The organism is Streptomyces sp. 12E, assembly GCF_055633275.1.
Genome location: NZ_JBVNCJ010000001.1, coordinates 6,062,014 through 6,115,681, shown reverse-complemented (window position 1 = coordinate 6,115,681; position 53,668 = coordinate 6,062,014). Strand labels below are relative to the sequence as shown.

54 protein-coding genes and 5 pseudogenes (2 of these 59 running past the window's edge) are annotated in these 53,668 nt (G+C 74.6%); 33 read left to right on the top strand and 26 right to left on the bottom strand.

All coding sequences use genetic code 11. The features are described 5' to 3' along the window. Positions 1-332, bottom strand: the 5' end (the start) of a protein-coding gene (locus tag ACZ8ZB_RS28075; RefSeq protein WP_470741599.1) for a GntR family transcriptional regulator. The gene continues 418 nt to the left of window position 1, outside the view; 332 of the gene's 750 nt are visible here — the first part of the coding sequence; it begins with the start codon at positions 330-332; its stop codon lies off the left edge, out of view. 116 nt (positions 333-448) lie between these two features. On the opposite strand from ACZ8ZB_RS28075, the gene ACZ8ZB_RS28070 reads away from it, so the two are divergent. After that, complete coding sequence (locus ACZ8ZB_RS28070) at positions 449-1,471, top strand: Gfo/Idh/MocA family protein (RefSeq protein ID WP_470740406.1); 1,023 nt, start codon at positions 449-451, stop codon at positions 1,469-1,471. A gap of 2 nt (positions 1,472-1,473) precedes the next feature. Here the strand turns inward: ACZ8ZB_RS28070 and ACZ8ZB_RS28065 are convergent, their stop codons facing one another. After that, positions 1,474-2,148, bottom strand: a complete 675-nt coding sequence (locus ACZ8ZB_RS28065; protein ID WP_470740405.1) for a response regulator transcription factor — start codon at positions 2,146-2,148, stop codon at positions 1,474-1,476. Positions 2,149-2,206: 58 nt separating this feature from the next. Then, on the bottom strand, positions 2,207-3,454 hold the full coding sequence (locus tag ACZ8ZB_RS28060; protein WP_470740404.1) for a sensor histidine kinase: 1,248 nt from the start codon (positions 3,452-3,454) through the stop codon (positions 2,207-2,209). Between the two features lie 177 nt (positions 3,455-3,631). On the opposite strand from ACZ8ZB_RS28060, the gene ACZ8ZB_RS28055 reads away from it, so the two are divergent. Continuing rightward, positions 3,632-3,832, top strand: coding sequence for a hypothetical protein (locus ACZ8ZB_RS28055; protein WP_470740403.1), 201 nt, complete (start codon positions 3,632-3,634; stop codon positions 3,830-3,832). A 41-nt stretch (positions 3,833-3,873) separates the two neighbouring features. On the opposite strand, the gene ACZ8ZB_RS28050 is transcribed toward ACZ8ZB_RS28055, so the two are convergent. Continuing rightward, entirely contained in the window at positions 3,874-4,500 is a 627-nt protein-coding gene (locus ACZ8ZB_RS28050) for a dihydrofolate reductase family protein (protein ID WP_470740402.1), read from the bottom strand. Positions 4,501-4,639: 139 nt separating this feature from the next. Here ACZ8ZB_RS28050 and ACZ8ZB_RS28045 point away from each other — a divergent pair, with 139 nt between their 5' ends. Further along, positions 4,640-5,404 (top strand): SDR family oxidoreductase, encoded by a 765-nt coding sequence (locus ACZ8ZB_RS28045; protein ID WP_470740401.1) that lies wholly within the window; start codon positions 4,640-4,642, stop codon positions 5,402-5,404. Between the two features lie 230 nt (positions 5,405-5,634). On the opposite strand, the pseudogene ACZ8ZB_RS28040 reads toward ACZ8ZB_RS28045, so the two are convergent. Next, a pseudogene (locus ACZ8ZB_RS28040) lies at positions 5,635-5,795 on the bottom strand (allantoicase); the annotation flags it as partial. 325 nt (positions 5,796-6,120) lie between these two features. On the opposite strand from ACZ8ZB_RS28040, the gene ACZ8ZB_RS28035 reads away from it, so the two are divergent. Continuing rightward, entirely contained in the window at positions 6,121-6,927 is an 807-nt protein-coding gene (locus tag ACZ8ZB_RS28035) for an IclR family transcriptional regulator (protein WP_470740400.1), read from the top strand. Positions 6,928-6,939: 12 nt separating this feature from the next. On the opposite strand, the gene ACZ8ZB_RS28030 is transcribed toward ACZ8ZB_RS28035, so the two are convergent. Further along, positions 6,940-7,227, bottom strand: coding sequence for a DUF5955 family protein (locus tag ACZ8ZB_RS28030; RefSeq protein WP_470740399.1), 288 nt, complete (start codon positions 7,225-7,227; stop codon positions 6,940-6,942). Positions 7,228-7,455: 228 nt separating this feature from the next. Here ACZ8ZB_RS28030 and ACZ8ZB_RS28025 point away from each other — a divergent pair, with 228 nt between their 5' ends. After that, complete coding sequence (locus tag ACZ8ZB_RS28025) at positions 7,456-8,082, top strand: nucleotidyltransferase family protein (RefSeq protein ID WP_470740398.1); 627 nt, start codon at positions 7,456-7,458, stop codon at positions 8,080-8,082. 169 nt (positions 8,083-8,251) lie between these two features. Next, positions 8,252-8,584, top strand: a pseudogene (locus tag ACZ8ZB_RS28020) (malate synthase A); the annotation flags it as partial. 3 nt (positions 8,585-8,587) lie between these two features. Here ACZ8ZB_RS28020 and ACZ8ZB_RS28015 read toward each other — a convergent pair. Both ACZ8ZB_RS28015 and ACZ8ZB_RS28010 read right to left on the bottom strand, forming a co-directional pair. Further along, positions 8,588-9,514: a HipA family kinase gene (locus tag ACZ8ZB_RS28015; protein WP_470740397.1), complete on the bottom strand. Its 927-nt coding sequence runs from the start codon at positions 9,512-9,514 to the stop codon at positions 8,588-8,590. A 27-nt stretch (positions 9,515-9,541) separates the two neighbouring features. Beyond that, positions 9,542-10,051: a MarR family winged helix-turn-helix transcriptional regulator gene (locus ACZ8ZB_RS28010; protein WP_470740396.1), complete on the bottom strand. Its 510-nt coding sequence runs from the start codon at positions 10,049-10,051 to the stop codon at positions 9,542-9,544. Between the two features lie 75 nt (positions 10,052-10,126). On the opposite strand from ACZ8ZB_RS28010, the gene ACZ8ZB_RS28005 reads away from it, so the two are divergent. After that, positions 10,127-12,235: an MMPL family transporter gene (locus ACZ8ZB_RS28005; RefSeq protein WP_470740395.1), complete on the top strand. Its 2,109-nt coding sequence runs from the start codon at positions 10,127-10,129 to the stop codon at positions 12,233-12,235. Position 12,236: 1 nt separating this feature from the next. Here ACZ8ZB_RS28005 and ACZ8ZB_RS28000 read toward each other — a convergent pair whose 3' ends face one another. Then, on the bottom strand, positions 12,237-13,730 hold the full coding sequence (locus ACZ8ZB_RS28000) for an IucA/IucC family protein (RefSeq protein WP_470740394.1): 1,494 nt from the start codon (positions 13,728-13,730) through the stop codon (positions 12,237-12,239). Positions 13,731-13,833: 103 nt separating this feature from the next. On the opposite strand from ACZ8ZB_RS28000, the gene ACZ8ZB_RS27995 reads away from it, so the two are divergent. Genes ACZ8ZB_RS27995 through ACZ8ZB_RS27985 form a run of 3 tightly spaced genes read left to right on the top strand, consistent with a single transcriptional unit; the run spans position 13,834 to position 17,471 of the window. Then, the gene (locus ACZ8ZB_RS27995) at positions 13,834-15,342 is read left to right on the top strand and encodes an IucA/IucC family protein (RefSeq protein ID WP_470740393.1); all 1,509 of its coding nucleotides are present in this window, start codon (positions 13,834-13,836) and stop codon (positions 15,340-15,342) included. A 45-nt stretch (positions 15,343-15,387) separates the two neighbouring features. Further along, complete coding sequence (locus tag ACZ8ZB_RS27990) at positions 15,388-16,662, top strand: VWA domain-containing protein (RefSeq protein ID WP_470740392.1); 1,275 nt, start codon at positions 15,388-15,390, stop codon at positions 16,660-16,662. Beyond that, positions 16,662-17,471: a hypothetical protein gene (locus ACZ8ZB_RS27985; RefSeq protein ID WP_470740391.1), complete on the top strand. Its 810-nt coding sequence runs from the start codon at positions 16,662-16,664 to the stop codon at positions 17,469-17,471. Before ACZ8ZB_RS27990 ends, ACZ8ZB_RS27985 begins: the two co-directional genes overlap by 1 nt. Positions 17,472-17,517: 46 nt before the next feature. Here ACZ8ZB_RS27985 and ACZ8ZB_RS27980 read toward each other — a convergent pair whose 3' ends face one another. Beyond that, positions 17,518-18,144 (bottom strand): winged helix-turn-helix transcriptional regulator, encoded by a 627-nt coding sequence (locus ACZ8ZB_RS27980; RefSeq protein WP_470740390.1) that lies wholly within the window; start codon positions 18,142-18,144, stop codon positions 17,518-17,520. Between the two features lie 83 nt (positions 18,145-18,227). Here ACZ8ZB_RS27980 and ACZ8ZB_RS27975 point away from each other — a divergent pair, with 83 nt between their 5' ends. Together ACZ8ZB_RS27975 and ACZ8ZB_RS27970 are read left to right on the top strand one after the other, a co-directional pair. Beyond that, positions 18,228-19,436: a pyridoxal phosphate-dependent aminotransferase gene (locus ACZ8ZB_RS27975; RefSeq protein ID WP_470740389.1), complete on the top strand. Its 1,209-nt coding sequence runs from the start codon at positions 18,228-18,230 to the stop codon at positions 19,434-19,436. A gap of 42 nt (positions 19,437-19,478) precedes the next feature. Next, on the top strand, positions 19,479-19,805 hold the full coding sequence (locus ACZ8ZB_RS27970) for a hypothetical protein (RefSeq protein WP_470740388.1): 327 nt from the start codon (positions 19,479-19,481) through the stop codon (positions 19,803-19,805). Here the strand turns inward: ACZ8ZB_RS27970 and ACZ8ZB_RS27965 are convergent. Further along, positions 19,795-20,670 carry a helix-turn-helix transcriptional regulator gene (locus tag ACZ8ZB_RS27965; RefSeq protein ID WP_470740387.1) on the bottom strand — a complete coding sequence of 292 codons (876 nt, stop codon included), beginning with the start codon at positions 20,668-20,670 and terminating at the stop codon, positions 19,795-19,797. The genes ACZ8ZB_RS27970 and ACZ8ZB_RS27965 overlap by 11 nt on opposite strands. 154 nt (positions 20,671-20,824) lie before the next feature. On the opposite strand from ACZ8ZB_RS27965, the gene ACZ8ZB_RS27960 reads away from it, so the two are divergent. Further along, positions 20,825-21,754 (top strand): MBL fold metallo-hydrolase, encoded by a 930-nt coding sequence (locus ACZ8ZB_RS27960; RefSeq protein ID WP_470740386.1) that lies wholly within the window; start codon positions 20,825-20,827, stop codon positions 21,752-21,754. Between the two features lie 202 nt (positions 21,755-21,956). On the opposite strand, the gene ACZ8ZB_RS27955 is transcribed toward ACZ8ZB_RS27960, so the two are convergent. From ACZ8ZB_RS27955 to ACZ8ZB_RS27945, 3 genes are all read right to left on the bottom strand, one after another. Beyond that, the gene (locus tag ACZ8ZB_RS27955; RefSeq protein ID WP_470740385.1) at positions 21,957-22,418 is read right to left on the bottom strand and encodes a pyridoxamine 5'-phosphate oxidase family protein; all 462 of its coding nucleotides are present in this window, start codon (positions 22,416-22,418) and stop codon (positions 21,957-21,959) included. 347 nt (positions 22,419-22,765) lie between these two features. Next, positions 22,766-23,335: an SMI1/KNR4 family protein gene (locus tag ACZ8ZB_RS27950; RefSeq protein WP_470740384.1), complete on the bottom strand. Its 570-nt coding sequence runs from the start codon at positions 23,333-23,335 to the stop codon at positions 22,766-22,768. A 36-nt stretch (positions 23,336-23,371) separates the two neighbouring features. Then, a complete protein-coding gene (locus tag ACZ8ZB_RS27945; RefSeq protein ID WP_470741598.1) occupies positions 23,372-23,827 on the bottom strand; it encodes an ATP-binding protein in 456 nt (151 codons plus the stop codon). A gap of 148 nt (positions 23,828-23,975) precedes the next feature. Between ACZ8ZB_RS27945 and ACZ8ZB_RS27940 the strand changes: the two genes are divergently transcribed. The 4 genes and pseudogenes from ACZ8ZB_RS27940 to ACZ8ZB_RS27925 all read left to right on the top strand — a co-directional run bounded on the left by ACZ8ZB_RS27940 (position 23,976) and on the right by ACZ8ZB_RS27925 (position 26,136). Continuing rightward, the gene (locus tag ACZ8ZB_RS27940) at positions 23,976-24,803 is read left to right on the top strand and encodes a helix-turn-helix domain-containing protein (RefSeq protein ID WP_470740383.1); all 828 of its coding nucleotides are present in this window, start codon (positions 23,976-23,978) and stop codon (positions 24,801-24,803) included. Beyond that, the gene (locus tag ACZ8ZB_RS27935; protein ID WP_470741597.1) at positions 24,803-25,009 is read left to right on the top strand and encodes a DUF397 domain-containing protein; all 207 of its coding nucleotides are present in this window, start codon (positions 24,803-24,805) and stop codon (positions 25,007-25,009) included. The genes ACZ8ZB_RS27940 and ACZ8ZB_RS27935 overlap by 1 nt, the downstream gene beginning before the upstream one ends. Positions 25,010-25,024: 15 nt before the next feature. Further along, positions 25,025-25,651 (top strand): annotated as a pseudogene (locus tag ACZ8ZB_RS27930) (hypothetical protein); the annotation flags it as partial. Between the two features lie 62 nt (positions 25,652-25,713). Further along, a complete protein-coding gene (locus ACZ8ZB_RS27925) occupies positions 25,714-26,136 on the top strand; it encodes an acyl-CoA thioesterase (RefSeq protein WP_470740382.1) in 423 nt (140 codons plus the stop codon). Positions 26,137-26,139: 3 nt separating this feature from the next. Here ACZ8ZB_RS27925 and ACZ8ZB_RS27920 read toward each other — a convergent pair whose 3' ends face one another. Continuing rightward, a complete protein-coding gene (locus ACZ8ZB_RS27920; RefSeq protein ID WP_470740381.1) occupies positions 26,140-26,541 on the bottom strand; it encodes a winged helix-turn-helix transcriptional regulator in 402 nt (133 codons plus the stop codon). A 196-nt stretch (positions 26,542-26,737) separates the two neighbouring features. On the opposite strand from ACZ8ZB_RS27920, the gene ACZ8ZB_RS27915 reads away from it, so the two are divergent. The 8 genes from ACZ8ZB_RS27915 (at position 26,738) to ACZ8ZB_RS27880 (ending at position 33,295) form a co-directional block, all read left to right on the top strand. Beyond that, complete coding sequence (locus ACZ8ZB_RS27915) at positions 26,738-28,096, top strand: MFS transporter (protein ID WP_470740380.1); 1,359 nt, start codon at positions 26,738-26,740, stop codon at positions 28,094-28,096. 260 nt (positions 28,097-28,356) lie between these two features. Next, positions 28,357-29,238 carry a lysozyme gene (locus tag ACZ8ZB_RS27910; RefSeq protein WP_470740379.1) on the top strand — a complete coding sequence of 294 codons (882 nt, stop codon included), beginning with the start codon at positions 28,357-28,359 and terminating at the stop codon, positions 29,236-29,238. Between the two features lie 91 nt (positions 29,239-29,329). Further along, a complete protein-coding gene (locus ACZ8ZB_RS27905) occupies positions 29,330-29,989 on the top strand; it encodes a peptidoglycan recognition protein family protein (protein WP_470740378.1) in 660 nt (219 codons plus the stop codon). A gap of 55 nt (positions 29,990-30,044) precedes the next feature. Beyond that, positions 30,045-30,644 carry a 3'-5' exonuclease gene (locus ACZ8ZB_RS27900; protein WP_470740377.1) on the top strand — a complete coding sequence of 200 codons (600 nt, stop codon included), beginning with the start codon at positions 30,045-30,047 and terminating at the stop codon, positions 30,642-30,644. A 107-nt stretch (positions 30,645-30,751) separates the two neighbouring features. Then, entirely contained in the window at positions 30,752-30,991 is a 240-nt protein-coding gene (locus ACZ8ZB_RS27895) for a hypothetical protein (protein ID WP_470740376.1), read from the top strand. 162 nt (positions 30,992-31,153) lie between these two features. Continuing rightward, positions 31,154-31,870, top strand: coding sequence for a TIGR04222 domain-containing membrane protein (locus tag ACZ8ZB_RS27890; protein ID WP_470740375.1), 717 nt, complete (start codon positions 31,154-31,156; stop codon positions 31,868-31,870). A gap of 182 nt (positions 31,871-32,052) precedes the next feature. Beyond that, on the top strand, positions 32,053-32,709 hold the full coding sequence (locus ACZ8ZB_RS27885; protein WP_470740374.1) for a hypothetical protein: 657 nt from the start codon (positions 32,053-32,055) through the stop codon (positions 32,707-32,709). 43 nt (positions 32,710-32,752) lie between these two features. Beyond that, positions 32,753-33,295 (top strand): GNAT family N-acetyltransferase, encoded by a 543-nt coding sequence (locus tag ACZ8ZB_RS27880; protein ID WP_470740373.1) that lies wholly within the window; start codon positions 32,753-32,755, stop codon positions 33,293-33,295. 195 nt (positions 33,296-33,490) lie between these two features. Here the strand turns inward: ACZ8ZB_RS27880 and ACZ8ZB_RS27875 are convergent, their stop codons facing one another. Next, a complete protein-coding gene (locus tag ACZ8ZB_RS27875; protein WP_470740372.1) occupies positions 33,491-35,164 on the bottom strand; it encodes an AMP-binding protein in 1,674 nt (557 codons plus the stop codon). A 387-nt stretch (positions 35,165-35,551) separates the two neighbouring features. On the opposite strand from ACZ8ZB_RS27875, the gene ACZ8ZB_RS27870 reads away from it, so the two are divergent. Further along, positions 35,552-38,356: a helix-turn-helix transcriptional regulator gene (locus ACZ8ZB_RS27870; RefSeq protein WP_470740371.1), complete on the top strand. Its 2,805-nt coding sequence runs from the start codon at positions 35,552-35,554 to the stop codon at positions 38,354-38,356. Between the two features lie 196 nt (positions 38,357-38,552). Beyond that, the gene (locus ACZ8ZB_RS27865) at positions 38,553-39,341 is read left to right on the top strand and encodes a S1 family peptidase (protein WP_470740370.1); all 789 of its coding nucleotides are present in this window, start codon (positions 38,553-38,555) and stop codon (positions 39,339-39,341) included. A gap of 101 nt (positions 39,342-39,442) precedes the next feature. Here the strand turns inward: ACZ8ZB_RS27865 and ACZ8ZB_RS27860 are convergent, their stop codons facing one another. Next, the gene (locus ACZ8ZB_RS27860) at positions 39,443-40,537 is read right to left on the bottom strand and encodes a winged helix DNA-binding domain-containing protein (RefSeq protein WP_470740369.1); all 1,095 of its coding nucleotides are present in this window, start codon (positions 40,535-40,537) and stop codon (positions 39,443-39,445) included. A 100-nt stretch (positions 40,538-40,637) separates the two neighbouring features. On the opposite strand from ACZ8ZB_RS27860, the gene ACZ8ZB_RS27855 reads away from it, so the two are divergent. Together ACZ8ZB_RS27855 and ACZ8ZB_RS27850 are read left to right on the top strand one after the other, a co-directional pair. Further along, complete coding sequence (locus ACZ8ZB_RS27855; RefSeq protein ID WP_470741596.1) at positions 40,638-41,567, top strand: polysaccharide pyruvyl transferase family protein; 930 nt, start codon at positions 40,638-40,640, stop codon at positions 41,565-41,567. 59 nt (positions 41,568-41,626) lie between these two features. Continuing rightward, positions 41,627-41,947: a DUF3040 domain-containing protein gene (locus ACZ8ZB_RS27850; protein WP_470740368.1), complete on the top strand. Its 321-nt coding sequence runs from the start codon at positions 41,627-41,629 to the stop codon at positions 41,945-41,947. Positions 41,948-42,193: 246 nt separating this feature from the next. On the opposite strand, the gene ACZ8ZB_RS27845 is transcribed toward ACZ8ZB_RS27850, so the two are convergent. The 7 genes and pseudogenes from ACZ8ZB_RS27845 to ACZ8ZB_RS27815 form a co-directional block, all read right to left on the bottom strand. Continuing rightward, the gene (locus ACZ8ZB_RS27845; RefSeq protein WP_470740367.1) at positions 42,194-43,090 is read right to left on the bottom strand and encodes a glycosyltransferase family 2 protein; all 897 of its coding nucleotides are present in this window, start codon (positions 43,088-43,090) and stop codon (positions 42,194-42,196) included. Further along, complete coding sequence (locus ACZ8ZB_RS27840) at positions 43,087-43,962, bottom strand: glycosyltransferase family 2 protein (protein WP_470740366.1); 876 nt, start codon at positions 43,960-43,962, stop codon at positions 43,087-43,089. The genes ACZ8ZB_RS27845 and ACZ8ZB_RS27840 overlap by 4 nt, the downstream gene beginning before the upstream one ends. A 96-nt stretch (positions 43,963-44,058) precedes the next feature. Further along, positions 44,059-45,069 carry a glycosyltransferase family 9 protein gene (locus ACZ8ZB_RS27835; RefSeq protein WP_470740365.1) on the bottom strand — a complete coding sequence of 337 codons (1,011 nt, stop codon included), beginning with the start codon at positions 45,067-45,069 and terminating at the stop codon, positions 44,059-44,061. Positions 45,070-45,192: 123 nt separating this feature from the next. Continuing rightward, positions 45,193-46,143 carry a glycosyltransferase gene (locus ACZ8ZB_RS27830; RefSeq protein WP_470740364.1) on the bottom strand — a complete coding sequence of 317 codons (951 nt, stop codon included), beginning with the start codon at positions 46,141-46,143 and terminating at the stop codon, positions 45,193-45,195. Next, positions 46,140-47,135 carry a glycosyltransferase family 9 protein gene (locus ACZ8ZB_RS27825; protein WP_470740363.1) on the bottom strand — a complete coding sequence of 332 codons (996 nt, stop codon included), beginning with the start codon at positions 47,133-47,135 and terminating at the stop codon, positions 46,140-46,142. Before ACZ8ZB_RS27825 ends, ACZ8ZB_RS27830 begins: the two co-directional genes overlap by 4 nt. Before the next feature lie 425 nt (positions 47,136-47,560). Further along, a pseudogene (locus tag ACZ8ZB_RS27820) lies at positions 47,561-48,082 on the bottom strand (D-glycero-alpha-D-manno-heptose-1,7-bisphosphate 7-phosphatase); the annotation flags it as partial. After that, positions 48,079-49,083 carry a glycosyltransferase family 2 protein gene (locus ACZ8ZB_RS27815; RefSeq protein WP_470740362.1) on the bottom strand — a complete coding sequence of 335 codons (1,005 nt, stop codon included), beginning with the start codon at positions 49,081-49,083 and terminating at the stop codon, positions 48,079-48,081. The pseudogene ACZ8ZB_RS27820 and the gene ACZ8ZB_RS27815, both read right to left, overlap by 4 nt. A gap of 311 nt (positions 49,084-49,394) precedes the next feature. Between ACZ8ZB_RS27815 and ACZ8ZB_RS27810 the strand changes: the two genes are divergently transcribed. Continuing rightward, positions 49,395-50,150: a polysaccharide deacetylase family protein gene (locus ACZ8ZB_RS27810; protein ID WP_470741595.1), complete on the top strand. Its 756-nt coding sequence runs from the start codon at positions 49,395-49,397 to the stop codon at positions 50,148-50,150. Positions 50,151-50,310: 160 nt separating this feature from the next. Here the strand turns inward: ACZ8ZB_RS27810 and ACZ8ZB_RS27805 are convergent. Further along, positions 50,311-50,508, bottom strand: a pseudogene (locus ACZ8ZB_RS27805) (virginiamycin B lyase family protein); the annotation flags it as partial. Between the two features lie 387 nt (positions 50,509-50,895). On the opposite strand from ACZ8ZB_RS27805, the gene ACZ8ZB_RS27800 reads away from it, so the two are divergent. From ACZ8ZB_RS27800 to ACZ8ZB_RS27790, 3 genes are all read left to right on the top strand, one after another. Next, positions 50,896-52,101, top strand: coding sequence for an NAD(P)/FAD-dependent oxidoreductase (locus ACZ8ZB_RS27800; RefSeq protein WP_470740361.1), 1,206 nt, complete (start codon positions 50,896-50,898; stop codon positions 52,099-52,101). Beyond that, positions 52,098-53,018 (top strand): RNA polymerase sigma-70 factor, encoded by a 921-nt coding sequence (locus ACZ8ZB_RS27795; protein ID WP_470740360.1) that lies wholly within the window; start codon positions 52,098-52,100, stop codon positions 53,016-53,018. The genes ACZ8ZB_RS27800 and ACZ8ZB_RS27795 overlap by 4 nt, the downstream gene beginning before the upstream one ends. 120 nt (positions 53,019-53,138) lie before the next feature. Continuing rightward, complete coding sequence (locus tag ACZ8ZB_RS27790; protein ID WP_470740359.1) at positions 53,139-53,579, top strand: SRPBCC family protein; 441 nt, start codon at positions 53,139-53,141, stop codon at positions 53,577-53,579. Between the two features lie 13 nt (positions 53,580-53,592). Here the strand turns inward: ACZ8ZB_RS27790 and ACZ8ZB_RS27785 are convergent, their stop codons facing one another. Further along, on the bottom strand, positions 53,593-53,668 hold the final stretch of the coding sequence (locus ACZ8ZB_RS27785) for an XdhC family protein (RefSeq protein WP_470740358.1). 1,076 nt of this gene lie beyond the right edge of the window; the window shows 76 of its 1,152 coding nt (coding positions 1,077-1,152); its start codon lies off the right edge, out of view; it ends in the stop codon at positions 53,593-53,595.

Sequence of the window (53,668 nt, the reverse complement as noted above, 5' to 3'; positions counted from 1 at the left end):
ACTTTCGTCCCGGGGCGCTGACCGGCCGCCTCCAGGTCGTCGTAGAGACTGCTGAGTTCCAGCGGGCGCTTGACCCGGCTGTGCACCACCTGGGTGCCGACCCCGCGGCGGCGCACCAGCAGACCCTTGTCGACGAGGGACTGGATGGCCTGGCGGACGGTCGGCCGGGACAGACCGAGCCGCGCGGCGAGCTCGATCTCGTTGCCCAGCAGGGTGCCGGGGGTCAGCACGCCGTGCTCGATGGCGGACTCCAGCTGCTGGGACAGCTGGAAGTACAACGGCACGGGGGAGCCGCGGTCCACGCTCAGCTCCAGCTGTACGGTCGGGTCCACTTCTGGTTTCGGCACGGGCCGAGCGTAGCCCCGTGCGCTGTTGACGGGAAGTCGTGTAGTTCGGTTGTCCGGACATACGCATTGACAGGGAGCGGCGCGGGCCCCACTTTGTTTCCATGCGCATCGGGGTCATCGGTACGGGCCGCATCGGCACCCTTCACGCCCACACACTCAGCAGACACCGCGACGTCGGCTCCCTGATCCTCACGGACGTCGATCCGGCACGGGCCCAGGCCCTCGCCCACCGGCTCGGCGAGACGGCGGCGCCCGGGGTGGACGAGATCTACACCTGGGGAGTGGACGCCGTGGTGATCACGACGGCCACGTCCGCCCACGCCGAGCTGATCGGCCGGGCGGCACGCGCGGGGCTGCCGGTGTTCTGCGAGAAGCCCATCGCCCTGGACCTGACGGGCACGTTACAGGCGATCACGGAGGTCGAGACCGCCGGAACCGTCCTGCAGATGGGGTTCCAGCGCCGTTTCGACACCGGTTACACGGGCGCGCGGGAGGCGGTGCGCTCGGGCAGGCTCGGACGGCTGCACACCGTACGGGCGACGAGCAGCGACGCGGAGCCGCCGCCGGCCGGGTTCCTGGCGCAGTCCGGCGGGCTGTACCGGGACACCCTGATCCACGACTTCGACATCCTGCGCTGGGTGACCGGCCGGGAGGTCACGGAGGTCTACGCGGCCGGGTCCGATGCCGGTCCCGCGATGTTCCGCGAGGCCGGCGACGTCGACACCGGCGCGGCGCTCCTCACCCTCGACGACGGCACGCTCGCCACGGTCACCGCGACCCGGCTGAACGGCGCCGGCTACGACGTGCGCATGGAGCTCGCCGGGGAGCGGGACCAGATCGTCGTCGGCCTGGACGACCGCACGCCGATCGCGTCCACCGAACCGACCGGGCCGCCGGCCGCGGACAAGCCGTGGACCGGGTTCCTGGAGCGGTTCGGACCCGCGTACGAGGCCGAGCTGATCGCGTTCGTCGAGGTGGTGCGGGGCGAGCGGGCCAACCCGTGCGACGGACGGGAGGCCCTCCAGGCGCTGCTGGTCGCGGAGGCGTGCGAGCTGTCCCGGCGGGAGCGCAGACCGGTCCGGCCGACGGAGCTGGTGAGCGGGGCGACCGCGGCGTACACCTGAGGTCAGCGGTCCCCGGTCTCCTCCAGGAGGCCGGCGTCATGGGCGAGCAGGGCGATCTGCACGCGGTTGTTGAGGCCCAGCTTGGCCAGGATGCGGGAGACGTGGGTCTTGACGGTGGCCACGCTCATGTAGAGCTCGGCGGCGATCTCGGCGTTGGCCAGGCCCCGGCCGACCGCGACGGCGACCTCGCGTTCACGGTCGTTGAGGTCCGCCACGCGCTCGCGTGCGCGCGTGCGCCGCGTGTCGGCGGCGGCGCCGGCCGCGTGTGCCATCAACTGCCGGGTGACCGTGGGCGACAGCACGGGATCACCGGCCGCGACCCGGCGCACCGCGTCGACGATCTCGGCGGGCGGGGTGTCCTTGAGGACGAACCCGGCGGCGCCCGCGCGGAGCGCGCGCAGCACCTGCTCGTCGGCGTGGAAGGTGGTGAGCACCACGACCTGCGGGGCGTCCTCGCGCCGGCGCAGCGACTCGGTGGCGGTGAGACCGTCCACCGCCGGCATCCGGATGTCCATGAGCACGACGTCCGGCCGGGTGCGGTCGACGAGCGCCTCGACCTCGCCGCCGTCGGCGGCCTCGCCGACGATCTCGATGTCGTCCGCGCCGCCCATCATGAAGGACAGCCCGGCCCGCACCAGCGGGTCGTCGTCGACGAGGAGCACTCTGATCGCAGTCATGGCGCGTACGTAATCACGGTCCCACGGAGCGGGGAAACACGGACCAGATGATTCCGGTTCACCCCCACGGCAACCGTGCCCGCACCCCGAACCCGCCGTCGGGCGTGGGCCCGTGCTCCAGGGTCCCGCCCGCCAGGGTCGCCCGTTCGGCGAGGCCGATCAGCCCCTGCCCGGCGCCGGGCACGTGCGGCACGTCCCCCTCCGGCGCGGGGTTGCGCACGGTCACGGCGAGGCCCTCCCCCGGGCCGCCGGTGACCGACACGGTGACCTCCGCGCCGGGGGCGTGCTTGCGGGCGTTGGTCAGGCCCTCCTGGGCGATCCGGTAGGCGGTGCGGCCCACGGAGGCGGGGACGGCGGCCGGGTCGGCGACCCGCTGCTCCAGGACGACCTTCATACCGGCCTGCCGGGACTCGGCGACCAGGGTGTCGAGCGCCGCGAGCGTCGGCTGCGGCCGGCCCGCGTCGTCGGCGTCGCCGGTCCGCAGCACGCCGATGATCTCCCGCAGGTCCTGCAACGCCTCGTGCGCGCTCTCCCGGATGACGCCGGCCGCCCGCGCGATGTCCTCGCGCGGGGCGTCGGGCCGGAACTCCAGGGCGCCCGCGTGCACGCTCAGCAGCGTCAGCCGGTGCGCGAGCACGTCGTGCATCTCCCGCGCGATGGCCTCGCGCGCGAGCCGCTGCGCCTGCTCGGCCCGCAGCCGCGCCTCGGTCTCGGCCCGCCGCGCCCGGTCCCGCAGGCTCAGCATGAGCTGCCGCTTGGACCGTACGAACATGCCCCAGCCGACGACCGCGCCCAGCAGCACCGCGAGGAGGACCAGCGAGGCGAGGTACGGCAGGTCGGGATCGGGCCGCCACCAGAAGTACAGCGGGACGGAGACCGCGTGGGCGCCGCCCACCCACGCCACGTACCGGAAGGGGCGGTGCACGGCGAGCGTGAACAGGGCGATGACCGCCACACCGCCGGAGGTCTCCGAGACGAAGCTGACCGGGACCATCGCGGCGGCCAGGGCGAACGGCCACCGCCTGCGCAGCCAGATCACGGCGCAGGACAGCGCGCCGAGCACCTGGTCGGCGGTGACCAGCGCGGGAGGGAGGACGTGGCTGCTCCTGAGCGTCTCGGCGCCCAGCAGGCCCACCAGGACGGCCAGCAGGAAGCAGGCGAAGTCGACGACCCAGTCCCGCGCGGTGCGCCGGGGCCGCCCGGAACGGGCCGTGTCGGGGTCGAGTTCGTGGATGAGGGCGGACGGGAAGAACCATCGGCGCCCCGTGAACACCGGAGCGGTCTGCGCCGCCTTGTCACCAGTCACGGTCGACGAATCTACGCGGGGAGCGCCTCCCGGCACCGCCCGGCGAGCGGATCCCCTACCGAAGTCGCGGCGCCGCAGACTTTCGGCGCCCCGGCCGGCGCGGATCACGGTCTTCCGTCGGAACGGGCTCGCCCCGCGGCCGATGCGGGCGGGGGTCCGCGGGGCGAGGGTCGGGACATGAAGCAATTGCTGGAGTTTCTGGGTTTCCTCGCCCTGGTGCAGGGGGTGGCGGGTCTGGTGACCCGGTTCACCGACTGGAACTGGGGACTGGTGCAGCGGATCGGGTTCCTCGACGGCTACGAGATCTACGCGAGCGTCGCCCTGCTGGTGCTGGGCGGCGCCCTGTTCGCCGCCGCGGAGAGCCGGAAGCCCGGCTGAAGCGCCGGCCGCACCGGCGGCGTCCGCCGGTGCGGCCGAGGTCAGGCGTTCTCCGGGAGCTCGTACGAGCCGTACGCGGGGCGGCCGGAGAAGTCGTAGGTCTGGACGGACACGCCCGCGGCGGTGATCTCTCCGCCGGTGTGCCGGAAGGCGCCCGGCATCGAGCCCTCCGGGAACAGGCGGCGCCCGGCGCCGAGGACGACCGGGAACGTCAGCAGGTGCAGGGTGTCCACGAGGTCGAGCGCGAACAGGGACCGGGCGAGGGCCCCGCTGCCGTGCAGCTGGAGCTCGCCGTCGGTGCGCTCCTTGAGGGCGGTGACCTCCTTGGCGAGGTCGCCGCGGATCACGGTGGTGCCGGCCCACCCGGGGTCGGTGAGGCCGGCGGAGGCGACGTACTTCGGCAGCGCGTTCAGTTTGCCGGCGACCGGGTCGGCGGGGTCGGTCATCTTCGGCCAGTACGAGGCGAAGATGTCGTACGTACGACGGCCGAGGAGGAAGGCGCCCGCACGGGAGAAGACCCCGTTGACGAACCGGCCGAAGTCCTCGTCGCCGTAGGGGACGCTCCAGCCTCCCTGGTCGAAGCCGTCCCTGGTGTCCTCCTGGGGGCCGCCGGGGGCCTGGTAGACGCCGTCGAGGGTGACGAAGGTGGTGACTACGAGCTTGCCCATGACGGGTTCCTGCCTTCCGGTGCGGGGGTCTGTCGTCATCAGCTCAGACTCCGGCGGGAGCCGCGACTCATCGGCGGGGCGGCAGGTCGACGTCCGTTCGCCGCCAGCGCGCCGGGGGCGCGGGCGCTGGGATGGACGCATGACGACGAACACATCGATCAGGACCCACGAGAAGACCCTGCTCGGCAAGGTGGCGCTGGTGACCGGCGGCAGCCGCGGGATCGGCGCGGCGACGGCGCTGCGGCTGGCGCGGGAGGGCGCGGACGTCGCGGTGACGTACGTGAACGGCAAGGAGGCGGCCGAGGGCGTCGTACGGGCCGTGGAGGCGCTGGGGCGCCGCGCGGTGGCCCTGCGCGCGGACGCCGGTGACCCGCGGGAGGCGGCCGGGGCGGTGGACGCCGCCGCGCGGGAGCTGGGCCGGCTCGACGTCCTGGTGAACAACGCGGGGGTCGGTGTGCTCGGGCCGGTGGAGACGCTGTCCCCCGCCGACGTCGACCGGGTGCTCGCGGTGAACGTGCGGGGGGTCTTCCTGGCCTCTCGGGCGGCCGTCGCCCACATGACGGACGGGGGCCGGATCATCACCGTCGGCACCTGCATGACCCAGCGCGTGCCCGGTCCCGGCGGCACGCTCTACGCGATGAGCAAGTCGGCGCTGGTGGGTCTGACCAAGGCCCTGGCACGGGAGCTGGGCGGGCGTGGGATCACGGCGAACATCGTGCACCCGGGCCCGGTCGACACGGAGATGAACCCGGCGGACGGACCCCACGCGCCCGGCCAGGCGGCGATGACCGCGCTGGGGCGCTTCGGCGCGGCGGAGGAGGTGGCGCACACGATCGCCCACCTGGCGGGGGCCGCGTACGTCACCGGCGCGGAGTTCTCGGTGGACGGCGGACACGCGGCGTGACGCCCGCCCGCGGGTCGACCGGTCGGGCCAGTCTGTTCCGTAAAGTTCCCCGCCCCGGCGATCGCGACGGCACGACGCCGGGGGCACGGTGTGACGCAGCGTGAGGCCCGCCCGCGCAACGGCCCGCCGGGCCAGTCTGTTCCGTAAAGTTCCCCGCTTCGATGGTCACTGCGGCGGGGCGTCCGGGACACGACGGCACGCGGTGTGATCCCCCGCGCGTTCCCGGCGGGTCAGCCGCCCGGTTCGCGGTGGCGGGCCGTCAGGGCGGTCGCCCCCGCTCGGCCAGGGAGCCGAACAGGCGCAGCCGGGAGATGCCGCCGTCGGGGAAGACCTCCGCGCGCGCGTGCGTGCCGACCGCCGGTTCCGGGAGGACGAAGCGGATCGTGCCGTCGGCGACCGTGACGGACGCGACGCGCGTTCCCTCGGGAGTGATGACGCGCGTGGAGCGCGGCACCGGCGCGGCGTCGGGCACGCGGATCCTCCCTGGCCTTCCGCCGGGATGGAATTCGACGTTCTGTCGAAGGAGCCTTCCCCCGCGCCTCCGGGCCGTCAAGGGTACGCGCCCCGCACGGCCCGGACCCGCGGGCGCCTCCGGGCGATTCCGCACGACGGAGCAAAGCTTTCGCCCAGCAGAACACCGCCCTGCGCAAGCGGGCGGCCGACCGGCTGCCGGGTAGGCTTCTGCCCTTCCTGCCAGGCCTCGAAAGGAACGCGCCGTGCCGACGTCCAGCGCCAGCACCACCGACTCCGCCCGGTCCGCCGCCAGTGGCGGCGTGCAGTCCCTCGAGCGCGCCTTCGACCTGCTCGAACGGATGGCGGACGCGGGCGGCGTGGTCGGCCTGAGCGAGCTGTCCGCGAGCAGCGGGCTGCCCCTGCCGACCATCCACCGCCTGATGCGCACGCTGGTCTCCTGCGGCTACGTGCGCCAGCAGCCCAACCGTCGCTACGCGCTGGGCCCGCGGCTGATCCGGCTCGGCGAGTCCGCCTCCCGGCTGCTGGGCGCCTGGGCGCGCCCGCATCTGGCCCGCCTGGTGGAGGAGACCGGCGAGACGGCGAACATGGCGCTGCTCGACGGGGACGAGGTCGTGTACGTGGCGCAGGTGCCATCGAAGCACTCGATGCGGATGTTCACCGAGGTCGGACGGCGCGTCCTGCCGCACTCCACCGGCGTGGGCAAGGCCCTGCTGGCCGGTTTCCCGCCGGAGGAGGTGCGGGCCCTGCTCGGCCGTACCGGCATGCCCGCCGCGACGGACAGGACCATCACCACGCCGGACGGCTTCCTCGCGACCCTGGAGGACGTACGGCGCCTCGGCTACGCGATGGACGACAACGAGCAGGAGATCGGCGTCCGTTGCCTCGCCGTGCCGGTGCCGGACTCCCCCACGGCGGCGGCGATCTCCATCTCGGGCCCGGCGGGGCGGGTCACGGAGGCGGCGACGGAGTGGATCGTGCCGGTGCTCCAGCAGGTCGCGGTGGAGCTCTCCGAGGCGCTCACCACGCCGGGCGCCGCCCCCACCGCCTGAGCGGGGCGCGCGTCAGACGCGTGGCGCCGGGCCGAACAGGTCCACCGCCTCGCGCAGTTCGCGCACGCCCTGCCCCAGCGCGCTCACCGAGCCGATCGCGCCCGCGATCAGCAGCAGGGAGCGGCGCAGCCGGGGAACCTCGACGTCGCCGGCGACGGCCATGCCGGCCAGCGCGGCGAGTTCCTCCTCCGCGATGCTCCGGTCCCGGAAGTCCCCGGGATGGGCGGCGAGTTGACGGCGCAGCCGGGACACGGCGGAGCGCAGCCCCGCCACCCGTGGGTCCACCTGACTGCCGGGCACACACCTCTGCTCCACGCTGTGCGACACAGTCCTCCCCCTGGCACGTCGTCGTGCGCCTCCCCGGCCGGCCGCGGCGCCCCGCCGACCGGTCGCGCCAGTAAACGCCACCCCGACCCCCTCGCGCCAGTCCGCTGCGTCATCGAGTTGCTCCACAGCGTGACGATGCGGCCACGGGCGCCCGTCCGGCGCCGTCCCGATACCCCGCGACGGATGCGGTATGCAGGAGGCATGACGGAAAACGGGGACCGGACCGTGGGACTGCTGCTGGCCGCGGGCGGCGGGCGACGGCTCGGCGGGCGGCCCAAGGCGCTGCTCGGGCACCGGGGGCGGCCCCTCGTGGAGCACGCGGCGGGGGTGCTCCGCGCGGGCGGCTGTGCGCGGGTGCACGTGGTGCTCGGCGCGCGGGCGGACGAGGTGCGCGCCCGCGCCCTCCTGCCGGACTGCGTCCTCGTCGACAACCCCGCGTGGGAGCAGGGCATGGGCACCTCCCTGCGGGCCGGTCTCGACTCGCTGGCCGGGACGGGCGCACCGGCCGTGCTGGTCTCGCTGGTCGACCAGCCCGGGATCGGCCCGGAGGCGGTCGCCCGGGTGCTCGGCGCCCTCCGCTCCCCCGAGTCTCTCGCCTCGGCCGCCTACGACGGCGTGCGCGGCCACCCGGTGCTGCTCGGCGCCGCGCACTGGGCCGGGGTCGCCGCGACCGCGACCGGCGACCGGGGGGCGCGCGCCTACCTGAGGGAGCACGCGGAAGGGCTCACACTCGTCGAGTGCGGCGACGTGGCCGAGGCGTACGACATCGACACCGAGGCGGATCTGGCGCACCTTGAACGAGCCGGGACGACGAAGGACGAGCGGTGAGGACGGCGAGCGCCGCCCTCCCCCGACCGGAGGACTCCGGCGCCAACGGAACATCGAGCTTCCGCATGAGGAAATCACCATCCACCGAACGGAAACGCCCGGCTTCCCCGCGGGCGTCCACCGTCATCCCGGGCCGACCGTCGTCGACGCCGAGCCCCTGCCCCGGCAGGGCATCCGGTACATCGAGGCGTGGCTGCGCGGGCTCGGCGCGGTCGCCGTCTTCGACCTGATGGAGGAGGCCGCCACCGCCGAGATCTCCCGCTCCCGGATCCGGCAGCGGATCGACGCGGGCGTCGTCCCCGACAGCGGCCGGCGGGTCGCCGCCGAGCCGGCCCGCGAGGTCGCGGCCGGGGAACCGGCGGCCGTCCGCGCGGGGACCGGCGAGGAGGCGTTCGCGGGCGGCACCTGGCAGCAGGCGCACGACCTGCTGCTGAAGGTCTCCCTCGACGAGGACCACGCCGGCTTCCCCACCCTGCCGGCGCACGAGCGGCTCAAGGGCTGACCCCTACGTGTCCGGGCGGCCCAGGTGCACCGACCAGTCCTGGGCCGCCGCCGGCTTGCCGTGCAGGTCGGGGACCCGCTTCAGCCAGTCGGGCCGCCCCCTCCGCGTCCTGGCCGCCCGCCGGGCGTTCTCCTCGGCGAGCTCGTCCGGGCCGGGGAAGTCGGTGGGCAGCCACGCCCGGGACGTCCGCACGCGCGCGTGCAGGTACGCCACGTACGCCTCGCGGACCTCGTCGGGCGTGGCGAAGCGGGGGTCGCCGGCCAGCCAGTCGTCGGGGACCGCGGCGGTGACGGACCGCAGCAGCTCCTCGGTCACCTTCGGCGCGAGTTCGGCGTCCGCCGCACGGACGTCGGGTCCGTAACGGCCGAGGGCGTGATGACGGAAGTCGTACGCCTTGCCGGGGTCCGAGCCCTCCCAGCGGTGGTGGAAGACGAGCGCGGCCCCGTGGTCGATGAGCCACAGCCGCGGCGGCGCGACGCCCAGCGTCGGCCACACCACCAGGTTGGAACTGTGGACGGTGCGGTCCACGTTCACGGTGAGGGCGTCGAGCCAGACGACCCGGCCGGCCTCCAGCGGATCGACGGGGAAGGCCCGGGCGGTCTCGGGGGTGAAGTCCCGCGCGCCCGGCAGGTAGTCCATGCCGAGATTGACGCCGGCGCTGGCGGCGTGCAGCTCCCGCACCTCCTGGTGCGGCTCGCCGTCCGCCACCGCCGGATCGAAGTGCACCAGCACCAGCTCCGGGAACCGCAGCCCGAGGGCGCGGGCCAGCTCCCCCACGATCACCTCGGCGACCAGCGCCTTGCGCCCCTGGGCGGAGCCGGTGAACTTGACGACGTACGTGCCGAGGTCGTCGGCCTCGAAGACGCCGGGCACGGAGCCGCCCTGCGGCAGCGGCGTGACGTAACGGGTGGCGGTGACCTCGGTCAGCATGTCCCGAACCCTACCCGCGGCCCTGCGTCAGCCCGCGCGCTGCCGCAGGAGGGCGAGTTCACGGTTCATCTCCCTGAGGAACCGCACGATCACCGTCAGCTCCTCGGGGGTGAAACGGCCGCGCGCCGTGTCGGTGCTGTGCGCCAGCGGCCGGAAGTACTCCCTGGCCAGACTCCTGGCCCGCGCCGCGTACTCCAGGTGCACCACACGGCGGTCGCCGGCCGCCCGGACGCGCCGGATGTGGCCCGCCCGCTCCAGGCGGTCCAGGCACGCGGTCACCGCTCCGGACGTGAGGTTGAGCTGTTTGCGCAGGCGGCCGGGTGTCATCGGCTCGTCCGGCGCGTCGGCGTCCGCGCCGGCGTCCAGGATCGCGATCAGGGCCTGCATGTCGGTGGGGTGCAGGCCCTGCGCGTGCGCGAACTCCTGGGCGATCCGGTTGAACTCGCCGTTCATCCGGCGGAGCTGGACGGCGAAGGACTGCAGCCCTGTCGGGTCGTCCGCCTGAGAAGGGGGCGAGGGGGTACCGGAACCGCTCATGTCGGCCAGTATAGAATCACTCAATGATTGAGATACTTAATCATTGACTTACTCCTTCGGCTCCTGGGGATCCACATGAAGAACGCACCGAGCCGGGTCCGGTGGCTCGTCCCGCTCGCCCTGCTGATCGTCTGGCTGGGCGTGGGCGGGACGCTCGGGCCGTACGCGGGCAAGCTGGGCGAGGTGGCCACCAACGACCAGGCCTCCTTCCTCCCGCAGAGCGCCGAGTCCACCCGGGTGCTCGACGCCCAGAAGGCGTTCGACCGGTCCGAGACCATGCCGGCCGTCGTGGTGTGGACGACGGACGGCGGCCGGGTCACCGGGGCCCAGCAGGCCGCCGCCTCGGACGCGGTCGGCGCCCTCGCCGGCGGCGCCGGTGTCGTCGGCCGGCCCTCCCCGGCGCTGGTCTCCGAGGACCGGGAGGCCCTGCAGGCCGTCGTGCAGCTCGAACCCGACCTGGGCGACGAGCTGCCCGAGGTGCTGGACGAGGTGCGCCGGGCGGCGGACGGCGTGTCCGGGACCACGGCGCGGATCGCCGGCCCGGCGGCGAGCCAGGCCGATCTGTCGGACGCGTTCGCGGGCATCGACGGACTGCTGCTGGGCGTGGCGCTCGGCGCCGTCCTGCTGATCCTGCTGCTGGTCTACCGGAGCGTCCTGCTGCCGTTGCTGATCATCCTCGGCTCCGTCTTCGCCCTGGGGCTCGCCTGCGCCGTCGTCTACGCGCTGGCGGACCGGGACGTGGTGCGGGTCGACGGCCAGGTGCAGGGCATCCTCTCGATCCTCGTGATCGGCGCGGCCACCGACTACGCCCTGCTCCTGTCGGCCCGGTTCCGCGAGGAGCTCGCCGGGCACGGCGACCGGTACGCGGCCGCGCTGACGGCCGTGCGCAGGTCCTTCGGCGCCATCACGGCGAGCGCCGCCACCGTGGCGCTCGCGCTGCTGGCCCTGCTCGCCAGCGACCTCACGAACAACCGCGCCCTGGGGCCGGTCGGCGCCATCGGCATCGTGTGCGCGGTGCTCTCCACGCTCACCTTCCTGCCGGCCGTGCTGGCCCTGCTGGGCCGGGCCGCGTACTGGCCCGCCCGGCCGAAGGCGTCGGACGCGTCCGTGGAGGGGCACGGCGTGTGGCGCCGGGTCGCCGCGGCCGTGGACCGCCGGCCGCGCCGGGTGTGGCTGCTGACCGCGCTGGTCCTCGCCGTCTTCGCCGCCTTCGCCCCCTCCCTGTCCGCCAAGGGGGTGCCGCTCGACGAGATCTTCGTGAACGACGCGCCCTCGGTCACCGCCCAGAAGACGCTCGGCGAGCACTTCCCCGGCGGGTCCGGGAACCCGGCCGTCGTCATCGCCGACGCCGACCGCGGCGACGCGGTGACGGAAGCGGCGCAGAGGACGGAGGGCGTGGACTCGGCCGGCGCCGTCTCCGCCTCGGGGCGGCCGGGGGCCGGTGAGCCGCTGGTCGTCGACGGGCGCGTCCGCATCGACGTCACCCTCGAGGACGCGGCGGACAGCGACGCCGCGAAGGAGACCGTCGAGCGGCTGCGCGAGAACGTGCACGCGGTCTCCGGAGCCGACGCGCTGGTCGGCGGCCACACGGCCCAGCAGTACGACACCCAGCAGACCGCCGCCCACGACCGCACCCTGATCGTCCCGGTCGTGCTCGTCATCATCCTGCTGATCCTCGTCCTGCTGCTGCGCTCCCTGCTCGTGCCCGTGCTGCTGGTCGCGACCGTCGCGCTCAACTTCCTGGCGACCCTCGGCGTCTCGACGCTCGTCTTCGAGCACCTGCTCGGCTTCAGCGGCACGGACGCGTCGGTCCCGCTGTACGGGTTCGTGTTCCTGGTGGCCCTCGGCGTCGACTACAACATCTTCCTGATGTCCCGGGTGCGGGAGGAGGCGCTCGCGCACGGCACCCGGCGGGGCGTGCTGCGCGGGCTGACCACGACCGGCGGGGTGATCACCTCGGCCGGTGTGGTGCTCGCCGCGACGTTCGCCGCGCTGATGGTCATCCCCCTGGCCTTCCTGGTGCAGATCGCCTTCATCGTGGCGTTCGGCGTCCTGCTCGACACGCTCGTGGTCCGCTCGCTGCTGGTCCCCGCGCTGGTGATCGACATCGGGCCCCGGGCGTGGTGGCCCGGAGCCCTGGCCCGCGACGGCGCGGGACGCGCGCCGCGGGCGGAGCGGAGCTGAGTCACCCGCCGGCCAGCGGACTGGGCAGCGGACGGTAGCGGGCGTCCGCGCCGTCCGCCGCGGTCCAGCGCAGCAGGAGGTTGGTCTTGGCCGGGAGGGTGGGGGCGGCGAGGAGGGCGGGGATCTCGGGGAGGTCGTGCCGGGCCAGTTCGCGGCGGAGGGCGGGCCAGGGGTCGAGGCCGGGGTGGTGGTCGGCGAGGGCGGCGGCGACCTCCATGAGGTGGTTGACGACCAGGCAGTAGACCAGGCGTTCCCAGCCCGCCTCCCGGGAGACCTCGGACAGGAGCTTCACGCCCTCGGCGTCCCGGTACAGGGCCCGTACCGGCGTGCCGTCGGCGTCCATGGCGACGAGCGTGTTCTGCAGGTGGGCCTCCAGGACGACGCCGTGTCCGCCGAAGGCCGTCAGGGCCGGGGGGACCACCCGCGACAGGTAGGCCTCCCACCAGGCCGCCGGCCGCTCGGCGGCGGCCAGCGGGTTGCCGTCGAAGCCCTCCACCAGGGCGGCGGCCAGGTACGGGGTCGCGCCGGGCGGGAGGTGGCCGCGCAGACCGTCGCGGACGACCACGGCCAGCTGCTCGTGGGCGAAGTCCGCGGTGCGGTGCCCGCGGTCGCTCTGCCAGGCCGCGTCCGACCCGGCGAAGGCGTCGCGTACGGCCGTGTCGGTCGCACGGAGCCTCAGCAGGTCGTGGCGCCACAGCCGGCGGACGTCGTTGGTGATGCGCACGTCCAGGCTGAACTTCAGGAACAGGTCGCGCTCGGGCGCGTACACCGTGCGGACCGCCGCCGTGGGCCACACCGGGAAGGCGGTCGTGCCCAGCCGGACCAGGCGGCCGTCGGCGAAGGCGGGGGCGAGGTCCCGGGCCGCGAGGTCCAGTTGCCAGGGGTGCGCGGGCAGCAGGCGGTAGCCGGGCGGCGCGGCGCCCAGGCCGTCGAGGGCCGCGGTGTCGCCCTCCTCCACCACCGTGTCCTCGCGCAGCCCCAGCAGGGCCAGCGGGAAGCGGGCGTGCGCCTCGGGCGCGTACGGCAGCCAGGCCGCCGCCGGGCCGCCGCCCCGCGCCTTGGGGGCGGGATGGTGGGTGTGGCCGGTGACGAGGGCCTGCTCGGAGCGCAGGTACGGGTCGTCGGGCGGCGTGGCCCGGGCGCGTGCGGCGAGCAGCGCGGCCACCGCCTCCCGGCTGGCGAGCATCTCGGCGGGCAGTTCGCGGTTGGACAGACCGGTGTGCCGGCGCAGTTCCTCGGCGACGAGTTTCACCAGCTCCGTGTGGCCGACGCGGCGCCAGGCGCCCGCGGCGTGGACCTCGGGTGCGCTGGGACGCCGGGTGCCGCGCACCCGCAGCAGGCGGCCCGTGCCGGGCAGCCGGTACGTCGCGTGCGCCCCCGGTCCCGGTACCGGCCGCGCCACTTCGCGCAGCAGGCAGTTCAGCAGCGGCACCGCCGCGTACGCGTCGGCGCGGCGGGCCGCGTCGTCGTCCGAGGGCGGGGTGATGAGGTCCACGCGTTCCTCTGGTTCCTTGCGGTCTGTCCGGACGGAGACGATCAGTATGTCTGTCGTCGTCCACTCCCACGTCCCGTCCCGCGCGTCACCGAGGAGCCCGCCCGTGCACCGTCCCCCCGCCGCCGAGACCGAGGTCGCCGACGAGCTGGCCGTCGTACGGCCCGGTCTCGTGCCCCGGTACGCCGACGAGCTGCCCGGCGCCCGCGCGGCCGTGCTGACCCGGCTGTGGCGCGGTCTCGCGCACGAGCCGCTGCCGTGGATCGTCCGCCGGGAAGCGGGCCGCGAGGGGCTCACCCTGCGGCTGGCGGACGGCCGGCGGCTGCGCGGCCCGCACGCGGATCCGTACGCGACCGGCGCGTACGTCACCGCCGTACGGCTGGACGGGGCGGCGCACGCCGATCCGGCGCGGCTGACGACGGAGCTGGCGGTACCGCACTCGGCGGCGTTCGCCGCCGAACTCGGGCACAGCGCGGCGTCGTTGGCGCTGTCCCGGGCGGCACGGAACGATCACCCGGCACGGTGGCCCACCGAGGGCTGGCAGTGGGAGCAGCGGGTGGTCGACGGGCATCCGTTCCATCCGGGCTGCCGCTCCCGGCCGGGTTTCTCGGTGGCCGAGCAGCTCGCCTACGGGCCCGAGCACGGGCCGGTCGTGGAGCTGGCACTGGTGTCCGTGCCGGAGGCCGGCTGCCTGGTGGCGGGGGTATGGCCCGAGTGGCTGCGGGAGCCGGGGCGGGTGGTGGTGCCGGTGCATCCCTGGCAGGCGGCGCACGTGCTGAGGCGGACGGGCGGGCGGCGCCTCGCGGCGCGTCCGCTGATGGCGCTGCGCACCCTCGCGCTGCCAAAGGGGCCGCACGTCAAGACGGCGCTGAGCGCCCGGCTGACGTCCTCGGTGCGGGACATCTCGCTCGGCTCGGTGGCCGCGTCGGCGGCGCTGTCGGACTTCGGGCAGGCGGTGGCGGCGCGCACGGACGGGCTGCTGCACATCACCCGCACGCTGGGCGCGGTGGCGGCCGGGTCGCCCGATCTGGCGGCGCTGCTGCGCGAGCCGCCGGAGGAGTACGCGGCGGCCGGGGAGCGGGTCGTCCCGGTGGCGGCGCTGGCGACCACCGGACTGCCCCGCTCCCCCGCCTGGGCGGGCCGGTTCGCACGGCTCGCGCTCACGGTCGGACTGCGGCTGCTGGAGCTGGGGGTGGCGCTGGAGGCGCACGGCCAGAACCTGCTGGTGGTGCTGGAACCGGACGGGGACCCGGTGCGGCTGGTCTACCGCGATCTGGCCGATCTGCGGGTCAGCCCCGCCCGCCTCGCCCGGCACGGCGTCCCGCTCCCCGACCGGCTGCCCGCGCGCATGGTCACGGACGACGAACGCACCCTGCGGCGCAAGCTGTTCGGCTCGCTGGTGGCCGGCGCACTGGCGGGCACGACGGGGTCGGGACCGGCGCTGCGGGCGGCCCTGGAGAGCGCCGTACGGGATCTGCCGCGCACCCCGGACCTGACCGCCCTGCTCGACGGGCCGCTGCCGGCGAAGGCGCTGACGCTGATGCGGCTGTCGCCGCGGACGGCGGGGGACCAATGGACGGAACTGCCCAATCCGCTGCGCTGGGGGTCCAGGTGACGGCCCGTTTTGGAGCACAGCGCCCCTGATCAATAGGATCCGCCGATGATCAGAAGAAAACGGCCGGTGGCAGGCGCCTGTGCCCTGCTCGCCGCACTGACGGCCGGGCTCGCCTTCCCGGCCGGGGCGGCCGCCGACGAGCCCACGGGCCAGGACGCGCCGAAGGTGAACCTCCTCCTCGACGTGAGCGGCTCGATGCGGGCCGAGGACATCGACGGGCGGTCCCGGATGGCGGCGGCGAAGCAGGCGTTCAACGAGGTGCTGGACGCGACGCCGGAGGAGGTCGAGCTGGGCATCCGCACGCTGGGCGCGAACTACCCCGGCGACGACCGCGAGGAGGGCTGCAAGGACACCGCGCAGCTCTACCCGGTCGGCCCGCTGGACCGCACCGAGGCCAAGACGGCGGTGGCCACGCTCACCCCGACGGGCTGGACCCCGATCGGCCCCGCCCTGCTGAAGGCGGCCGACGACCTCGAGGGCGGCGACGGCTCCAAGCGGATCGTGCTGATCAGCGACGGCGAGGACACCTGCGCCCCGCTCGACCCGTGCGAGGTGGCCCGGGAGATCGCCGCCAAGGGCATCGGCCTGACCATCGACACCCTGGGCCTGGTGCCGAACGCGAAGCTGAGCCGGCAGCTCAGCTGCATCGCCGAGGCGACCGGCGGGACGTACACCTCGGTCGAGCACCAGGACGAGCTCACCGACCGGGTGAACGAGCTGGTGGACCGCGCGGCCGAGCCCGTGGTGACGCCGGTGGCCGTCCGGGGCGCCGGCTCGTGCGACGAGGCGCCGGTGCTCGAGTCCGGTCTCTATACCGACCGCCAGGAGTTCGGGCAGCAGCGCTGGTACCGCGTGGAACTGTTCTCCGGACAGGAGCTGCGCGCCTCGGTGAGCGTGGCGGCGGACCGCGCCGTGCGCCCGGACCACGGCGTGCTGCTGCGGGCCGTCACCGTGCACGACCGGGAGATCGTGCGCGGCGAGGCGACCGGCACCGGCCGTACGGACGTGCTGTCCACCGGGCTGCGGTACCCCAAGCCCGAGCGGGACGACGACGACAGCGGCAAGCCCGCGGCCGAGACCGTGTGCCTGGCGGTGACCACCTCCTTCTCGGCGGACTCCGGGGTGAAGACCACGCCCGGTCTTCCGCTGGAGCTGACGGTCGACGTCGTGGACGGCCCGGACGGCGCGGACGACGTGGCCTCCTTCGGCCTCGGCCGGGGCTGGTGGCTGCTCGGCGCGCTGGTCCTCACCGGCTTCCTCGCCGGTCTCGTCTGGGGCTGGCTGTCACGCTGGCGGGTCGCCGTCTGGAGGACCAACTGATGCGCTCCCTTCGTGCCCTGAGTGCCGCCCTGCTGACGCTCGGGCTGGCCGCCGCCCCCGCCGCGGCCGACTCCTCCCCCTCCCCCGGCGCATCCGGGGACGACGGGGCGCCCACCCGCGCGGGCACCTCCTTCCGCACGGCGACGGAGGTCGAGCAGGGGCGGACCGCCACCGCGCGCGCCTCCACGGGCGACTACCTGTACTGGTCGTTCCCGGCGGACGCCGGGCAGCGCCCCACCGTCCGCGCGACGGTGAAGCTGCCGGAGAGCCACGCGGCCGAGACCTGGCAGATCGACGTGTACGACGGTCTGCGCCGCCGCCAGGCCTGCCAGTACGGCGCGCAGACCCGCACCGCCGGGGCGGACAGGCCCTCGGTGGAGCTGGAGTGCGTGCTGCGCACGGTCCGCGCCTGGTCGGAGCCGTGGGCGAACGACCCGCTGCCGGGCACGTACTACGTCCGCCTCACGGCTCTGCGGCTGTCCACGGCCGACCTGGGCCAGCCGGTGGAGACCGAACTGCGGGTCGAGTCCAAGGAGATGGGCGGCGCGGCGGCCGTGGACGGCGCGCTGTCCGAACCGCTGGTGCCGGGCATCGCGACGCGCGCCGAGTCGGACGAGGCGGAGGACGACGACTCGCCCACCGCCGTCCTGGCCGGCCTGGAGCCCGAGGACGGCTGGGCCTCCGGCTGGTGGTCCGACCGCTGGGTGTGGACGGCGGCGGGCGGCATCCTGGCCGCCCTCGCGGGCGTCGCCGGCCACCGGCTGACGCGGGGGTCCGGGCGTCCGCCCGGGGTGCCGCCGACCGCGTGACGTCCTCCCGGAAGGCCCGCCCCGTGCGGGCCTTCCGCCTTTCGTGTCACGGCTCCCGCAGCGTCTTGGCGAGGGTGCCGTCGCCGGTCACCCCGACCCGTCCCGCGCGGACCGCGTCGGCCAGGGTCAGTTCGCCGCGGCCGATCGCCGTACAGGTGGCGGTGTCCAGGCGGAGCAGGGCGTCGGGCTGCCCGGGGGCGGGTCCGTCGCCGTACACGGGGCCGTCCTCGGCTCCGACGCGCAGGTGAAACCTGCCCTCGTCCAGGCGGACTTCGACGAGCCCCTCGCCCTCCAGGGCACGCAGCAGGGGCAGCGCGAACCAGTGGGCCCGCACCGCGTCCGTGGGGCGCCGCTCGCCCAGTTCGGCCTCGCCCCAGGCGCCGAGGGACTGGAGCACGGGCAGCAACGCGCTTCCGCGCGCGGTGAGTTCGTACACGTACGCCGCTCCGGGCGGGGGCAGCCTGCGGCGGGTGGCGAGGCCGTCGCGCTCCATGTCCTTGAGCCGGGAGGCCAGTACGTCCGTGCTGACGCCGGGCAGATCCGCGTGCAGGTCGGTGTAGCGGCGCGGTCCCGCGAGGAGCTCGCGGACGATCAGCAGGGTCCAGCGGTCGCCGACGACGTCGAGCGCGCGGGCGGCGGAACAGTACTGGTCGTAGCTTCGGCGTGGTGACATGCGACGCAGTCTAGACATGTTGTTGGACTTTCCAAGCTCTCACTTGGTAAAACCAAGCAACACGACGTGAGGGGAAGCGGCGCATGGAGTTCCGGCAGTCGAGCAAGCTCAGCGAGGTCTGTTACGAGATCCGCGGCCCGGTGATCGAGCACGCCAACGCACTGGAGGAGGCGGGGCACAGCGTGCTGCGCCTGAACACCGGCAACCCGGCCCTGTTCGGTTTCGAGGCGCCGGAGGAGATCGTCCAGGACATGATCCGGATGCTCCCCAAAGCACACGGCTACACCGACTCCCGGGGCGTCCTCCCCGCCCGCCGCGCGGTGGCCCAGCGCTACCAGACCCTGGGCCTGGAGGTCGACGTCGACGACGTCTTCCTCGGCAACGGCGTCTCCGAGCTGATCTCCATGGCCGTACAGGCCCTGCTGGAGGACGGCGACGAAGTCCTCATTCCCGCGCCGGACTTCCCCCTGTGGACCGCGGTGACGAACCTCGCGGGCGGCAAGGCGGTCCACTACCTGTGCGACGAACAGGCCGACTGGTACCCGGACCTGGACGACATGGCCGCGAAGATCACGGACCGCACCAGGGCCGTGGTCGTCATCAACCCCAACAACCCCACCGGCGCGGTCTATCCGAAGGAGATCGTCGAGGGCATCCTCGACCTGGCCCGCAGGCACGGCCTGATGGTCCTCGCCGACGAGATCTACGACCAGATCCTCTACGACGACGCCGTGCACCACTCGGCCGCCGCGCTCGCCCCCGACCTGGTCGTCCTCACCTTCTGCGGCCTGTCCAAGACCTACCGCGTGGCGGGCTTCCGCTCCGGCTGGCTGGTGGTCACCGGCCCCAAGCAGCACGCGAAGGACTACCTGGAGGGCCTGACCATGCTGGCCTCCATGCGGCTGTGCGCCAACGCGCCCGCCCAGTACGCCATCCAGGCCGCCCTCGGCGGCCGGCAGTCCATCCACGAGCTCACCGCGCCCGGCGGACGGCTGCGCGAACAGCGGGACGTGGCCTGGGAGAAGCTGAACGAGATCCCCGGCGTGAGCTGCGTGAAGCCGAAGGGCGCGCTGTACGCGTTCGCGCGGCTGGACCCCGCGGTGCACAGGATCCACGACGACGAGAAGTTCGTCCTCGACCTGCTGCTGCGGGAGAAGATCCAGGTCGTCCAGGGAACCGGCTTCAACTGGCCCTCCCCCGACCACTTCCGCATCCTCACCCTCCCCCACGCGGACGTCCTGGAGACGGCGATCGGCCGGATCGGGCGGTTCCTGAGCGGATACCGGCAGTAGCGGCCGGGAACCACCGCCGGGACGATCGCGTCGGATCAAGGTGTGCGGGAAGAGAGACTGGGCTGTGCGGGCATCCTCCTGGCGGCGTTCGGCGCGGTGGTCGCGGTGCTCGCCTGGGCGCCGCGGGCGCGCGTCAGCGTCCACGGCGGCTTCGAGGGCATGCACCGGGACCTGAGCGTCCTCTACGTCGACCTCCCCTTCGTCGCCGCCGGCGGCGCGCTCGTCCCGCTCGTCGCCTGGCTGCTCGCCCTGCGCGTGCTGCGCCGCCCGTGGCTCGCGGCCGTGGTCGCGGCGGGCGCGCTCGCGCTCGGGATCTGGGGGCTGCTGAGCTGGTGGACGCCCTACCAGCGGCCCGAGTTCACGGGTTAGGTCCCGCGCCCTTGCCGATGCCGCAGGCCTGTTGCAGCACCGTCAGCGCCGCGGAGGATGCGGACGCGGGCTCCGCGGTGAGGGTGACGAGGGACTGGTGCGGTTCCTGCGGGACCTGGAACGCCTGCTGCGTGACGGTGAGGTCCCCGACGACCGGGTGTGCCAGGGCGTGGACGTCACGGCCGCAGGGGTCGACGGTGTGTTCGTCCCACAGGGCGGCGAACTCGGGGCTGTGCTCCGTCAGTTCGCCGACCAACGCGGTGAGGCCGGCGTCTTCGGGGTTGCGGGCCGTCAGGGTGCGCAGGTTGCCGACCACGGCGCGGGCCTTGGCGGGCCAGTCGCGGTAGAGGGCGCGGGTGGGCGCGTCCAGGAAGACCAGCCGGGACAGGTTGGGCCGGGTGCCGGGGTCGTCGGGCGCGGCGGGGTCCAGGTGCCCGGCGAGCAGGGCGTGCCCGGCGCGGTTCCAGGCCAGCACGTCGTTGCGGCGGCCGACTACGAGGGCGGGCACGTGGTCCATGGTGGTCAGCAGCATGCGCAGATCGCCGGAGACGTGCTCCGTGCGGGGCGTCGCCCGCCGGGTCCGGTGGCTCGTCGCCGACAGGACGTGCAGGTGTTCCCGCTCGGCCCGGGTCAGTCGGAGGGCGGTCGCGATCGCGTCGAGGACTTCCGCCGAGGCGTTGACCGGCTGTCCCTGTTCGAGCCGCGTGTAGTAGCCGGCGCTGACCCTCGCGAGCAGCGCGACTTCCTCCCGGCGCAGCCCGGACACCCTGCGCCGGTCCCCGTACCGGGGCAGGCCGACGTCGTCCGGGCTCAACCGCGCCCGCCGCGCCCTCAGGAACGCGCCGAGCGGTGATCTGCGGTCCATGGGCCCAGTATGCGCGGCGGCGACGCCCGTAGCCTGCACCTGTCAGGGGTAGGCAGGGGCGGGGCTGGTCGCCCCGGCCGGGGGCCCGCAGAGTCGATGGCACGACCTGTGGCGAAAGCCGCGTCACAGCCCCCGCTCCGAACGAGGGAGACACATGCCCACCACCCCGACCGCGCCCCGGGTCACCACGATGAGACTGGGAGACGTCGAGATCACGCGCGTCATCGAGTTCTCCGACGTCTCGCCGATGACGACCGACGTGTTCTTCCCCGGCAGCAGTCCGGAGGAATGGCAGCGGCACGCCGCCCTGCTGGACCCGGACCACTGGGACGCCCGCACCGACCTGACGCGCGTCGCCACCCAGTCCTGGGTGCTGCGCAGCGAGGGCAGGGTCATCCTGATCGACACCGGCGCGGGCAACGGCAAGTACCGTCCGCTGCAACCGATCTGGTCCTACTTGAACACGAACTACCTGGAGAACCTCGCCGCGGCCGGCATCGAGCCGGAGGACGTCGACCTCGTCGTCAACACGCACCTGCACGACGACCACGTCGGCTGGAACACCCGCCTCGACGGACGCGACTGGGTGCCCACCTTCCCGAACGCGACGTATCTGATGCCGCGGACCGACGTCACGTACTGGCACCCCGACAACCTGCACCGCACCCGGTTCGGCCGGGGGAACCAGAACGTCTACGAGGACAGCGTCCAGCCGGTGATCGACGCCGGGCTCGTCACGACCTGGGACGACTCCTACGTCATCGACGCCGACCTCCGGCTCGAGCCCGCACCCGGGCACACTCCGGGCTCCTCGGTCGTCCACCTCGAGTCCGGGGGCGACCGGGCGGTTCTCGCCGGTGACCTGCTGCACGGCGCGATCCAGATCCACGAGCCGCACCTCAACAGCTGCTTCGAGGAGGACGAGGACGGCGCCCGCGCCAGCCGGGCACGGATGTTCGCCTACGCGGCCGACCACAACGCCCTCGTGCTCCCCGCCCACCTGCCCGGCCACGGCGCCTTCGAGATCCGCCGCGAGGGCAGCGGCTTCGGGCTCTCCCGCTGGGCGCCGTTCTCCCGTACGTAGAACGGAAGTCGGTCCTCGTGGTGCTCCCGTGAAGCATCGGACGGGGGCACCGGGGCGTCGTCGGTGTGCCGCGCGCTCCCGGTCCGGGCAGGACCAGGCCCGCGAGCACGGCGGTGGGCTTCCGGGCCGCGGCGAACGGCACGGCCACCATGAGTGGATCACGCCGTGCGGACCACCGAGGCGAGGCCACCGCCCCGAGGAATCACTCCAGCCACGTTCCGTCACGCATGACGACTCTTCCGCGCAGTTCCGGCTCGCCGCGCCAGGCGCGCACGGTGCTCGGGACCACGCGTATGTACAGATAGGGATCCTCTTCCGTGCGTGGATCCCACCCGAACCTGTCGGCGAACGCCTCCGCCGCGTCGTCGGGCACCTCCCGGTCCGGGAAGCACTCCGCCTCGCCCTGGAGGAGCACCACGTCGAAGGAGTCCGGCAGCGCCAGACGTACGCGCGGCTCCGTGCGGACGTTCCGCGCCGTCACGGAGGTGGCGCCGGTGCACATCCACATCGCACGCCCGTCCCACAGGAACCACAACGGCACCTGGTGCGGACCGTGATCAGGGTGAGCCGTCGACAGCCATACGTCCCGCTCGGTACCGAGCCGCTCGAGAACGTCGCGCACCCGCTCCGCCGTGCCGCGATGAACAGTCTCCGTGGTTCCCATGATGATCGACCCTAGCCAGCGGCGCCGCACCACGCCTGAGGCGCAGGACCTACTCCCGGAGACCGAGGGAACCCTTCGCCTCCCGGCTCGGGCTCTGTCCCGACTGCGTTGTCGGTAGGAGGCGCGACCGCTTCCACGCAGACGGGCGCGGTGAGCAGGGAGATTGCCGGAGCCGCGGTCGTGGAGTTCCTGGAGACGACGACCGGGATCCCGGACGACGGCACCGAACCGGAGAGCCACCTCGTCGTGACCGACGGAACCCTCGTCAGGAGCGTCAGAAGTCGAACACCGAGCCGAGGGGCCTCAGCGGGTGGACGCATCTGCTCGCTTCCATGGTGTGCAGGTGGTCACGACCAGACGAGGCGGCCCTCGGACACCCGGCACACCGGGTAACTCCCGTCGACGATTCTGGTCAGTGTCCGCGCCAGGGAGTCGAAGTAGTCGGCCAGGTTCTCGTACTCGCCCGTGATCGTGATCTCACCCACGAACCATCTGCCGATGCGGCCGTCCCGCGCGTCGATGAACTTCCCCGACCAGCCGTCCTGGTCGGACAGGAACGGGATCCACTCGTTGCGCCAGAAGGGGTTGTCCGGCTGGTCCGGAGGGTCGAAGCCCACGGGCGTCACGCGGTTCGCGTACAGCCTCTCCATCGCACGGACACCCAGGAAGAAGCTCCCCTCGTCCGGGAACCCGGCGAAGCCGCAGCACTGCACGTCGTCGTCCACGTCCTCCTCGGGGAGATCCAGGTTGTTCCGCAGCAGCCACGCCCGCAAGTCCTGGGGGAAGGAGAGACCCATCCGCTCCTCCGCGGACGCGAGCACCTCCTCAGTGGCGGGCCCGGGCAGATCCGCGTGGTCGGCCGGGGCGTGCTCCCGGAGCAGACTCATCACGCGGGACCAGCTCTCCACCACGCCCATTGCCCGCTGCCCCTTCGACCGGCTCCTCAGCAGCCGTCACCCTAGCGGGACTTCGCACCACACCGTCTTGGTGTACGGGTCCCCGGCGGTCGCGCCCCAGTGGGTGGACAGGGCCTCGACGAGGAGGAGGCCGCGGCCGGACTCCGTGTCGGGGTCGACCGGGGTGAGCGTGCCGGGGACCGGCGGGCGACGGTCCGGGCGGGCGTCCGTGACCTCGATGCGGAGCGTGGCGTCCTCCGCGTACAGGGTCAGGCGCAGGACGAAGTCGCGGCCCCGTGCCCGCCCGTGCCGCACGGCGTTCGTGGCGAGCTCGGCCACCAGCAGTGACGCCGTGCGGTTGCCCTCGGAGTCGTACGGCCGGCCCCATGAAGCGAGTTGTCCGGCCGTCAGGTGGCGGGCGAGCCGGGCCCCCCGGGCGGTGGCCGAGAGGCGGATGCGGAAGTGGCGGATGGGGCCGGTGTGTTCGTCCACGGGGGCGATCTCGACGTTCATGTCGCTCAGCGTGGTCACCCGGCTCCGTCGTGAACAGCCCGGGCGGCCGTACCCGGGAGCGTCGTACGGAAGGTGTCCGGGCCTGTCCGGGTCGTGACGCGTGACGTCCCGCACCTGCCGTGTGTTGGACCCACGGAGGTGTGGGGACATGAGCGTGGAACCTTACGGGGCGGACGAGGAGTCGGCGGCCGTCCTGCGGACCGTCGGGCGGGTCATCAAGATGTGCCGGGAGCGGGCGGGGCTGACCCAGGCCGCCCTCGGCACGCACATCGGGTACAGCGAGGAACAGGTCTCGTCCGTCGAGCGCGGACGCCGGGCCCCGATGGAGGAATTCCTCGACGCGGCGGACCGGGTCCTCGGAGCGGACGGGCTGATCTCGGGGCTGAAGAACGATGTGGCGAAGGCCCGGTTCCCGAAGAAGGTCCGGGACTTGGCCAAACTGGAGGAAGATGCGGTCGAGTTGTGCGCCTACGCCAATCACGTCGTGCACGGCCTGCTTCAGACACCGGAGTACTCACGGGCCATCTACGGCATGCGGCGGCCTCCGTACACGGAGGAGCAGGTGGACGAGCTGGTCGAGGCCCGCTTGGCGCGTCAGAGGGTCTTCGACCAGCAGCCCGCTCCCGTCTTCGGTTTCGTCCAGGAAGAGGTGACGCTGCGCCGCCCGCTCGGGGGCAGAATGGTGATGCGGAAACAGCTCGAACGCTTGTTGGAGGTCGGTCAGCGGCGGAACGTGGAGATCCAGGTGCTGCCCACGGACCGCGAGGACCACGCGGGGCTTGCTGGGGCGCTTCAACTGCTGCGGCTGAAGGAGGGGGCCACTGTGGGCCACGTCGAGGTCCAGCTGGTCAATCGGCTGATCTCCGACCCCAAGGAGATCCAACTCCTCGAGATCCGCTATGGCATCATCCGGGCCCAGGCCCTCACACCGCGTGAGTCGCTGGCCTTTATCGAGAAAGTGCTGGGAGAGACATGATGACCAACCGCCCGTCCGGGAACGGTCCCGCGCTGGAGTGGTTCAAGAGCAGCTACAGCACGAACGACGGCCCGGAGTGCGTAGAGGTCGCCTTCGCCCCCGAAACCATCCACGTCCGCGACTCGAAGCACATACAAGGCCCCCGCCTCACCTTCGCCCCCCACCAGTGGACCGCCTTCCTCCCCTACGCCTCGGGACGACGATGACCCGACCGCTCACCGCCGCTCACCGCCGCGCAGCGCCGCCTCGTCGACGCCGCCGATCCCGGCACGGGGCGGCTGAGGGGTACGCCGGCGCAGCTCGCCGCGCTGGTGAAGCGCGGGCTCGCGTTCCGGCATCCGAGGCCGCCGCACGACCACTTCCTGACCCCGGCGGGGCACCGGATACGGGAGGCGGAGCCGGAACCGGAGCCCGCCCCGGCGGAAACGGGCGGACCGGCCGCGACCGGGGTGTTCGCCGCACGCGTCGGCGGCGAACACCCCGCTCCGGAGTCGGGCCCCGCCCGGCTGCGGGAGGTGCGCGGTGCCTGGCAGGGCATGCTGGAGCTGCGCCGGATGACCAATCCCGACGGCGCCACCGACCGGCCGTGCGGCTGGGAGCGTACGCATCTGGTGCAGGCCGCCGCGCTCGCCCTGGAGGCCGCCGGGCATCGCCCGGCCGGTGACGGCGAGGGCGGTTACCGGGTGCGGGAGACCCCGCAGCCGGAGGCGGTCGCCGTGTACGAGCCGGACGGCACCGCGCTGTGGGCCTGCGCGGCCACGCTGGAGGGGGCCGGCTGGCAGGTCGGGGAGTACACGGAGCCGAGGACCCGGGCGCGCTATCTGCTGGCCTCCCCGCGCCGGGTGTGAGGTGCGTGCCAGGATCGGTGGGTGATGCACCGGACCGAGCAGACGTGAAGGGGACAGACGCGATGAGCGAGCCGTTTTCCGTCCGGGTGACCGTGCGCGGATACGAGACCGACGTGCAGGGGCACCTCAACCAGGCCGTGTACCTCAACTACGCCGAGCACGCCCGCTGGTCGCTGCTCCAGGAGGCGGGGATCAGCCAGTCCGGGCTCATCTCCCAGGGCGTGGGGCCGGTCGCCCTGGAGACCACCATCCGTTACAAGCGGGAGTTGCTCGCCGGTGACGAGGCCGACGTGAGCTGTACCTTCACCTGGAGCGGCGGCAAGGTCTTCACCATCGAGCAGACGATCACCAAGGCGGACGGCACCGTGGCCGCCGAGATCACGGCCGTCGGCGGCCTGCTGGACCTCGAGCGGCGCAAGCTCGTACCGGACCCGCGGGGCGTCTTCCGGGACCTGGCGAAGGACCCGGGCCCGCTAGGGCTGTAGAACCTACGCGTCGGCGGGTTCGCGGGCGTGCTCGGTGTCGTAGGCCGCCCGCGACTCGGCGATGTGGACCCGGTGGCGCTCGGCCCAGTCCGTCAGCCGCAGCAGCGTCTCGTGCAGTTCGCGGGCCACCGGTGTGAGTTCGTACTCCACCTTCGGCGGCACCGTCGCGTGGACCGTACGGCTGACCAGACCGTCGCGTTCCAGGTTGCGCAGGGTGAGGGTCAGCATGCGCCGGCTGATGCCCTCGATGCCGCGTTCCAGTTCGGTGAAGCGGATGGGGCCGTGCGCCGCCGCCACCAGGATCTGCACACTCCATTTTCCGGAGACCCTGTCAAGAACTTCCCGCACCGGGCACGCGTGCGCGTTCACCACCTGCGGAGTAACACCGGTGTTCCTCTGGGACATCGAACTGCCTCCTTACAGCCACCCCGATGGTCACCCACGATGTCCCCCGTTACAAGTCGTGCACCCATGGGGTCCAGGCAGCAGCAGACGGAGGCTTCCCACCATGTCCACCTCGACCGCGTCACCGGCACCGTCGGCACCGCCACGAACGTACTCCCGCTGGGCGTCTCTCGCCGTGCTGTGTGCGGGGACGCTGATGACGATTCTGGACGGCAACATCGTCACGGTCGCCATGCCGGCGATCCAGGGCGACCTCGGCTTCAGCGCGCCGGGGCTGGCCTGGGTCGTCAACGCCTGTCTCATCCCGTTCGGCGGCCTGCTGCTGCTCGTCGGCCGGCTCGGCGACCTGATCGGCCGGAAGCGGATGTTCACGGCAGGGCTCGCCGTGTTCACCGCGGCCTCCGTGCTGTGCGGGGTGGCGAACGACCAGGGCGTACTGATCGCGGCACGCGCCGTCCAGGGCGTCGGCGGGGCCATGACGTCGGCGGTGGTGCTGGGGATGCTGGTGGCGCTCTTCCCCGAGGGGCGCGAGCAGGCCAGGGCCATCGCGGTGTTCAGCGCCGTGGGAGCGGCGGGCGGAGCGCTCGGCACGTTCCTCGGCGGGGCGCTGACGCAGGCACTGGGCTGGCACTGGATCTTCCTGATCAACCTGCCGATCGGTGTCGTCGCGCTGGTGGCGGCGGTCCGCGTACTGGCCCCCGACCGCCCGGACCCCGGTACGGGGGCCGGGCGGGGCGCCGACCATCCGGGGGCCGCACTGATCACCGGCGCGCTGATGCTCACCGTGTACGTCATCGTCGGCACCGGTCAGCGGAGCCCGGTCCACACCCTGCTCCTGTCCGCCCTCGCCCTGGCGCTGTTCGTGGCGTTCACCCTCCGCCAGGCCCGCGCCGCGCGTCCGCTGCTGCGGCTCGGCCTGTTCCGTTCCCGGTTGCTGAGCGGGGCGAACGCCGTGCAAGTACTGATGATCGCGACGATGTACGGCTTCCAGTTCATCGGCGCGCTGTATCTGCAACGGGTGCTCGGGTACGGCGAGCTGGCCACCGGCCTCGCCTTCCTGCCCGTGCCGGTCGCGATCGGCGTGCTGATGCTGGGTCTGTCCGCGCGGGTCGTGGGCCGGTTCGGCGCCTACCGTGTGCTGCTGTCCGGGCTGGTGCTGATCACCGCCGGAATGGCGCTGCTGAGCCGGGCGCCCGTGGGCGGCGTGTACGTGACGGACGTACTGCCGCCGATGCTGCTGCTCGCCGTGGGGTTCGCCGCCGCGATGCCCGCACTGACCGGGCTCGCCATGTCGGGGGCGCGGGAGGAGGACGCGGGGCTCGCCTCCGGACTGTTCAACACCACTCAGGTGGTGGGCGGTTCGCTGGGCCTCGCCGCGCTTTCGGTGCTCGCGTCGAGCCGGACGGACGGGCTGCTCGCCGAGGGCACCGGGGTGGTGCCGGCGACGGCCGAGGGGTACCAGCTGGCCTTCCGCGTGGCAACCGCGATCGCCGCGGGTGCGCTGGGGCTGGCCGCGCTGACGCTCGGGGCGCGCCGGCAGGAGCGAAGGAACTGAGTTCCGGGCCGGGCTCCGGGGAACCGGGGCCCGGTTCTGTTTTCATCCGATGAAAGTTTCCTCCTTTCGGCTCCCGAGTTTCCTGGCTCTCCACTCCTACAGTGGGCCAGACCACCGGAGAGGACAGGAAACTCTTCAAGGCCGTGCATCCACGTGCGTAATTAATGACGCGCGCACATCAAAAAAGTACGGAACTGCCCAGGTGGCAGCGGCCGACGTCACCTCCTTCTCATCCCCACGTGTGCCAGGAGGCAAGTCCCATGCAGGTTCTCCCCCACGTCCCCCGCCCCGGAAGACGGGCGGCCACCGCGCTCGGCGTCCTCGGCGCCGCGCTGACGCTCACGGCCACCGCCGTCGGCGGCGCGAACGCCGCGCCGCAGCCCGACCCGCGCCCCCTCGACATCAAGCCCGGCCAGGCCTACATGGGCGTCGGCGCCCGCATCCACGAGGGCGTTCCCGCCGAGGTCCCGACGCGGGACCCGCTCGCCTCCACCGGCGGCGTGCAGGGCATCGACGTCTCGAACTGGCAGGGCGGCATCGACTGGACCTCGGTGCGCAACGCCGGCATCCAGTTCGCCTGGATGAAGGCGACCGAGGGCACCGGTTACACGGACCCCCGCTTCAACACCAACTACCCCGCCGCGCACGCCGCGGGCGTGATCCGCGGCGCGTACCACTTCGCGCTCCCCAACACTTCCAGCGGCGCCGCCCAGGCGACCTACTTCGCCGCCAACGGCGGCGCCTGGTCGCGCGACAACCTCACCCTGCCGGGCGTCCTGGACATCGAGCACAACCCGTACGGGGCGATGTGCTACGGCCTGTCCACGACGCAGATGCGCACCTGGATCAACGACTTCCACACCACGTACAAGGCGCGCACGAGCCGGGACGTCGTCATCTACACGACGGCGAGCTGGTGGAACACCTGCACCGGCAACTGGACCGGCATGTCGGCCAAGAGCCCGCTGTGGGTGGCGCACTGGACCTCGGCGGCGTCGCCGACCATCCCGAGCGGTTTCCCCACCTGGACGGTGTGGCAGTACACCAGCACCGGCTCGGTCCCCGGCGTCTCGGGCAACGTGGACCGCGACAAGTTCAACGGCTCCCGCGACCGGCTGCTGGCGCTCGCCAACAACACGTGAGGTCATGGGCCCCGACGCACACGCGATCACACGGTGGGGCCGGCGGTCGTCCGCCGCCGCCCTCTCCCCTCCCCTCCTCACGAGGAGTGACGTGCATCCTCACAGCGCCCTCCGGCGTCGTCTCCTGCTCTCCGGCGCGGCCGCTCTGGCCGCCGCCGCCGCCCTGCCGGGCACCGCGCACGCACGCGACGCCGACGCCATGGAGCCGGACGTCGACTCCACCGCGGCCTGGGGCGCCCGTCCCCCGCGGGGGGCCGTCGGCCTCCTGCCCTACCGGCCGAGCCGGATCGTCGTCCACCACACGGTGAGCGCCAACAGCTCCGACTTCTCCCGCGCCCGGGCGCACGCCCACGCCCACTGGGTGCAGGACCTGCACCTGGACAAGAACGACTGGGTCGACACCGGCTACCACTTCCTGGTCAGCCGGGGCGGCTGGATCACCGAGGGCCGGCACGGCAGCCTCCGGGCGCTCACCGGAGGCCGGGACTTCGTGCTCGGCTCCCACACCTCCGGGCAGAACGAGCAGGCCGTCGGCATCGCCTGCGAGGGCGCCTACCACGCGGGCGCGGTGCCGCCGGAGGCGCAGTGGGACGTCCTGGTGAGGCTGTGCGCGTACGTGTGCGCGCGGTACGGCATCCCCTCCGCGCGGCTCCACGGCCACAAGGACTACGGCGGGACCCTGTGCCCGGGTGTGTACCACGAGCTGCTGCCCCGGCTGCGGGCGGAGGTGGCGGCGGCCCGGGCGGCCTGACCGGCGGCGGATCTCGGATGCGGCAGCACGTCCCGGCCTGCGATCCTTGCGTTCCATGGCCCCACGACGCGTCAAACCCAGTCTGTACGTTTCCGTCGACATCGAGGCCGACGGGCCCATTCCCGGACCGTACTCCATGCTGAGCCTGGGCGCGTCCGTCGCCGGGGTGCAGGACGCCGACGGGTTCCGGGCGGCCGACCCCGAGGAACGGACGTTCTACCGGGAACTGCGGCCGATCAGCGCCGAGTTCGTGCCCGAGGCACTGGCGGTGAGCGGCCTCGACCGGGACCGGCTCGGTGCCGAGGGTGTCGAGCCGGCCCTGGCGATGCGGGAGTTCGCCGACTGGGTGCGTGAGGCGGCGGTGGGCTCCCAGCCGGTGATGTGTGGTTACCCGGCGTCGTACGACTGGACGTTCCTGTACTGGTACCTGATCCGCTTCACCGGTTCCAGTCCCTTCGGGCACTCGGGCTGTCTGGACATGAAGACCCTGTACGCCACCAAGGCGGGGCTGCCGCTGCGGGCCGTGGCGAAGGGCGCCATGCCCCGTGAGCTGCTGTCCCGGCGCCGGCACACCCACCACGCGCTGGACGACGCGATCGAACAGGCCGAACTGTTCGCCAACCTCATGGCGTGGCCGGGTCCTTCCCGTCCTTGATGGCCGTCCCTCCCGGCCCCGGACCCCGGCCCGCTCCCGAGCCCCGCACCCCGTGCCCCCGGGGCGTCCGGGGTGCGGATCCGTCCGGTGCGCAGCAGCCTGGGGGCATGGCACATTCCACGGAGCATCCGCACATCGTGGTGCACGCCCCGGCCCTGGACGGCTCCCGGCGGGTCACCTCCGGCGACGACACGCTGGGCATCGCCACGCACGCCGACGACGTGGGCGAGATCCTGCGGCTGGCCGACCTGTACGTCACCGACGTCGAGGGGACGGACCTGATCGAGTGGCAGGGCGGCGGCCCCGACGACTGGCCGGGGCTGTCCGAGCACCACGAGACGACCTGAGCGCCGGTACGGCATCGGCCGTAGCCCGGCTACGGAACCCTCAAGCGAACCTCTGAAGACGGCCCCGGAAGGCTTCGACCGCCCCCTGGCGCGGGCACACTCCCGGCACACGGGGCCCGCCGGCACGGGGGCGGCGGGCCCCTGCCGAAGGGGGGTCCCGCCATGACCGACACCGGGCGCGTCCGGGGGACGCCGCACGAGATCGCCCTGCTGGTCGGCGGTCCGCGCGCCGCGGTCACGGTGGCCCTCGTCGCCCTGCACCTGCGGGGCGCCGTCGAGGCGGGCGCGCCGGGCACGGTACGGGCGGTCGACGGGGAGGCGGGACGGGCCCTGCCGCCGCTTCCGCCGCCGGGGGTCTCCCTCGACGTGGCGGCCGAGGTCGCCGTGGGGCGGGCGGACGCCCTCACGGGCGAGGTGCGCGCGCTGTACCTGGAGAGCGCGGTCCACCACTGCCTGGAGGAGCCCTCCGAGATACGGGAGCTGCTCCGGCACCCGGACGTCCGCTGGGCGCTGGCCGAGGTGCGGGTCGGGCTGGCGGAGGCGGGGATGCTGCGCGCCACGCTGCTCAGGCCGACCAGGGCCGCCCGCCGGCGGGTGAGCGTCCTGCGGAAGGCGTTCCCGGTCCCGTCGAGCCGGCACGCCCTGCCCGACGACCGGAAACTGCTCGCCGTCGCCCTGCACGGCAAACCCGCCCTGAGAGTCCTCGTACCGCGCTTCGCCCTCCGGGCGGGGCTGACCGAACGGGTGAACCTGCGGGAGAAGCGCCTGCTCCGCCCCTCGCTGCGCGGTGGCGGCAGCGGCGGTCACCTCTACTGCGGAGGAGGAGACGGAGGGGGCGGCGGAGGCAGCGACGGAGGCGGAGGCGGCGGTTCGGACTGAGCACGGGGCCGGAAGCCGGTCCACGGAACCGGGCCCACGGCGACCGGTGCGGGCGGGCGTGTGCGACCGCTCCCCGGGACGGTACGGCGAGGGGCGGTCCGTCAGGAGAGGACCGAGTGCCGGACACGCGGCGGGCCGGTGGAGGACGATGGACGCCGTCCTCGGACCACGGGAGGGGTGCCATGCCCGAGAGCCTGCCGGTGCGCTGTCCCGGCTGCCGGCGTTCGCACCGTTACACGGCGCCGTCGTATCCCTGCGCGTGCGGCGCGCCCGTCGCCCCGGCCCTGGATCCGGACGGGGTGCCCGGCCCGGTCGGGCACCGTGCCTGGGACGAGGAGTGGGTCACCGTGCGGTGCGGGCGCTGCGGGTTCCGGGGCGAGTGGCCGCGGCCGGAACTGGGGTGCCCGTGCGGGACGGTGCTGCGGATCCCGGTGGCCGGACCGCGGGGGTCCGTCCCGGCGGAGCGGCCCGGGGCCCCCGTCGTCCCCACCGCGCGGGACGCGGTCACGGCCGCCGTGCTGCACCTGCGCCGGCTCGGCCACGAGGACGTCCGCCGCACCGGCCGGCACTCCCCGCCCGGTGTCGAGCTGGCGGGCCGCGGCGTCCTCGCCCGGGTCGCCCCGTCGGCCCGTCCGGCGACCCCGCGGGACGTGGAGTGCCTGTGGCTGACGGCACTGACGGAATCCGCCGCGTGCCTGTACTTCTCCGCCGCCGGCTACACCGAGGAGGCCCGCGCCCGCGCCGACGCCCTGGACGTCCCGCTGTTCCTGCTCGACCTCACCGGCGCCCCGCAGCCGGTGAACGCTCCCGCCGAGGCCCTGGACACCGACGGGGCCTGAAATCCCGGCGACGCGCCCGCCACCGGTCGCCGATACTCGGCGGATGCGCATCCGCCCCGCCGAACCCGGTGAACTGCCCGCCCTCCAGGACGTCGAACGGGCCGCCGGCGCCCCGTTCCGCGACCTCGGCATGCCGGACGTCGCCGACGACGAGCCGCCCGCCCTGGACGTGCTGGAACGCCACCGCCGGGCGGGCCGCTGCTGGGTGGCGACCGACGAACGGGGCCGGCCCGTGGCGTACTTGATCGCCGACCCCGTGGACGACGCGCTCCACGTGGAGCAGGTCTCCGTCCACCCGCGCGCCGCCCGCCGGGGCGTGGGCCGCGCCCTGCTCGCCCACGCCGCCGCCCACGCCCGCGAGCGGGGCCTGACCGCGCTGACGCTGACCACGTTCGCCGGCGTGCCGTGGAACGCCCCGTACTACGCGCGCCTCGGCTTCCGCACCCTGAGCGAGCCCGAACTCACTCCCGGACTGCGCCGGATCCGCGCCGAGGAGGCCGCGCACGGGCTCGACCGGTGGCCGCGCGTGTGCATGCGCGCGGACGTTCCGCGCACCGCCGGGACGGCCGGCACACTGCCCGGCTGACGATCGGACCGGCAGAGGGGCAGGACTTCCCCGGCTGCCACGACGCCGTGCGCGAGCACGTCGCCGGCCTCCCGCGGCGCCCGTCGCCGAGGGCCTCGCGGTCGGGCCACGCGGCGACCGCCCGGCCGGGGCCGGCGCCGAGGGCGCCGCCGAGCAGCGGGGTCCCGCCGGTCCCGGGCGCCCGGGAGGGCCCGGTCACCGGAAGTCCTCCTCGCGGTACTCGTCGGTGGAGCCCGCGGCCGTGGCCTCGCGCAGCTCGATGCGGCGGATCTTGCCGGAGACGGTCTTGGGCAGCTCGCCGAACTCCAGGCGGCGGACGCGCTTGTAGGGGGCGAGCGCCTCCCGGGAGTGCTCGAAGAGCACCTTCGCGGTGTCCGGGCCGGGCCGCCAGCCCTCCGCGAGCACGATGTACGCCTTGGGGACGGCCAGCCGCAGCTCGTCCGGGGCGGGCACGACGGCCGCCTCGGCGACCGCCTCGTGCTCCAGCAGGGCGCTCTCCAGCTCGAAGGGGCTGATCTTGTAGTCGCTCGCCTTGAAGACGTCGTCCGCGCGCCCGACGTAGGTGATGTACCCGTCCTCGTCGCGGGAGCCGATGTCGCCCGTCCGGTAGTAGCCGCCGGCCATCGCCTCGGCCGTGCGGTCCGGGTCGCCGTGGTAGCCGGTCATCAGGCCCACCGGGCGGTCGGAGAGGTCGAGCGCGATCTCGCCCTCGGCGGCGCCGGGGGCGCCGGAGACCGGGTCGAGGAGCTCGACGCGGTAGCCGGGACCGGGACGGCCCATGGAACCGGCCTTGAGGACCTGGCCGGGGCTGTTGGAGATCTGGACGGCGGTCTCGGTCTGGCCGAAGCCGTCCCGGACGGTGACGCCCCAGGCGCGCCGGACCTGCTCGACGACCTCGGGGTTGAGGGGCTCGCCGGCGGCGACGACCTCGCGCGGCGGGGTGCGCAGCTGTGCCAGGTCGGCCTGGATGAGCATGCGCCACACGGTGGGCGGGGCGCAGAACGTGGTGACGCCGGCCTTGTCCATCTCGGCCATCAGGCGGGACGCGTCGAAGCGGGTGTAGTTGTGCAGGAAGACGGTCGCCTCGGCGTTCCACGGGGCGAACAGGTTGGACCAGGCGTGCTTGGCCCAGCCGGGCGAGGAGATGTTGAGGTGCACGTCGCCGGGTTTCAGGCCGATCCAGTACATGGTCGCCAGATGCCCGATCGGGTACGAGGTGTGGGTGTGCTCGACCAGCTTGGGGCGGGCGGTGGTGCCGGAGGTGAAGTACAGCATCAGCGGGTCGTCGGGGAGGGTGGGCCCGTCGGGCGCGAAGTGCTCGGCGGCGCCGTGGGTGTCCTCGTAGGGGAGCCAGTCGTCGGCGGCCCCCGCCCCCACCGCGGTCCGGGTGTAGTCGCCGGGCACCTCGTCGAACTTCGCGGTGTCGGCGGCGCGCGCGATCACGTGGCGGACGCGGCCCCGCTCGACGCGGTCGCGCAGGTCGGCGGGGCCGAGCAGCGGGGTGGCCGGGACGACCACGGCGCGCAGCTTCATCGCGGCCAGGGCGGTCTCCCACAGCTCGGCCTGGTTGCCGAGCATCACCAGCATCCGGTCCTCGGCGGCCACGCCCCGCTGCCGGAACCAGTTGGCCACCTGGTCGGAGCGGCGGGCGAGGGCCGCGAAGGACAGCCGGGTCTCGCCCCCGTCCTCCTCGACGAGGTGCAGCGCGGTGCGGTCGTTGCCGTCCGCGATCACGTCGAACCAGTCGAGGGCCCAGTTGAACCGCTCGGGCCGGGGCCAGACGAAGTCCCGGTGGGCGGTGGCGTAGTCCTCGCGGTGTTCCAGCAGGAAGTCCCGGGCCCTGCGGAACTCCTCCGTCGCCGTCGTCATGTCTCCTCCTCGTGCCGGACCATTGCCGGGCGGCTCCCCGCCATCGTGTAATCCGTGATGCGGGTCTCACCACCCCCCGGACGGGGGTGTGCGTCCGCACGGGGGCCGCGGAGGGAGGCCGGGGTGACGGCCGGAACCGTCGAAGCGTACCCGCGGCCGGCGATGCGGGAGCCGGGGTGCGGACCCGGGGACGGGCCGTGGTCGCGGCCCGCCGGACGGGTGGTTGCCATGGGTTTGCGGTGTTTTCCCAGGACGGGTATTACCAGCGGTACGACTTTGGATTTCACCGCGGCCCGGACCGCTGTAATTTGCCTCACTACCCGGTCCGTCCGGAATTAAGGAGCCTGTTGCCTAATATTGGCCAGGACACGCCACACGGAGGGAGCGGTGACCGTGCGACGGGACTTCAAGGAGTCTGCCAGGTGCCGCCCCGACCTGGTCATAGGCCGGGAGGAGCTGTACTCCGAGGCCCGGGAGCAGCTGGCCCGTGGGGGCAGCGTGCTGCTGCACGGCCCCGCGGGAATAGGAAAGTCGACCGTGCTGCGGGCACTTGCGGCGGAAAACGCCGGTGCGACGGGGACGGTGTTGCGCTGCTCGGCCACGGAGTCCGAATCCCATCTTCCGTTCCTGGCGCTGGCCGATCTGTTCGGTCTGGTCCTCGACAGGGTCTCCGCCCGGCTGCCCGCCGCCCAGCGCACCGCCCTGGAGTCGGCGCTCACCGGGCGCGGCGAGTCCAGCCTCCAGCGGGACGGCCTGGCGCTGCGCCTCGCGGTGCTGTCGACGCTGCGGGCGCTGGCCGCCGAGGGGCCGGTCCTCGTCGTCGCCGACGACCTCCAGTGGCTGGATTCCGCCAGCGCCGAACTCCTCGGCTTCGCCGCCCGGCGGCTCGGCGACAGCCCCGTGCGGGTGCTGTGCGCGGTGCGCACGGACGGCGAGGAGTACGACCGTCATCTGCGCGCCTGCCCGCCGGACACGCTCGCCGTGCGGCTGGGCCCGTTCTCCCGGACCCAGGTGTCCGCGCTGCTCGACCACCGCGGCTACACCGGTCTGTCCCGCTCCACGACCCGTGACATCCACCGCACCAGCGGCGGCAACCCGCTGTTCGCCCTCGAACTGGGCCGCGCCCTCGCCGAGAGCCCCGCCCGGCCCAGACCGGGCGAGCCGCTGCCGGTGCCGACCTCGCTGCGGGCCCTGGTGCTGAGCCGTCTGGAGATGCTGTCGGACGAGGCGCGCCGCACCCTGCTGGTGGCCAGCGCGGGCGCCCGTCCCACCCTGGCGCTGCTGCACGCGGCCGGCCGGGAGAACGCCGAGGCGGAAACGGCGCAGGCCGCCGCGCTGGGGCTGCTGGCGACGGACCCGGAGGAGCCGGCGCTGCGGTTCGCGCATCCGCTGATCTCGGCCGCCCTGTACGCGGAGGCCCCGGCGGGGGAACGGCGGGCGGTGCACACGGCGCTGTCCACGGCGGCCTCCGACCCCATCGAGCGGGCCCGGCACCTGGCGCTGGCCGCCACCGGCCCCGATCCGCAGGTGGCGGCCCGGCTCGCCGAGGCCGCCGCGCTGGCCCGGGACCGCGGGGCGCCCTCGGTCGCCGCCTCGCTCGGGCTGCTCGCCGCCCGGCACACCCCGGCCGACGGCGAGCCGGGCCCCGACGAGCGGCGGCTCCAGGCCGCCGAGGACGCGATCACGGCCGGCGAGGCCGACCTGGCCCGGGACATAGCGCGCGAGGTGCTGACCCGGGCGACGGTGCCGGCGGAGCGGGTGCGGGCGTGGATGGTGGTCATCGAGGCGGCCGGGCAGGCGCTCGGCGAGGTCGACGCCGTGTTCCCGCAGGTGCTGGCCGACGCCGGTGACGACCCCCGGCTGCTGGCACTGGTCCACTACCAGCTGGCCTGGCGGGAGGTGGTGGTGGACGGCGACTTCGCCACGTCCCGTCAGGAGGCCGCGCACGCCGCGGAGCTGGCCGCGCGGGGCGGCGACCGGCGCACCGAGCTGATGGCGCTCGCCTTCCAGTCGTCCACCGAGACCCTGATGGGCCACCCCGACGCCCCCGCCACCATCCGGCGGGCGCTCCAGGAGCCCCAGGATCCCGATGTGGCCTGCCACCACAACGGCGCCGCCATGGCGAGGTTCCGCTGGCTGCTGATGAGCGACCAGCTGCCCGAGGCCCGTACGGCCATCACCGCGCTGCTGCGGGAGGCGCGGCGGCGCGGCATGGTGGAGAGCGAGGTGCACTTCTCGCGGCTGCTCGCCGACACCGAACTGCGCTTCGGGCACTGCGGCCGGGCCCTGGACCTGGCCCGCGAGAGCCTGCGGCTGGCGCGGGACTCCGGGATCGGCGAGAGCGCCTCGGCCATGCTCGCCTCGCTCGCGGAGGCATCGGGCGGGGACGTGGACCGGGCGCTGACGCTGGCCCGCGAGGCGGCGGACCACGCCGAGGTGGACGGCGACCAGTTGTACCTCTCCCTCGCCCTGGCCGCCCTCGGTTACGCCCAGTTGGTGGCGGGGGACGCGCAGGCCGCGGTCCGTTCGCTGCGCCGGGTGCGGGAGCTGGAGCACGGCATGGGCGTCAGCGACCCGGCGCGGGGCCGCTGGCAGGGCGACCTCGCCGAGGCGCTGGTGCGGATCGGCGAGCCCGGCGAGGCGCAGGAGCTCATCGACGTCACACGGGTGCACGCGCTGCGACTGAACCGCGCGAGCGTCCTCGCGGTGCTGGACCGCGCCGAGGCGCTGGTGCGCGCGGCGCGCGGTGAACACCAGGCGGCGCACGCACGGTTGGCGTCGGCGCAGGAGCGGCTCGCCAAGCTGGGGTACGGCCTGGAGGAGGCGCGGGCCGCCTTCGCGCTGGCCCGGCTGCGCGGGCCGGCGCCGGGGGCGTACGACGAGGCCGCCCGGCTGTTCCGGCGCTGCCGCGCGCTGCCGTGGCTGCGCCAGGTGGAGCGGGCCGTGGCCGCCGGTCCCACGGAGCCGGAGACCGTGCCCGCCGCCGCGCCGAGCGCCCTGGACGGGCTGGCCGCGATGGAACGCCAGGTCGCCGCACTGGTGATGGAGGGCGCCACCAACCGGGAGATCGCCGGCCGGCTGTTCATCAGCGTGAAGACCGTCGAGGCGACCCTCACCCGGGTCTACCGCAAGCTGGGCATCCGCTCCCGGGTCGACATCGTCCGCCTGGCGGCGGGCCGTCGCACCCCGTAGCCCCGCGGGGCGCCATCGGGGCGACCGAGGGTTTTCCCTGCCCCAAGTCCCCTAGGGGGTTCCCTCATTGGGACGGCCGCGCTCAGGGTCGTAGCGTGACGGCGTGCCGCTCGCCGGGCACACGGGGGCCGGTCCCGAGGCCCTCGTGCTCACCCCCACCCCGCGCGATCCCCACCGGCAACCCGTGAGGAGACCCATGTCCGGGCTCACCCGTGCCAAGAAGGCCGCCGCCGCCGCCGCGGCGACCGCCGCGGCCGCGGCGGCGCTGATCGCCGCCCCCTCCGCCGTCGCCGCCCCGCAGCCGATCGTCGGCGGTACGACGACCACGACGTCCGCGTACCCGTTCATGATGCAGATCACCGACGCCTCGCAGGACCAGTTCTGCGGCGGCACCCTCGTCTCGCCCACCAAGGTGGTCACGGCCGCGCACTGCATGGTCGGCGAGACCACGAGCAGCGTGCGCGTGGTCGGCGGGCGCACCTACCGCAACGGCACCGACGGCACGGTCGCCAGAGTCAGCCGGATATGGATCCACCCCAGCTACAGAAGCGTCACCCGGGGCGACGACGTGGCCGTGCTGACCCTGTCGACGTCGATGCCGTACACCACGGCGCCTTACGTCTCCTCCTCCGACACCTCGGTGTACGCGGCCGGCACGACCGCCCGCATCATCGGCTGGGGCACCACCTCCTCCAACGGCAGCTCCTCCAACCAGCTGCGCACCGCGACCGTGCCGACCGTCTCCGACACCAGCTGCCGCGGCTCCTACGGCAGCCGGTACGTGCAGGGCGACATGGTGTGCGCCGGCTACTCCTCCGGCGGTGTGGACACCTGTCAGGGCGACAGCGGCGGGCCGCTGCTGATCGGCGGCCGGCTGGCGGGGATCACCTCCTGGGGCGACGGCTGCGCGGCGGCCGGCTACCCGGGCGTCTACACCCGGCTGACCACGTTCTCCGCGGACGTGACGGCACAGGTCAACGGGTGACGGACACCCCGATGGACTCCTGAGTACCCCTCGGGTGACAGACCAGGGGGCGTTGCGGGCTTCCACGAGCAGCCCGCAACGCCCCCTCTCCATGCCCGCGTTCACTCCCGCACGGTCCCGAAGCGGATGTCGTGCGCCGTCCCCGGGTGCATCACGCGGAGCATCCGCTCCCCCTCGGCGACGACCTCCGCCCGCTGTCGCCCGTCGAGCCGGCCGAACGGCTCGACGACGAGGACGTGTTCGTCCAGCCGCCACAGCCCCGCCAGGAACCCGTCGACGAGGAGGGTGCGGTAGGCGGTGTTGCCCCGCCAGTGGCGGCCCCGGTGCTCGGGCGGTACGACGCGGGTGCGGTCGGCGTGGGAGAGGAGCAGGTTGTCGAACTCGGGCAGGAACCGCGGCGGGGCCGGGGTGTCCGGGCCGGGGCGGGGCGCGTCCGGGAGGTCGAAGAGCTCGACGCCGGCTTCGTCGCGGAAGGTGACGAGGTCCGGGCGGAGGCGTTCGAAGGCCTCGCGCAGCCGGGTCAGGCCGGCCCAGGTCTGCATGTCCTTCACGGAGGCCGGTCCGAAGGCGGCGAGGTAGCGCAGCACGGTGCCGTCGGGCGCCGGCGCGGGCCCGGCGGGCCCGCCCAGCCAGTGCTCGGCCGTGGTGAGCGTGACCTGGCCGCTGCGGCCCCACAGCCCGCGCGGGGTGATCTGCACGAGGGGGAGCCTGCAGCGGGCGGCGACGGAGAGGGACTGCGGGTCGGCGTCGGGCCACTCCTTCAGCAGGGCCTCGCGCAGCTGCTTCATGGTGCGCGGTTCGGCCTCGACGAGTTCCCGGGCGAGGACGGCGAGCCGGTCCAGGTCGACGCCCGCGAGTCCGCTGCGGAACTGGTGCAGCTCGCGCTCGCGGGCGGGCTGCACCAGCGGCCGCAGGGTGAGGCAGTCGCGGGCGGTGTGGGTGTGGATGGTCGAGCGCAGGGTGACGAGGCGGGCGACCGCCCGGTCGGCCATCGGCCGGGACAGCGCCTCGGGGGTGAAGCCGTCGAGGCGGGCGGCGAGCGCGTAGTAGGGCGGCTTGACGTTCTGCGCCTGGAGTCCGACCAGGTGCCCGACCGCGGCCCCGGCGGACATCGGCGAGCGCTCCAGCAGCAACTGCCGTGCGAGGGTGGCCCGGTTCAGCGCCCGTGCGCCGAGCACCTGCTTCGTCGTCGTCATGCCCGCACGCTAGCGGCCGGCGCGGACAGGTGCCGTCCTCGACGGCCACCGGTGCGCGGTGCCGATTGCGCCCCGCCGGAGCGGGCACTCGGTGCGCGCTGTGGACGCACGAGGGCGACCGGGACCGCGCAGGGTCCTGCTGACCGGGTGGTTCAGCTTCCGCGACGGGGAGGCGACCGCCGGGGACGTGCTGGCGCTGCGCCGCGTGGAGGAGGTGCTGCGGGGCGCCGGGATGGCGTACGACGTCGTGTGGAGCCCCGGTTTCCGGCCGGAGGCGCTGCACTTCGACGACGTGCGCCCCGGCGACTACTCGCACCTGGTGTTCGTGTGCGGGCCGCTGCACGGGCCGCAGGTCGAGGAGTTGCACCGGCGCTTCGCGCACTGTGTGCGGATCGCCGTGGGGACGTCGGTGATCGACCCGGACGGAGCGGCCGTGACCGGTTTCCACCGCGTCCTCGCGCGGGACGCCCCCGGCGGCGAGCCGTCCGAGGACCTGGCGGCCCGCGCCCCGGCGGTGCCCGCGCGGCCCGTGGTCGGGGTGATCCTCACCCAGGGGCAGCGGGAGTACGGGGGGCGGCGGCGGCACGAGCGGGTCGCGGAGCTGGTGACGCGCTGGCTGGCCGGGAAGGACTGTGCCCGGCTGGAGCTGGAGACCCGGCTGGACACCCGGGACTGGCATCTGAGCGCGACGCCGGCGCAGGTGCAGTCGGTGCTGGCCCGGCTCGACCTCGTCGTCACCGACCGGCTGCACGGGCTGGTGCTGGCGCTGCGGGCGGGCACGCCGGTGCTGGCGGTCGACCCGGTGGCCGGCGGCGCCAAGGTGACCGCGCAGGCCCGCGCCTGCGGCTGGCCCGCGCTGCTGGCCGCCGAGCGGCTGGACGCGCGCCGGCTGGAGCGGTGGTGGGACTGGTGTCTGACCTCGGGCCGGGTGGCCGCCCGGCAGGTGCGCGACGCGTTCCGCGAGGGGCGGGTGCCGGACGGGGCGGATCGGCTGGTGGAGGTGCTGGCGCCGCGCGCCGGCGCCGGTTAGGCGGGGCGCGCGGCGGGCACCCGGGCGCCTCTGCCCCAGCGGTCGCCGGAGGAGGAACGGTGTCCATCGGTCGGCTTCCCGAGCACGAGCAGCACGTCCTCGACGAGATCGAACGGGCGCTCCGCCGCGACCGCCGCCTGGACCGGCGGCTGCGCACCTTCCGGCTCCGCCGGGGTCCCGGCCTGACGCGTCCGCCGGCGCGGACCGCCTTCCGGCGGCCGCACGGCCGGACCGTGGCGGTCCTGCTCGCGGTGTCCGTCGCGCTGATGGTGACCGGCGTCGTCACCTCGGCCCCGTGGGCGATCTGGGCCTTCGCGGCGGTGTGGCCGCTCACGCTCTTCGCGGCGTTCCGGCTGCTGTGCCGGTGGTGCGGCGGCTGAGCGTCCCCCTCGCGGGCGGCGGGGAACCGGCGCGGCAAGGTGGGCGTCGTGCCCGAACCCGGAGGCGGGAGGTCCGGAGGCGAGAAGCACGGCACCCGCCGGGCCCGGCTCCGCGAGGACGCCGAGAACACCGAGAACACCGAGGACGCCGGGGGCTTCGGCCGGGACGCCGGCACGGCCGCCGACGAGGAGCCGCGGGAGGGCGAAGGCCCGGGAAGCACGGACCGGGCCCACGCGCGCCGGGGTTCAGCCGATGTAGCGGCGGGCCGTGGAGGTGCGCTGGGCGGGGTCCAGGAGGCGCAGGCGGGACTCGACCTCGCGGGGCAGGACCCGGCGTTCGCGCAGTACCCAGGGCAGGGCCGCGGCGGCCTCGGCGAAGGCGCGCAGGGAGGCGGTGTCGCGGGGGACGGTGCGGGCCAGGTCCAGGGTGCGGCGCAGGGCGGGGCGGACCGGGCGGCGCAGCCAGGTGAACCACAGGGTGTTGCGGATGCCGTGCGTCCGGCGCAGGGTGGCGTCCCGCGCGGCCGACGCCTGGTGGTGGACCGTCAGGTGGTCGGCGTAGGTGAGCCACCAGCCGTCGGCCGCCAGGTCGGCTGCGAGCAGCTCCTCCTCGCCGCCGAGCCACAGACGCGGGCTGAAGCCGCCGGCGGTGCGGAAGGCGTCGGTGCGCAGGACGGTCGCGGCGGCCAGGAAGGAGCCGAGGGCCGGGCCGGGCAGCCAGGGCGGGCCGGGGACGGGCGAGTCGCGCAGCTCGCGGACGATCGGGTCGTCGGTGCCGTCCGGCTCGACGATGATCCGCGCCGTGACCGAGCCGAGCGCGGGGTGCCGGTCGAGCAGGTCGGCGGCGCCGGCCAGGGAGCCGGGCGACCACCAGGAGTCGTCGTCGCAGAAGGCGACGTACGGCGTGCGGACGTCCCGTACGGCGAGGTTGCGGCCGACGGCGCCGAGGTTGCGGCCGGGGCGCAGCAGGCGGACGTCCGGGTGGCGGCGGGCGACGGCTTCCGCGGTGCCGTCGGTGGAGCCGTTGTCGGTGACGACCACCGGGGGCCCCTCGGGGAGCCCGGCGAGTTCGCCGAGAGTGCGCAGCAGTTCGGGGCGCCGGTTGTGGGTGATGACGACGACGGTCGTACGGGGGTCGGTCATACGGTCGTCCTTTCCGGTTCCAGCAGGCGGGCGGCCCGTTCCACGTACGGGGGCAGCGGCCTGCGCTCGCGCAGCGCCGCCGGCAGGCGGGCGAGGGCCTCCCGCAGGGCGCGCCGGGCCTGGTCGTCGTCGCGCGCCTCGGCCGCGAGGGCCCCGGTGCGGGCGAGGGCGTACGGGACGGGGCGGCGCAGCCAGGCGGTCAGGACCGCGTTGCGGCGCTGGAGCGCCGGGCGGCCGGGGCGGGCCGCGGGGGCCGGGTGGTGGTGGGCGACGACGTCGGGGCAGTGGGTGACGCCCCAGCCGCGCGCCGCCAGGTCGTAGGCGAGCAGGGTCTCCTCGCCGCCGAAGAACAGCAGCCGGTGGAAGCCGCCCGCGTCGAGGTGGGCGTCGCGGCGGACGACGGCGCCGCAGGCGAGGAAGCCGAGCACCTGGGTGCCGGGGAGATCGGTGGCCGGGCCGAGGGGGGAGCCGGCCAGGACGTCGTTGAGCGGGTCGGGGGCCGCGCCGGGGCCGACGAGGGTGCGGGCGGCGATCAGACCGAGCCGGGGATGGGCGTCGAACAGCTCGGCCGCCCGGCCGAGGGCCCCCGGCGCCCACCAGGAGTCGTCGTCGCTGAACGCCACGTACGGGGTGTCGAGGGCGCGGACCCCGTGGTTGCGGGCGAGGGCGCCGTGGTTGACGGGCAGTGCCAGTGTCCGCACCCCGGGGAAGTCCCGGGCGACCATGGCGCGGGTGCCGTCGGTGGAGGCGTTGTCGGCGACGAGGATCTCGGGCCGCTCGGGCAGCCGGAGCAGCTGCCGGAGGGTGACGGCGAGCCGGTCGCGGCGGTCGCGGGTGGCGATGACGACGCCGAGGCGCGGGTGATCGGTCATGGTGCGTCCTCCTTTGCGCCGGCCGCCCCGTGGCCGCCGGGGCGGGCCCCGGCAGCGCGCGTCCGGGCCGGTGACGGCGGCCCGTGGGCGGGGCGGTCACGGCGGGATCTCCCTCTCCGGGAGCCGGTCGAAGGCGCGCAGGACCTCGTCGGGGGTGATGCGCAGCAGGGCCGGGTCGGGGCGGCGGCCGTGGGGGTCGCCCTCCGGGCCGTGCCAGAGGGCGAGGTGGCGGGGGTGTGCGGGCGGGCCCCACCGGGCGGGCGGGACCGGGCCGAAGAGGGTGACCGTCGCGGTGGCGTGGGCGACCGCCAGGTGGGCGATGCCGGTGTCGCCGCTGACGACGGCGCGGGCGCCGGCGACGAGGGCGCGGAGCCGGTCGAGGGGCAGGCCTCCGGCGAGGACGTCGGTGCCGGGCAGCCGGGCCTCCTCGGCGAGCCGCGCCACCAGGTCCTCCTCGTCCGCTCCCCCGGTGACCACCACCCGCAGCCCGCGCTCGCGCAGGACCCCCGCGACGGTCGCGTACCGCTCCACGGGCCAGCGGCGCGCGGGCGCTCCCGCGCCGGGGTGCAGGACGACCGCGCCGGGGGCGGGGGACGCGGTGGGCGGGCGGGGCAGCAGCAGATCGGCGGGGTCGGCGTCGACGCCGTACCAGCGGAGCAGCCGGCACCAGCGGTCCCGTTCGTGTTCGTCCGCGTACCAGGGCGGGCCCTCGACCTCCGGGGCGCCGGGATGCGCGAACGCGAGCAGCCGCACAGGGCGCAGGTCCTGCAGCAGGCGGTGGCTGGGCGGCCCGTTGCCGTGCAGGTCCACGGCGACGTCCGGGGGCGCTCCTGTCCAGTCCAGGGCGCGGGGCACGGCCCGTCCGGGGGCGGAGGCGGGCAGCACCCGGTCGACCGCTCCCGTGGCCCCGGCGAGCGGTGCGAGCCCGGCGGGCGCCGCCAGGACGATTTCGTGGCCGGGGAACCCCCGCCGCAGCGCCCGCAGCGCGGGAACCCCGGCGAGCAGATCGCCGAGCCCGAGGGCGCGCAGCACCAGGAGCCGCGGCCGCGGGCCGGCGGTGTCCCGTCGTGCGGACGGTGCGGGCCCGGCCCCGCTCCCCGCGTCCATGGGCACCCGCTCCTCACCCGGCCCGGACGGCCCGGCCGTGCCCCTCGCGGCGGACCGGCCGGGGGCGGGCGCGGGGCGGGGGTGCGGCGCGGGGGCCCGTGTGCCCGGACACCGTGGTGGCCCTCATCGGGTCACCTCCTTCAGCAGCCGTTCCCAGTCGTCCAGGAAGCGGGACAGCCCGTAGCGGGCGAGCGCCGCCGCGCGGGCGCGCTCACCGGTGCGGCGGGCGTGCGCCGGGTCGGCGGCGAAGTCCCGTACGGCGTCGGTCAGTACGTCGACGCGGTTGGACACCACACCGGCGCCGGGCGGTACGGCCTCGGTGACCTCGGTGGTGGCGAGGGCGACGACGGGCATGCCGAGGTGCATCGCCTCCAGCAGGGACAGGCCGAGGGAGGTCCAGCGCACGGGGTGGACGTAGACGCGGCGGCGGGCCAGCGCCCCGTGCAGTTCCGCCTGTGTCAGTTCGTGCGAGCGGCAGCGGTCGGGAGGCAGGCCGAGGTGGCCGGCGAGGCCCTCGGTCCGCATGCCGAAGACATCGAGGGGCGCGGCGTCGGCGAAGGCCGGCAGCAGGTCGGTGCCGGTGGTGCGACCGCGCCGCACCGGTTCGTTGACGACGACGGCGGCGCGCGGGAGTTCGCCGGTCCACAGCGGGCCGGGGTCGACGATGCCGTGCTCGACGACGGTGGTGGGAACGCCCCGGTCGTCCCACATCAGACGGTTGAAGTGGGTGACGTGGACGAGGGTGACGCCGGGGATGTCCGCGGCGGGGTGCCGGGTGTCGGGCACGTCCCCGTGCGGGGCGTTGTGCTCCAGGTAGACCAGGGGCGGGCGGCGTCCCAGCCACCGGTCGACCAGGGCGAGTTCGTGCGGTCGTTGCAGGACGACGACGTCGATGTCCTCCTCGCGAAGGCGCTCCGGGGGCACCTCGACGACGGAGTCGGGCCAGTCGAAGGTGCGGGCGCGGCCGAGTCCGTCGGGTCCGCGGTCCGGGGTGACGGGGACGACGTAGGTGTGCGGGCCCCGCACGAAGGCCGTGGTCCACGAGCCGTGCACGTGCCACAGCAGGATCCTCATGTCGCCTCCACGAGCTTGTCGACCGCCGCGAGGACGTCGAGCGCGGTCACGGTGTCCAGGCAGGGGTGCCCGGGTACGGGGCAGCTCCGGGCGCGCGTCCCGGCGCAGGGTGCGTCCTGGTCGCCGAGCAGCACGTGCGGCACCCCGTACGGCCGCCAGCGCTCGGCGGGGACGACCGGCGCGAACAGGGACACCACCGGGGTGCCGACGGCGGCGGCGAGATGGGCGGGGCCGGTGTTGCCGGTGACCACGCAGGCGGCCCCGGCGAGCACGCCGGCGAGTTCGGCGGCTCCGGTGCGGCCGCCGAGGTCGACGGCCCGGTCGCCGGCGACGTACGCGGTCAGCTCCCGCTCCCCCGCGCCGCCGGTGACGGCCACCCGGCGTCCGGCCGCGGTGAGTTCGCGCACCGCCTGCGCGCACCGGTCGGGGCTCCAGGCGCGGGCGGGCACGCTGGCGCCCGGGTGGACGACGACGTACTCCCCTTCCCCGAAGCCGGTGAGCGCTCCGGTCGCGGGCGGCGGGAGCACCCGCAGCCGTCCGTCGTCGACCCGGGGGAAGCCGGCGGCCTCGGCGAGGTCGAGCGCGGCCTCCGCCTCGTGGGCGCGGGGGGCGCGGTGGTGGCGCACGTCGAGGAGGGAGCCGGGGTGGTCCTCGCTGTCGGCGGCGAGGAAGCGGACGCCGGCCAGGCGCAGGAGGAGGGCGGTGGGCAGCGGGGACTGGTGGAAGGAGGTGAGGATCAGCGCGGTGTCGGCGTCGACGGCGTCGACGAGTGCGTCGATCTCCTCCCGGCTGACCTCGGGCGGCTGGAACCCGGTCCACGGCGAGTCCCAGACGAGCACCTCGTCGACCCCGGGCAACAGCCGCGCGGCGGGCGCCCCGTGCGGCCCGCACAGCAGGGTCACGGTGTCGGCCCGGGCGGCGACGGCCCGCACGGCGGGCCCGGCGAGCAGCACGTCGCCGAAGCTGTCGAGCCGGGTGACGAGGGCTTTCACGCGGGCCTCCCGCACGGCGGGCGCTCCGCGCCGGGAGCGGGGCCGGCGGGGCGTCCTTCCGCGGCCGCCCCGCCGGCGGCCCCGGTGCCGGACCTCGGCGACCGGCGCCGGACGCGCCCCGCTTCGCCCGGCGGGACGTCCGGCCCCGGACCGTGACCGGGGCGCCGCACGCCGGCCGCGCGGACGTCCGGTGCCCGGCTGCGCACCGGCCCGCCGTCGGCGCCGCCCGCGGCCGGCGTCGGATCCGCCGGGCCCCCGTCCGTCGGGGGCCCGGTCCGGCGGGCGTGCGCTTCGGGGGCCGGGGCGCCCGGTGCGCCGTCCGGTGGCGGTGCGTCCACGGGGGCGGTGGCGGCCGGACCCGCGCCCTCCGGCGGCGCCTCCTCCGCCGGGCCGGCGGGCGCAGGCGCGTACGCGGGCTCGTGCCACGGCGGGGTGGTCAGGATCAGGCGCACCGCGGCCGGGAGGTCCGGGGCCACCCGGGGCGCGGCGGCGGTCTCCGCGGGGCGGGTCTGAGGCGTGGGGACGAGGACGGCGCGGGCTCCGGCGCGTCGCGCGGCCTCCACGTCGGCGCCGATGTCGCCGACGACGACGCAGTCGGCCGGGCGCACCCGGATGCGGCCGGCCGCCCGCAGGATCATGCCCGGCCGGGGTTTGCGGCAGGGACAGCCGTCGTCGGGGCCGTGCGGGCACACGGCCCAGACGTCGAAGGGGCCGAGGAGTTCGTCGACGCGCCGGTTGACGCGGCGGACGTCGGCCTCGGTGAGCAGTCCGCGCGCGATGCCGGACTGGTTGGTGACGACGCCGGTGCGGATGCCGCGGGCGCGGAGCGCGTCGAGCGCCTCGCGGGCGCCGTCGACGGGCCGCACCAGGCGGGGGTCGGCGTTGTAGGGGACGTCGTGGACCAGTGTGCCGTCGCGGTCGAACAGCACCGCCCGCACCGGGCTCATCGGTCCGCCTCCCGCCAGGCGGGGGTGTTGCGGTGGCGCCAGGCCCCGGCCAGCCGGTGCCAGGTCGCGGCGGGCGGGATGACGACGCTGGTGGCCAGTACGGTGGTCACCTCGTCGCGGGTGCGCGGTCCCGGCGCGATGCGGGCGCGGGCGAACTCCGCGGTCCCGGCGGCCCAGCCGAGCGCGCAGGCGGTGGCCGCCCGGCGGTGCCCGGCGACGGCGAGGGCGCAGGCGGCGGCGCCGGCGGTGGTGATCGCGGCGTGCCGGCGGATCCGGCCGCGCGGCGCGACCGCCTTGTCCCACCAGTCGGGGCCGTGCAGTCGCCGCATCAGCGCGTCGTCGGCGTTGCCGCGCTGCTGCCCCACCGACGCCCAGCGGGAGGCGGAGCGCACCGGGTGCAGTGTGGTGCGGCGGCCCCTGCGGATGCGCCAGCCGGCGTCGAGGAGGCGCAGCGCGAGGTCGGCGTCCTCGCGGAAGGCGCGGGGGAAGCGTTCGTCGAAGCCGCCGGTCTGCCGGACGGCCTCGGTGCGGTAGGCCATGTCGGCGGTGATCCAGCGGGCCCGGGCGAGTCCGGCGGTGCCGCGTTCCCAGTCGGTGGGGCGGCGTCCGCGGGGCAGCGGCACGGTGATGACGCCCTGGATCCCGGCGGTGTCGGGGGACGCCTCCTCGAGGTCCTGGACGAGCTGGGCGCACCAGTGCGGTCCCACCTGGACGTCGTCGTCGAGGAAGACGGTCCAGGGCGCGGTGACGGCGCGCAGTCCGGTGTTGCGCGCGGCGGCGGGTCCCCGGCCGCCGGTGGCGGTGGTGGTGGTGCGTTCCCGCAGGTCGCCGAGGACGGCGAGGGCGTGGGCCAGCGCGTCGGGCGCGGGGTCGGGATCGGGCCGGTCGTCCACGAGGACGATCTCGTCGGGGCGCGGTCCGTGCGCGGCGGCCAGCGCGGCGAGGCAGTCGGCGAGGGTGTCCCGCAGCAGGGTGGGGATCACGACGGCGTACGACGTCATCCGAACGCCCTCCCCCGGAAGGGGGCTCTGGTACGAAGGATGCGCATCGGGGCTGTGCTCCGTCCCTGGGAGGCGTGGGTTTCTACCGGAACGCGGGTGCCGCGTTCGCGGTCGCCTCAAACACTTGATGACAGCTTGCCCCGTTCGGTGCGGTTCCGGTGCTTTTTGGGCGTCCCTTCAGGTCACGGCCGTCCGGGGAGTGACGACCCTCACACACGCCGCCCCACCGGCACGAGGGCACGCGAAACGGACTATACATATCGTGTATAGACAATATGTACAGTCCGGTCATGCCTTCTCCGACCAAGAAGATGAAAAGACCGGCGGTCGCGTTCCGGGCGGCGGCGACCACGGCCACGGCGCTGGCGCTGGCGCTGGTCCTGAGCGGCTGCACCCGGCTGGAGACGACCGCTCCCAGCGCCGTCCGCAGCGCCGACGTCCAGGCCCGCTTCGGCGCCGTCGACTGCCGCGAGGTCAAGTGCATCGCGCTCACCTTCGACGCGGGCCCCAGCGAGCACTCCGCGCGGCTGCTGGACATCCTGAAGGAGGAACAGGTCCCGGCGACCTTCTTCCTGATGGGCAGGCGGCACATCGAGCGGTACCCGGAGCTGGTCCGGCGGATGGCCGACGAGGGGCACGAGGTGGCCAACCACACCTGGACCCACCGCCGCCTGACGGAGCTGGAACCGGACGAGATACGCCGGGAGCTCGAGCGCACCGACGAGGAGATAGAACGCCTCACCGGCCGCCGCCCCACCCTGATGCGCCCGCCGCAGGGCCGCACCGACGACACCGTGCACCGGATCAGCCGGGAGCTGGGCCTCTCGGAGGTCCTGTGGAGCGTGACCGCGAAGGACTACACGACGACCGACTCCGCCCTCATCACCCGTCGCGTCCTCGACCAGTCCTCACGCGACGGCATCATCCTGCTCCACGACCTCTACGACGGCACGGTGCCGGCCGTCCCCGGCATCATCACCGAGCTGAAGAAGCGGGGCTACGTGTTCGTGACGGTCCCCCAGCTGCTGGCGCCGGGGAAGGCGGAGCCCGGGGAGGTGTACCGGTAGCACCGGCGCCACCGGGGACCGGGCCGGGCGGGTGGCCCGTGCCCGGGCGTGCCGACGGGCGAACCGTACTTCCCGGGATTCCCCCGACTTCCCGGGATTCCTCCGTGACCGCCTTCGGCAGCCGCGGCAGCGGTGCGCCGGACTTCGCGTCCCGGGGCTGCGGTTCCGCCCTCACGACCCCTCCCGTCTCGAGGGCCACCCACGGAGCGCCGTCGGGACCCAGGGTGATTCCGTGCGGCTCGGACGACGGTGACGGCAGGCCGTACCCGGTGATCCCGCCGCCGTCGGTGATGCGGCCGACGCGGTTGGCCCCCCATTCGGTGAACCAGCACTCCCCGGTGGAGGCGGCGACGACGGCACGCACCTCGTCGCGCCGCGAGGCGCGGGCGTGACGATCGGACCAGGGGCCGGACCCGGGAGCGGGAGCACCTCGCGCGCGCCACGCGCCCGGGTGGTGCTTCCGTCCGCCCCGCCGCCGTCGTCCACCGCGGCGGTCGAGCGCCACCTCACCGGTGCGGGCGTCGCGGAGTTCTCCGCCGCTAGACCGGAAATCCCCGTCGGCCTCCGCCCCGGGGGCCGGCGGTCGTCGCGCCCGCCGGGTCGTGACGGCCTCGCGGACCCCTTCGCCGCCTTCCGGCGGACCCCGGTTCGACCCGTGTCGCGCATCACATCCGATCCATGTCACGTCCGGGCCGCCCGCTCCCATCTGGTGGGCGTCGACAAGCGAACCGAGGAGGACGGAACCATGAGCGCACGACAGGAGACCGGCACGGCGACCGCGCACCGCGTGGTGATCCTGGGGGCCGGGTACGCGGGCATGGCCGCAGCCGTTCAGCTCGCGGCCCGGGTGAAGCGGCGCGAAGAGGTGCGGGTGACCGTGGTGAACGCGCACGAGCGGTTCACCGAGCGCATGCGGCTGCACATGACGGCGACCGGGCAGCGGCTCGCCGAGCTGAGCGTCCCGGAGCTGCTGGAGGGCACGGGCGCGCGGTTCGTGCGGGGCTGGGTGACGGCGGTGGACGCGGACGCGAGGACCGTGCGGATCGACGACGACCGGGTGCTGCCCTACGACACGCTGGTGTACGGGCTGGGCGGCGTCGCCGACACCTCGGCGGTGCCGGGGGCCGAGGACCACGCCTACACCCTGAGCAGCGTCCAGGACGCCGAGCTGCTGGCCGACCGGCTGGCGCGGCTCGGCAGCGGCACGGTGGCGGTCGCGGGCAGCGGACTGACCGGCGTCGAGTCGGCCGCGGAGATCGCCGAGCGGCACCCGGAGTTGAACGTCGTGCTGCTGGGCGGGCAGGAGCCCGGCGCGGCCATGAATCCGAAGGCCAAGGCGTATCTGCACGCCGCGCTCGACCGGTTGGGCGTCCAGGTGCGCGCCGGCGTCGAGGTGGTGAAGGTGCTGCCCGACGCGGTGGAACTGGCGGGCGGGGAGAGCGTCGTCGCCGACGCGGTCCTGTGGACGGGCGGCACGCGGGTGTCGCCGCTGGCGGCCGCCGCCGGGCTGAGCGTCGACGAGCGCGGACGCGTCGTCACCGACGCCGCGCTGCGGTCGGTGTCCCACCCCGAGGTGTACGCGATCGGCGACGCGGCCGCGATCCGACAGGGGTACGGCGTCATGCACGGCACCTGCCAGGGCGGCATGCCGACCGGGGTGCACGCCGCGCTGTCGATCGACCGGGTGCTCAGGGGCAGGCGGCCCAAGCCGTTCCGCTTCGGCTACTACCACACACCGGTGAGCCTGGGACGCGGCGACGCCGTGGTGCAGTTCACACGGCCCGACGACAGCCCGCGCCGGTTCTGTCTGACCGGCCGCACGGCCGTCCGGTACAAGGAGACGGTGACCGCCTCGCCCTGGCCGACGTACGGCCGTATGAAGAAGATGCCCGCCTCGGGCGCGTTCTGGCCCCGCGGGGGCCGCTTCACCCGGACCCGGGGGACCACGTGACCGACCTGCCCGCCCACCCCGACCAGCAGGTCTTCCACGAGCACCGGCGGCTGTTGTTCTCCGTGGCCTACCGCCTCCTCGGCAGCGCCGCCGACGCCGAGGACGCGGTCCAGGACGCCTGGATCAAGTGGTCCGCCGCGGACCGCTCGCGGGTGGCCGATCCCAAGGCGTACCTGACGCGGATCGTCTCGAACCTGGCGCTGGAACGGCTGCGCTCCACCCGGCACAAGCGGGAGACCTATGTGGGGCCGTGGCTGCCGGAGCCCGTCCTCACCGGAGGTGACGCCTCCGAGGTCGTCACGGACGCCGAGTCGGTGTCGATGGCCATGCTGGTGGTGCTGGAGACGCTCAGCCCGCTGGAGCGCGCGGTGTTCGTGCTGAAGGAGGCCTTCGACTTCAGCCACGCCGAGATCGCCGAGGCGGTGGGGCGTTCCGAAGCCGCGGTGCGGCAGGCCGCGCACCGGGCCCGCGAGCACGTGCGGGCCCGGCGGCCGCGCTTCGCCGCCGACCGGTCGCGGCAGCGCGAGGCCACCGAGCGGTTCTTCGCCGCCGCGACCGGCGGGGACGTCAACGCCCTGATGGAACTGCTCTCCCCGGACGTCACCCTGTGGACCGACGGCGGCGGCAAGGTCCGCCAGGCCCTGCGCCCGGTGGTGGGCGCGGCCACGGTGGCCTCCTGGTTCGCGGCCATCGGCACCGTCACCTACCAGGGCGTCGAGCCCGCCGACATGAAGGCCGAACTCGTCGGGATCAACGGTGGGCCGGGCATCGTGTTCAGCGGGCCGGAACGCGTGATCGCCACCGTCACCTTCGACTTCGACGCCGACGATCGCATCACCGCCATCCACAACGTGGCCAACCCGGACAAGCTCCGGGCCGTCGCCGACGGCACCGCTCACGACCTCGGCACGCGGTGAGCGTCGTCACCGCATGCTGCCACCGGGCGCGAGCAGGCCGGTACCACCGGGGACTGGGCCGGGCGGGTGGCCCCTGCCCGGACGCGCCGACGGGCCGGGCGGATTTCCTAGGATTCACCCGTGGCCACCTTCCAGTTCCAGCGCACGGCGCCCCTCTCCCCCGACGAGGCCTGGCGCCGACTCACGACGTGGCCCCGCCACGGGGAGGCGGTCCCGCTGACCCGGACGACGGTGCGCACTCCCCCGCCCACCGGCGCGGGCACGAGGATCGTCGCCCGCACGGGCCTGGGTCCGCTCTCCTTCGACGACCCGATGGACGTGACGGTGTGGCGGCCCCCCGGGGACGGCTCCCCGGGGTACTGCCGGCTGGAGAAGCGCGGCCGGGTCGTCACCGGCTGGGCGGAGATCGAGGTACGGCCGGGGCCGGGCGGCCGGGCGCGGGTGGTGTGGCGGGAGGAGATCGGCGTCCGCTTCCTGCCCTCCTTCTGCGACGCGGTCCTGGCACGGACGGGCCGGCTGGTGTTCGGACGGGCGGTGAACCGGCTGCTGCGGCAGGCGTGACGGCCCCGGGCGCTCAGACCACCGAGCCGGTCCGGCCCGCCGGTCCGTCCCTGTGGGCGTGGTGGATCGGGGTGCGGGCCCCGGTGAGG

Coding starts and splice junctions, on each gene's coding strand:
- ACZ8ZB_RS28070 (WP_470740406.1), top strand. CDS start 449: ATGCGCATCGGGGTCATCGGTACGGGCCGCATCGGCACCCTTCACGCC.
- ACZ8ZB_RS28065 (WP_470740405.1), bottom strand. CDS start 2,148: ATGACTGCGATCAGAGTGCTCCTCGTCGACGACGACCCGCTGGTGCGG.
- ACZ8ZB_RS28055 (WP_470740403.1), top strand. CDS start 3,632: ATGAAGCAATTGCTGGAGTTTCTGGGTTTCCTCGCCCTGGTGCAGGGG.
- ACZ8ZB_RS28050 (WP_470740402.1), bottom strand. CDS start 4,500: ATGGGCAAGCTCGTAGTCACCACCTTCGTCACCCTCGACGGCGTCTAC.
- ACZ8ZB_RS28045 (WP_470740401.1), top strand. CDS start 4,640: ATGACGACGAACACATCGATCAGGACCCACGAGAAGACCCTGCTCGGC.
- ACZ8ZB_RS28025 (WP_470740398.1), top strand. CDS start 7,456: ATGACGGAAAACGGGGACCGGACCGTGGGACTGCTGCTGGCCGCGGGC.
- ACZ8ZB_RS28015 (WP_470740397.1), bottom strand. CDS start 9,514: ATGCTGACCGAGGTCACCGCCACCCGTTACGTCACGCCGCTGCCGCAG.
- ACZ8ZB_RS28010 (WP_470740396.1), bottom strand. CDS start 10,051: ATGAGCGGTTCCGGTACCCCCTCGCCCCCTTCTCAGGCGGACGACCCG.
- ACZ8ZB_RS28005 (WP_470740395.1), top strand. CDS start 10,127: ATGAAGAACGCACCGAGCCGGGTCCGGTGGCTCGTCCCGCTCGCCCTG.
- ACZ8ZB_RS27990 (WP_470740392.1), top strand. CDS start 15,388: ATGATCAGAAGAAAACGGCCGGTGGCAGGCGCCTGTGCCCTGCTCGCC.
- ACZ8ZB_RS27985 (WP_470740391.1), top strand. CDS start 16,662: ATGCGCTCCCTTCGTGCCCTGAGTGCCGCCCTGCTGACGCTCGGGCTG.
- ACZ8ZB_RS27980 (WP_470740390.1), bottom strand. CDS start 18,144: ATGTCACCACGCCGAAGCTACGACCAGTACTGTTCCGCCGCCCGCGCG.
- ACZ8ZB_RS27975 (WP_470740389.1), top strand. CDS start 18,228: ATGGAGTTCCGGCAGTCGAGCAAGCTCAGCGAGGTCTGTTACGAGATC.
- ACZ8ZB_RS27965 (WP_470740387.1), bottom strand. CDS start 20,670: ATGGACCGCAGATCACCGCTCGGCGCGTTCCTGAGGGCGCGGCGGGCG.
- ACZ8ZB_RS27960 (WP_470740386.1), top strand. CDS start 20,825: ATGCCCACCACCCCGACCGCGCCCCGGGTCACCACGATGAGACTGGGA.
- ACZ8ZB_RS27955 (WP_470740385.1), bottom strand. CDS start 22,418: ATGGGAACCACGGAGACTGTTCATCGCGGCACGGCGGAGCGGGTGCGC.
- ACZ8ZB_RS27950 (WP_470740384.1), bottom strand. CDS start 23,335: ATGGGCGTGGTGGAGAGCTGGTCCCGCGTGATGAGTCTGCTCCGGGAG.
- ACZ8ZB_RS27945 (WP_470741598.1), bottom strand. CDS start 23,827: ATGAACGTCGAGATCGCCCCCGTGGACGAACACACCGGCCCCATCCGC.
- ACZ8ZB_RS27940 (WP_470740383.1), top strand. CDS start 23,976: ATGAGCGTGGAACCTTACGGGGCGGACGAGGAGTCGGCGGCCGTCCTG.
- ACZ8ZB_RS27935 (WP_470741597.1), top strand. CDS start 24,803: ATGACCAACCGCCCGTCCGGGAACGGTCCCGCGCTGGAGTGGTTCAAG.
- ACZ8ZB_RS27925 (WP_470740382.1), top strand. CDS start 25,714: ATGAGCGAGCCGTTTTCCGTCCGGGTGACCGTGCGCGGATACGAGACC.
- ACZ8ZB_RS27920 (WP_470740381.1), bottom strand. CDS start 26,541: ATGTCCCAGAGGAACACCGGTGTTACTCCGCAGGTGGTGAACGCGCAC.
- ACZ8ZB_RS27915 (WP_470740380.1), top strand. CDS start 26,738: ATGACGATTCTGGACGGCAACATCGTCACGGTCGCCATGCCGGCGATC.
- ACZ8ZB_RS27910 (WP_470740379.1), top strand. CDS start 28,357: ATGCAGGTTCTCCCCCACGTCCCCCGCCCCGGAAGACGGGCGGCCACC.
- ACZ8ZB_RS27900 (WP_470740377.1), top strand. CDS start 30,045: ATGGCCCCACGACGCGTCAAACCCAGTCTGTACGTTTCCGTCGACATC.
- ACZ8ZB_RS27895 (WP_470740376.1), top strand. CDS start 30,752: ATGGCACATTCCACGGAGCATCCGCACATCGTGGTGCACGCCCCGGCC.
- ACZ8ZB_RS27890 (WP_470740375.1), top strand. CDS start 31,154: ATGACCGACACCGGGCGCGTCCGGGGGACGCCGCACGAGATCGCCCTG.
- ACZ8ZB_RS27885 (WP_470740374.1), top strand. CDS start 32,053: ATGCCCGAGAGCCTGCCGGTGCGCTGTCCCGGCTGCCGGCGTTCGCAC.
- ACZ8ZB_RS27880 (WP_470740373.1), top strand. CDS start 32,753: ATGCGCATCCGCCCCGCCGAACCCGGTGAACTGCCCGCCCTCCAGGAC.
- ACZ8ZB_RS27875 (WP_470740372.1), bottom strand. CDS start 35,164: ATGACGACGGCGACGGAGGAGTTCCGCAGGGCCCGGGACTTCCTGCTG.
- ACZ8ZB_RS27865 (WP_470740370.1), top strand. CDS start 38,553: ATGTCCGGGCTCACCCGTGCCAAGAAGGCCGCCGCCGCCGCCGCGGCG.
- ACZ8ZB_RS27860 (WP_470740369.1), bottom strand. CDS start 40,537: ATGACGACGACGAAGCAGGTGCTCGGCGCACGGGCGCTGAACCGGGCC.
- ACZ8ZB_RS27845 (WP_470740367.1), bottom strand. CDS start 43,090: ATGACCGACCCCCGTACGACCGTCGTCGTCATCACCCACAACCGGCGC.
- ACZ8ZB_RS27840 (WP_470740366.1), bottom strand. CDS start 43,962: ATGACCGATCACCCGCGCCTCGGCGTCGTCATCGCCACCCGCGACCGC.
- ACZ8ZB_RS27835 (WP_470740365.1), bottom strand. CDS start 45,069: ATGGACGCGGGGAGCGGGGCCGGGCCCGCACCGTCCGCACGACGGGAC.
- ACZ8ZB_RS27830 (WP_470740364.1), bottom strand. CDS start 46,143: ATGAGGATCCTGCTGTGGCACGTGCACGGCTCGTGGACCACGGCCTTC.
- ACZ8ZB_RS27815 (WP_470740362.1), bottom strand. CDS start 49,083: ATGACGTCGTACGCCGTCGTGATCCCCACCCTGCTGCGGGACACCCTC.
- ACZ8ZB_RS27810 (WP_470741595.1), top strand. CDS start 49,395: ATGAAAAGACCGGCGGTCGCGTTCCGGGCGGCGGCGACCACGGCCACG.
- ACZ8ZB_RS27800 (WP_470740361.1), top strand. CDS start 50,896: ATGAGCGCACGACAGGAGACCGGCACGGCGACCGCGCACCGCGTGGTG.